Genomic DNA, 55,937 nt, shown 5'->3' on the forward strand with positions numbered 1-55,937 from the left:
CCGCTATCCGCATCCTGCACGGCGCCGGTCAGGAGCGCGGCCTGCGCGCTGGAACCGAGAACGTGCCGGGCATCGCCGGCTTCGGGGTCGCCGCCGATTGCGCCGCGCGCGATCTGGACGTCGCCATGGCTCATGTCGCCTGGCGCGATGCGGCCGAGGCGAAGGTCAAGGCGGCGGGCGCGACCGTCATCGGCGGCGCGGTCGAGCGCCTGCCCAACACCCTGTTCATGGCCGTCGAGGGCTGGGACAGCCCGCAGCAGCTGATCACTCTCGATCTGGTCGGCGTCATGGTCTCGGCCGGTTCGGCCTGCTCGTCGGGCAAGGTTAAGCCGTCCAAGGCGATCAGCGCCATGGGCCTGCATCACCTGGCGACCGGGGGCGTGCGCGTCTCCGGCGGATGGGGCACGACCGAGGCCGACTGGGCCCGGTTCGCCGACGCCTGGGCCGCGGCTTGGGACAAGCACAAGGCGCGTTTGCAAGAACGCGCAAAGGAAGTCGCGTAAGTTATGGCTATCGTTCAGGAAACAATCGACACGGTCGCGGAGCTGGAGCGGTACAAGTACGGCTTTACCACGGACGTCGAACAGGAGTTCGCCCCCAAGGGCCTGAACCCGGACATCATCCGCTTCATCTCCGAGAAGAAGGGGGAGCCGGAGTGGATGCTGGAGTGGCGTCTGGCCGCTTATGAGCGCTGGCTGGCGATGGAGGAGCCGACCTGGGCGGCGGTGAAGTACGAGCCTGTCGACTATCAGGATCTCTACTACTACGCCGCGCCGGTGAAGAAGGAAGGGCCGAAGTCGCTGGACGAGGTCGATCCCGAACTGCTGGAAGTCTACGCCAAGCTGGGCATTCCGCTGAAGGAGCAGGAAGTCCTGGCCGGCGTCCAGGGTGCGCCCAAGGTGGCCGTCGACGCCGTGTTCGACAGCGTTTCGGTCATCACCACCTTCAAGGAGGAGTTGGCCAAGGCGGGCGTGATTTTCATGCCGATTTCCGAGGCTTTGCGCGAATATCCTGATCTTGTGCGTCAGTACCTCGGCACCGTTGTGCCGGTCAGCGACAACTATTTCGCGGCCCTGAACAGCGCGGTCTTTTCGGACGGCAGCTTCGTCTACATCCCGCCGGGCGTGCGCTGTCCGATGGAGCTGTCGACCTATTTCCGCATCAACGCCAGCCAGACCGGCCAGTTCGAGCGCACCCTCATCATCGCCGACAAGGGCTCTTACGTCTCCTATCTGGAAGGCTGCACCGCGCCGATGCGCGACGAGAACCAGTTGCACGCGGCGGTCGTGGAGATCGTCGCTCTGGACGACGCCGAGGTGAAATACTCGACCGTCCAGAACTGGTATCCCGGCGACGCTGAGGGCAAGGGCGGCATCTACAACTTCGTCACCAAGCGCGCCGACTGCCGCGGCGACCGTTCCAAGGTCAGCTGGACGCAGGTTGAAACGGGCTCGGCCGTCACCTGGAAATACCCGTCCTGCATCCTGAAGGGCGAGGAAAGCTCGGGCGAGTTTTATTCCATCGCCATCACAAACGGCCATCAGCAGGCCGACACCGGCACCAAGATGCTGCACCTGGGCAAGAACAGCCGCAGCCGCATCATCGCCAAGACGGTCTCGGCGGGTAAGTCGGACTCGACCTATCGCGGCCTGGTGTCGATCCACCCCAAGGCGACGGGCGTGCGCAACTTCACCCAGTGCGACAGCCTGCTGATCGGCAAGGAGTGCGGCGCCCACACCATCCCCTATATCGAGGTCCGCAACGGCTCGGCTCAGCTTGAGCACGAGGCGACGACGACCCGCCTGTCGGAAGATCAGCTTTTCTACGCCCAGCAGCGCGGCCTGTCGGAAGAGGAGGCCGTGGCCCTGCTGGTCAACGGTTTCGTCCGTGACGTCCTGCAGGAACTGCCGATGGAGTTCGCCGTCGAGGCCCAGAAGCTGGTGGCGATCAGCCTCGAAGGCTCGGTCGGCTGAGTGAGTTGAAGAAGAAAAACAATGCTTAAGATCAATAACCTCCACGTCTCTGTCGCCGACAAGCCGATCCTCAAGGGTCTGACGCTCGATGTGCCTGCGGGCGAAGTCCATGCGGTCATGGGGCCGAACGGAGCGGGCAAATCGACGCTGGGCTACAGCCTGTCGGGCCGTCCCGGCTATGAGGTGACGGACGGTTCCGCCTCGTGGAACGGCGTTGACCTGCTGGATATCGAACCGGCCGAGCGGGCGGCGGCGGGCCTGTTCCTGTCGTTCCAGTATCCGATCGAGATCCCCGGCGTGCCGGCCATGACCTTCATCCGCACGGCGCTGAACGCCCAGAAGCGCGCGCGCGGCGAGGAAGAGGTTTCCGCCCCGGCCTTCCTGAAGCTGGTCAAGGCGGCGTCGCAGGCGCTGAAGATGGACTTCGACATGTTGAAGCGGCCGCTGAACGTCGGCTTCTCCGGCGGCGAGAAGAAGCGGATGGAAATCCTGCAGATGGCCCTGCTGGAGCCGTCGCTGCTGATCCTGGACGAGACGGACTCGGGCCTCGACATCGACGCCCTGCGCATCGTCGCCGACGGGGTGAACGCTATGCGCAGCCCGGAACGGTCGATGCTGGTGATCACCCACTATCAGCGCCTGTTGGACTACATCAAACCGGACCGCGTCCACGTTCTGGCGGGCGGCCGCATCGTCGCCTCGGGCGGTCCTGAGCTGGCGCATGAGCTGGAGGCGGAAGGCTACGACAAGTTCCTGCCGGAGGCGGCATGAAGGCGCTGGCCCGGTTGGACCTGACCGATGCCGCGACCTTCCCCTCGCGGCGGGTCGAGGAATGGAAATACAGCGACCTGAAGCGCTTTCTTCGTGAAGCGCCTGAACCGTCTGGCACGGCGATCATCGGCGCGCCGGGGCCGTTCTATGACCTGGGCGGCGACGCCGTCGTCTTCGCCAATGGCCGTCCGGTCGGAGTGAAAGACTATATCGCCTCGGGCGATCAGACGCTGCGCTTGCGTTTCATCTCTGACGCCGTCGGTACAGGCCACACGGCGGCGGCGCGCATTGTCGCCCGGCCCGGCGCGCGCCTGCTGCTGCTGGAGACGCACGAGGGCAAGGGCTCGGCCTATGTCGCCCACAACAAGGTCGAGATCGACGTCGCAGCCGACGCTGAGGTGATCCGCGTCGTCCTGACCGACGAACCCGCCGACGCCATTTCCGTGGCCGAGGCCGAGGTGCGGCTGGAGGCGGGCGGTCGCTTTCGCCAGACGATTATCGCCACCGGCGCCAAGCTGCAACGCCACGAGACCCGCCTGCGGCACGGAGCTGAAGGCGCCGATGCGCGCGTGGACGGCCTCTACCTGCTGAATGGCGCGCGCCATTCGGATCAGACCTCGGTGATCGACCACGTTGCGGCCAGCGGCACGACCAGCCAGTTGATCAAGGGCGTGGTCCGGGATGAGGCGCGCGGCGTCTTTCAGGGCAAGATCCTGGTCCAGAAGGGCGCGGACGACACCGACGCCCGCATGGGCCACCACGGCCTGATCGCCTCGGATCGCGGCGAGATCGACGTGAAGCCCGAGCTGATCATCTACGCCGACGAGGTGCAGTGCGCCCACGGGGCGACCGTCGGGACGCTGGACGAAAGCGCCCTGTTCTACATGCAGCAGCGCGGCATTTCGGCCGATGAGGCCCGCGCCCTGTTGACCCATGCCTTCCTGATCGAGGTCGTTGACCGGATCGAGCACGAAGGCGCCAGAGAGGTGGTGCGGGAATGGCTGACGGCTCGCCTGTGACCCACGCATCCATGACGGGGTTCGACCCCTATGCCGCCCGTGCGCAGTTCCCGATCTTGTCGCGACAGGTGAACGGCAAGCCGCTGGTCTATCTGGATACCGCCGCCTCGGCGCAGAAGCCGCGCGCCGTGATCGACGCCCTGGTCGCGTCGATGGAGGGCAGTTACGCCAACGTTCACCGGGGGCTGCACACCCTGTCGAATGAGGCGACCGAGGCCTATGAGCGGGCGCGCGAGATCGTCGCCCGCTTCCTGAATGCGCCGTCGGCCGACAACATCGTCTGGACCAAGGGCGGGACCGAGGCGATCAATCTGGTCGCCAACGGCGTCGGCCTGTCGATCCAGCCGGGCGACGAGATCATCGTCACCGAGATGGAGCACCACTCCAACATCGTGCCGTGGCACTTCCTGCGCGAACGGCGTGGGGCGGTGCTGAAGTGGGCGCCGATCAAGGACGACGGCTCGCTGGACATGGAGGCCTTCGTCGCCCTGCTGGGCCCGAAAACGAAGCTGGTCGCCGTCACCCATATGTCCAACGTGCTGGGGACCATCAATCCGGTCGCCGAGATCACCCGCCTGGCTCATGCTGCCGGGGCGCGCGTGTTGATCGATGGCTGCCAGGGCGCAGTCCATGCAGCGCCGGACGTTCAGGCCATCGGTTGCGACTACTATGTGCTGACGGGGCACAAGCTGTTCGCGCCTACGGGCATCGGCGTCCTGTTCGGCACGGCCGAGGCGCTGGACGCTCTGTCGCCGTATCAGGGCGGCGGCGAGATGATCGTGAGGGTCGAGAAGGAAGGCGTGACCTACGCCAAGCCGCCGCATCGGTTTGAGGCCGGCACGCCGCCGATCCTGGAAGCCATCGGCATGGGCGCAGCGGTCGAATGGTTGAGCCAGTATGATGCGAAGGCGATCCAGGCGCATGAAATGGCCCTGTATCACCATGCGGTCGAGCGTCTGCGGGGCCACAACTGGCTGCGGATTCTGGGCGAAGCGGAAGGGAAGGGCGCCATCCTGACCTTCACCGTCGAGGGCGCGCACGCTCATGACGTGGCCCAAATCATGGACCGCTACGGCGTCGCCGTGCGCGCCGGGCTGCACTGCGCCGAGCCGCTGGCGAAAAGACTGGGCGTGAGCGCAAGCGCGCGCGCCTCCTTCGCCCTATATAACACCATGGAGGATACAGACGCCTTCGTGGACGCGCTGATCAAGGCGCGGAACTTCTTCGTGTGACGAGTATGGACGCCAAGACCGACAACGCGATCAGCGACAGCGACGCCTTCGCCGCCAGCTGGGACGAGCCTCAAAAGAGCGCCCTGTCTCAGGCAGAGCTGGACAAGCTGACGGATGACCTGATCGAGGCGCTGAAGACGGTGTATGACCCGGAAATCCCGGTCGACATCTATGAGCTGGGCCTGATCTACAAAGTCGACGTGTCCGATGACCGCGACGTCCTGGTCGAGATGACGCTGACGGCGCCGGGTTGCCCGGTGGCGGGCGAGATGCCCGGCTGGGTCGAGACGGCGGTGGCCAAGGTCGAGGGCGTGCGCAGCGCCAAGGCCAATCTGGTGTTCGACCCGCCGTGGGACTCTTCCAAGATGAGCGACGAGGCCAAGCTGGCCCTGAACATGTTCTGAGGATGCAGCCATGACCGAGCTTCAGACGGCGACGACCCGACCCCGGCGACCCCGGCCCAAGGCGGTGACCCTGACGGACGCCGCCGCCGCGCGCGTGCGCGAGATCATGGACAACGCTGAGAAGGACTACGTCGGCTTGCGCGTCGGCGTGAAAAACAGCGGCTGCGCCGGGCAGGAATACACCTTTGCCTATGCCGAAGAGGCCCTGCCGCTGGACGAGGTGGTCGAGGACAAGGGCGTCACCATCCTGATCGAGCCCAAGGCGGTGCTGTTCCTGATCGGCACTGAGATCGACTATGAGGTGACGAAGCTGGCCTCCAAATTCGTCTTCCGTAATCCGAACGAGACGGACGCCTGCGGCTGCGGCGAGAGCGTCACCATCATTCCCGCCGCTGCTCTGGACGCCGACTGACATGATCCAACTGGAGGGGGTGACCCGGCGCTATCGCAGCGCGGCGGGCGACCGCACGGCGCTGGACGCCGTCGACCTGCATGTCGCGCGCGGCGAGGTGTTCGGCGTAGTGGGGCGTTCGGGGGCGGGCAAGTCCACCCTGATCCGCGCCATCAACCGGCTGGAGACGCCCGACGCGGGCAAGGTCTTCGTCGATGGGCAGGAAATCACCGCCCTGAACCCCGCCGAACTGCGGGCGGCGCGACGCGGCATCGGCATGATCTTCCAGCACTTCAACCTGCTGAACGCCAAGACGATCGAGGACAACGTCGCCTTTCCCCTGCGGCTGGAAGGGCGGCCTGAGGCTGAGGTGAAGGCCCGCACGACGGAACTGCTGGCCCAACTGGGGCTGGCCGACCACGCGAAGAAGCATCCGTCCCAGCTGTCGGGCGGCCAGAAACAGCGCGTCGGCATCGCCCGCGCCCTGGCCTGCGGCCCCAGCGTCCTCTTGTGCGACGAGGCGACCAGCGCCCTTGACCCCGAGACGACCGAAGACATCCTGACCCTGCTGGACGGGCTCAACCGCGACCTCGGCCTGACCATCGTCCTGATCACCCACCAGATGGAGGTGGTGCGCCGGGTCTGCGATCGCGTGGCGGTGCTGAAGGACGGCAGGATTGTGGAGCAGGGCGCGACGGCCGACGTCTTCCTGCATCCGCAGCACGCTGTGACCCGCGCCATGCTGGCCGAGGGCGAGGAAGCGATCGACGCCTCGGTCGCGCCCGCCGGGGCGCGCATGGCCCGCCTGACCTTCCGCGGACCATCGACCTATGAGCCGGAATTGAGCCGTGTGGCGCGCACTGTTGGCGTGGATTATTCGATCCTGTCGGGCCGCATCAGCCGCATCCGGGGCGAGCCCTATGGCCAGATGACGGTGGCCTTCACTGGGGGCGACGCTGAGGCGGCTCTGGCGCAACTGGCTGCGCGCGGCGTCGTGGTGGAGACGGTCTGATGTTCGCCAATGTAGACTGGGCCGATATCGGCAAGGCGACGATCGACACCCTGCTGATGCTGGGCGGATCGATGGTGTTGACCGTGATCCTGGGCGTACCGCTGGGCGTGCTGCTCTATCTGTCGGGCAAGGGGCGGCTGGCGGCCAATCCAATGCTGAACGCCGTGCTGTCTTTCGTCGTGAACGTGCTGCGTTCTGTGCCTTTCATCATCCTGCTGATCGTCATGCTGCCGGTGACGGTGCTGCTGGTCGGCACTTCGTTGGGCGTAGCGGGCGCCATTCCGCCGCTAGTTGTCGGAGCTGCGCCCTTCTATGCGCGCCTGGTCGAGACGGCGCTGCGTGAAGTGGACAAGGGCGTGGTCGAGGCGACCCAGGCGATGGGCGGCTCAACCTTCCAGATCGTGACGCGCGCCCTGTTGCCCGAGGCTCTGCCCGGCATCATCGCCGGCGCGACCGTCACCGTCATCGCCCTGGTCAGCTACACCGCCATGGCGGGCGTGGTGGGGGCGGGCGGTCTGGGCGACCTGGCCATCCGCTTCGGCTATCAGCGGTTCCAGACCGATGTCATGGTCGTGACCGTAGTTCTGCTGCTGATCCTCGTACAAATTCTGCAGATGATCGGCGACCGTCTGGTCGCTATGGTCTCGCACCGCTGACGTTTTAAAAGAGCCTGCCTCATGATCCGCCGTTCGCTGCTGCTGTCCGCCGCCGCTGTTTTGACGCTCGCCGCCTGCGGTCAGGGCGCGGACAAGAAGGCGGGCGCCGAGGGCGCGCCTCTGCTGGTCGGCGCCACTGCAGTGCCGCACGCCGAAATCCTGGAGCAGGTAAAGCCGATCCTGGCCGCACAGGGCGTGCCGATCGAAATCAAGGTCTTCAACGACTACGTTCAGCCTAACGTGCAACTGTCTGAAAAGCGGCTGGACGTGAACTATTTCCAGACCAAGCCCTATCTGGACGAGTTCAACACGGCGCGCGGTACGAGCCTGGTCACGGTCGCCGGGGTCCACGTCGAGCCGCTGGGGCTCTATTCCCGCAAGCACAAGGCGCTGGCCGACCTGCCGAACGGCGCCCAAGTGGTGCTGCCTAATGATGCGTCGAACACCGGCCGCGCCCTGCTGCTGCTGCAGGCGGCGGGCCTGATCACCCTGACGGACCCGCAGAACCCGCTGCAGACCGTGCGCGACATTGCGACCAACCCCAAGGGGCTGAAGTTCCAGGAGGTCGAGGCCGCCACCATCCCGCGCATCCTGCCTCAAGTGGACGGCGCGGTGATCAACACCAACTACGCCCTCGACGCCGGGTTGAAGCCCAAGACGGACGCGCTGTCGCTTGAAGGCGCCGACAGCCCTTATGTGAACCATCTGGTCGCCCGCCCGGACAATCAGAACGATCCGCGCATTCAGGCCCTGGCCAACGCTTTGCGCGGTCAGGCGATCAAGGACTTCATCGCCGCGAAGTATGAAGGCGCAGTGATCCCGGCGGCCTGACAGGCTGTATTGCCGTAACGTTGTTTTGCAATTAAGCCTCGCTCTTTATTCGGGAGGCCGCATTGTGACGTCTATGAAGCGCAGCGTTGTTCTTGTTTTTGCAGCCATCGGGGCCGCCATTGGTCCGCTTGTCGTTCTGAGGGACGCGCTGTTCAGCTCCGAGACCGACTGGAGCGGGCACTGGTGGATCTTCGCCGCGCTGACCGCAGCGGCAGTGTGCTCAGTGATTGGCGGGCTGGTTGGCTTGGCCGTGAAGACGATCCTGGCTCGGATTCAGCCTCAGTAGACGCCTCACGCTGCGGTGGATTGCTGCGGTTCAAGCGTTTTGCTCATTTCGTTCGGGGGCAGCACTAGGATAGCCGGCGTGACCGGCTGTCCTGTCGCTTTGGCGATCAGTTCGGCTGTTCGACCTTCCACGGCGGATTCCAGTCGCGCCAGGAACTCAGCCTTAGGCAGCCCGGTCGGGATGGGCTCGAGGAATTCCAGCATCGCCGTGCCGGGGGTCTTGCGGAACGCTTCCAGCGGCCAGAACAGGCCCAGGTTGGTCGCCAGCGGCACGACCGGCATGTCGAAGTCGCGATACATGTGCCAGACGCCCGAGCGGTAACGGTACTTCTCGCCGACCTTGGCCAGATGGCCTTCCGGATAGATCAGGATCTTGCGGCCCTCGCGATTGGCGTCGGCGGCGCGTTCCTTGAGGGCGGCGCGGGCGGCGTGACCGCCGCAGTTGTTGACGACGATGGCGCCCAGTTTCTTCAGCACCGTTCCCAGCAGGGGGAACTTCTCCAGATGGTCGCCGGTGACGAAGGCCACGTCGTCGAACTGGTCATAGGTGGCGAAGCCGTCGCCCCAGCTCTGGTGCTTTGAGGCGATGATGAAGGCGCCCTGCGGCAGGCGTTCCTTGCCGCGCGTCTCGATTCGGATGCCCGCGAACAGGCTCATGGCCTGCACCATGCGCCGGACATAGCGGCGGATGATCCAGCTTGTGGCCTTGCGGCCGGGCGCCAGGGCCGCAAAAGCGGCGGCCAGGCCGTAGGTGATTGAAAGCGCCCAATAGGCGATGTTGAACAGCAGGCTTCGCATTTGGCGACTATGCCAGCCTGCCGTTCAGAGGCGAGCGTAAAGTGAAGCCTGAAGGATCAGCGCAGCGGTTGACCCGCACGGATACGGGCGATGACGGCTTCCAGTTGCGCCTGAGGCATGCCGCCGGGGATCAGATTGCCGTTGATGATGAAGGCGGGCGTTCCGCTTAGGGCCAGGGCGGAGGCTTCGCGGGTATTGCGCAGGATCACGGCGTCGATCTCATCGCGATGCGTGGCCAGGTCACGATCCAGCTGGTTCATGTCGACCCCGGCTGCACGGGCAAGGCTGCGCGCCTGCTGGTCGGTCTCGATGCGGCCCTTGGTGCTCATGAAGGCCTTGTGCACCTCGTGATATTTGCCCTGGTAGTTGGCGGCCATCGCCAGGCGGGCGACGTTCTCGGACACGGCGCCGAAGATCGGCCATTCCTTGTAGAGGATCCGCACCTTGGGGTCGGCCTTCATCAGGCCTTCCAGCTCCGGGATCATCATTTTGCAGTAGGGGCAGTTGTAATCCATGAAGCCGATGATGATGACGTCGGCGTTCTCGGCGCCGATGAACGGCGTTGCCGGATCGCGCAGCAGGTCGCTGAAGCCGACTTCCGTCACCATGGGCAGGTCTTGGGCGCCCGAAGCCCCTGCCGCAGCGGCTGCCGCAGGCGCATTGCCAGCGTCGGCCGGACCGCACGCCGCCAGGGTCAGGGCGACAGCGAGCTTCATGGCGAGGGCGGGGTTCTTCATCGGGTCAGGCTTTCCTGCTTCGTTCGGCGCATGGCCGCACGGTTAGGCGGGGGAGGGGCCGCGCCAAGGCGACGGTTGATGCTTCTTGGTCGAGGCGTCCGCTTAAGTCACGCTTAAGGCGCCGGGCGAAGCCTTGTTCAGGCGGGCGATCTCTGCGGCGATCTGTTCGGGTGCGATCTCGCCCATGTGCGCCTTCGCCAGGCTGCCGTCCGCATGAAGGAAGAGCGTCACCGGAATGCCGACCGTGCGATAGTGACGCGGCAGGGCCATGCCGGTGTCGAGCAGGACGTGTCGCAGGGATAGGCCCTCGTGCGCCAGATAATCGCCGACCGTCTCCCGGCTCTCGCCCTGATTGATGAACAGGAACCGGATGTCGGGGTGAGACTGCTCGGCCTGCGCCAGGGCCGGCATCTCGCGGCGGCACGGCGGGCACCAGGTCGCCCAGATGTTGATGACGGTGGGCTGGTTGATCGGCTGAGCCAGGTCGACCGGCGGGCCTTCCAACTGGAGCAGGGTCAGTTCGGCGGGCGGCAGGGGCTCTGTGGCCGAAGCCAGCTGATGCGTCGTAACCCAGACCAGCGCCGCCGCCGCCGCTGGAGCGATGGCCCAGGCGCGTTCCTGCCGGGTCTTCAGAAGCAGGACGGTGGCCAGAGCGACGAAGGGCAGAACCCACAACCAGGCGAACCCGCCCTGCCACACGGCGAAGGCGCGCATGGGATCGCCGCTGAAATACTCCCAGTTGGCGACGACATGGGCCAGACGGGCGACGGCGACGCCGCCGATAGCGACGACCGTGCTCCACAGATTGAAGCGGCCGCTGATCCGGCTGACCAGAATGCTGGAGCCGATCATGAAGACGATGACGCCGATGATGATGGCGAAACGCTCGCCGGACAGGACCAGAGGGCCGAGCGACAGGCTGTTCATTCGGCCGCTCCCGCACGTTCCAGCGAGGCCAGGACAACGCGCGCCGGAACCTCGCCGACCAAGCGGCTGTCAGGCGCTTCCTTTGAAGTCTTGGACAGGAAGATCATGGTTGGCGGCCCGACCACGCCATAGCGGTCGAGCAGATCGCGCACCTCGGGCGTGCTGTGGGTTGCGTCGACCTCGATCAGATCAACGGCACCGAGTTCGGCCAGGACTTCGCCATTCTGGAAAACCTCGCGCTCCATGACGCGACAACTGACGCACCATTCCGCAGTGAAATAGACGAGGGCGGGCCGGGATTTGGCGGCGGCCTGGGCGACGGCGGTCTCTAGCGCAGCGTTATCGACGACCACCGCCGCCGGAACGGCTGCGAGCGGCGAGGCGCCGTTAGCCGCGACCGCAGGACGAGCCAGCGGAGCCAGAGGACGCCAAGGGCTGACGGCGTCAAGGCTCACGCCGATCAGCAGCAGCACGCCCCAGACGGCGGCGATCAGGCCAGCGGCGCGCGCGACGTTGGTCAGGACGCCCGACGCCGCCGGACGGAACAGGCCAAGAGCCGCTGCGGCCGCGAAGCACAGCACCGCGCCCAGCGCCAGGGTTGCGACAGGCGGCAGGATACGGCTGGCCAGCCACCAGGCCATGCCCAGGAAGATGAAGCCGAAAACGATCTTCACGCGGTTCATCCATGCCCCGGCCCTGGGCAGGAAACGCGCGCCAGCGGTCCCGAAGACGATCAGCGGCACGCCCTTGCCCAGCCCCAGGAAGAACAGGGCGGCGGCGCCCAGGACGACATCACCGGTCTGCGCGATATAGAGCAGGGCGCCGGCCAGCGGGGCGGTGACGCACGGCCCGGCGATGAGGGCCGAGAGGAAACCCAGGCCTGATGCAGAGGCTACGGATCGACGCCCCGTTCCGGCGTCGCGCGACAGGCGGCTGGTCCAGGCTGAGGGCAGCTGAAGCTCGAACGCGCCGAACATCGAGACCGCCAGGATGACGAAGAGGACGGCCAGGCCGCCTACGGCCCATGGCGATTGCAACACCATCTGCAGGTTCTGGCCCGACCAGGCGGCGGCGACGCCGAGCAGGGCGAAGGCTATGGCCAGGCCCAGGACATAGGCGACCGAAAGCAGTAGGCCGCGTCGCGTGCCTTGCCCGTCGACGCCTCGTCCGATGACGCCAGCCAGGATCGGGTACATGGGGAAGACGCAGGGCGTGAACGCCAGCAGAACGCCGAAGCCGAAGAAGGCCAGTAGCACCCAGGCCGTTCCCCCCTGACCCGCCAATCGATCGACGAAACCCGGACTCTGCTGAAGTTGGATGGCGGACGTGGGCAGTGCGACGCCTGCGTCAGGCGCAGCATCCAGCAGTGGCTCTGCTTCAGTAGTCTCGGCGGCCTGGATCGCCGGAGCTTCAGTCGTCTTCTGCCACGCGAGTACGGCGGCGGCCTGAGCCGTCGCGGCCTCGGCCTCGCGCGAAGCGATCCGAGCGCTCGGCAGGGCGGGGACGTCCACGGTGCGGGTGGTCGGCGGGTAGCAGATCGAGTTTTCTAGGCACCCCTGGTAGGTGATGTTGATCGACGCGGGATCGTTCGCGCGCTTCAGCGCATCCGCCGACAGAACCGCGCGCCCGGCGTCACGCCAAATGTCGACGACGCCGAAGCCGGGGTCGTCCTTCTTTTCTCCAGCCTGAAGGCGGAGAGGAAGCCCGGTCTTGCCGTCGGGCGCAGTGGCGGCGGTGTGATCCTTGTAGAGATAGTGGCCCGGCGCGATTTTCCAGGCGAACACCATGTCGCCGTCGGCCTCTCGCGAGATCTGAAGGGTGAACGCCTCTTCGGGGGAAAGCAGCGGCTGACCGAAACCTTGCCCCAGCCCTTGCCCCAGCCCTTGGGCCAGGCTCGGCGCCGGAGCTGACAGCATGAGAACGGCCAGGGCCGCGAGGAGGCGTGCGAGAATGATCTTCATACCTGTCAGGTCGGAGAATGAGCTTAAGTCAGGCTTAAGCCGAGCTTCGCATCAATAGCCAATGAGATTGCTCGCTGTAGAAGACGATCCGGTGCTGGCGGATGGATTGCGCGTCGGCCTGGGGGCTTGCGGCTGGACCGTCGAGACGGTCGCCAGGGTCGAAGACGCCCTGGCCGCACTGGAAAGCTCGACCTTTGACGCGGTCGTTCTGGACCTGGGTCTGCCCGATGGCGACGGGTTGGAAATCCTGCGCTTCGTGCGGCATCGTGACATGGACGTGGGTGTGGTGATCCTGTCGGCGCGCGACGACAGCCGCGACCGAATCGCCGGTCTGGATACGGGAGCCGACGACTATGTCGGCAAGCCGTTTGATCTGGATGAACTGGCGGCGCGTCTGCGGGCGGTTCGTCGGCGCCTGCTGGGCCGTTCGCAACCGGCGCTGTCGCATGAAGGCGTGACGCTTGACCCCAAGTCGCGGCTGGCCTGGCGCGGGCAGGGCGACCTTCACCTGTCACGACGCGAGTTCGCCATCCTTGAGGCCCTGATGGAGCGCCCGTCCCACGTTCTGTCTCGCAGTCAGCTGGAGGAGCGGCTCTACGGCTGGCAGGAGGACATCGGCTCGAACGCCGTCGAGGTTCATATCCATCACCTGCGCGCCAAGCTGGGCGCCGACTTCATCCGCACCGTGCGCGGCCTGGGATACACCCTCCAATGATGTCCATTCGGATGCGGTTGTTCGCGATCCTCGCCCTGGTCACGGCGTTGGTGTGGGGCGGCGCGGTCGTCTGGGTCGAGTTTCAGACGCGCCATGAGGTGCAAAGGGTTCTGGATCGCCGCCTGATGGAATCGGCCCGTCTGGTGTCGTCCATGATGCGGCCGGGCAGTCTGTCTCCCGTCGCCAATGAAGACGTGGGCCGCCCGCTTACCGCCTATGAGCGGCAACTGGCTTGTCAGATCTGGTCGATGCAAGGCGAACTGATCGCGCGTTCGCGGAGCGCCCCGACAGAAATGCTGGCGGATGGCGAGGACGGCTTCTCAGAGCGCGTGCTCGATGGCGAGCGCTGGCGCGTCTATACCGTCCATATGCCTGAAAGCGGCTATCGCGTGATGGTCGGCGACAATCTGGCGATCCGCGAACACCTGGTCGGCAGCGTCGTCACCGGCCTGCTGGCGCCGGCGGTGCTGGGTTTGCTGGCGCTCGGCGTCCTGATCTGGTGGTCGGTGGGGGCGGGCCTGCGGCCGATCCAGCAGATGACCCGGACGCTCGCCAGTCGTCAGGCTGACGATCTGACGCCGATCGACGTGGCCCCGGGCGGCAAGGATCTGCAACCCTTCGCTTGGGCGCTGAACGATCTCATCTCGCGCGTCAGCGAAGCGCGCCGTCGAGAGACGGAGTTCACCGCGGCGGCGGCTCATGAACTTCGGACGCCGCTGGCCGGCCTTCGGGTTCAGGCTCAGATCGCGGCCGCCACGGACGATCCGGCCGTGCGCAAGCATGCGCTGGAGCAGATCCAGACCTCTGTTGACCGGACGGCGCGTCTGGTCACGGGGTTGCTGACGCTCGCCCGTGAGGACGAGGCGGCGGTGGACGACGCCGCCAAGCGATGGATCGATCTGCGCAGTCTGTTTCAGGCGACGGGCGCCGACGACCGCCTGCATCTGCCGCATGAAGAGTTTCAGCTTCACGTTCAGCCGGACCGCTTTGAGACGGTCGTCGCCAACCTGATGGCCAATGCGCGCGGCGCGGCGCGGGGACGGATCAATGTGTCGGTCGTCGGCGAAGGGGCTGACGCCGTTCTGGTGATCGAGGACGACGGCCCCGGCGTGGCCGCGGATGATCTGGAACGCCTGGGGCGACGCTTCTTCCGTACGGCGGAGGCTCCTGTCGGCGGCAGCGGTCTGGGCCTGTCCATCGTCCTGTCGACGATGAAGGCGCATGGCGGGACCGTGCGCTTTACACCTTCGGCGCTGGGCGGTTTGCGGGTCGAACTGCACGGCCTGCCGATCCAGCCGGCCTGATCGAAGGTTCAGGCGGGCATTTCGATTGCAGCCACGGCCTGCGCCGCCAGGCCTTCATTGCGGCCGACGAAGCCCATTTCCTCGCTGGTGGTCGCCTTCACGCTCACGGCGTCCAGCGGCAGTTTCAGCAGGTTCGCCAGCCGCTCGCGCATAGCCAGCCGGTGCGGTTTCACCTTGGGTTGCTCGCAGATCAGGGTCACATCGACATTGATGATGCGCCCGCCGCGCAGGGCCACCCGTTCGGCGGCGTAGACCAGGAAGCGGTCGGACGAAGCCCCCTTCCACTGCGGATCGCTGGGGGGGAAGTGGTCGCCAATGTCGCCGTCGGCGATGGCGCCTAGAATAGCGTCGGTCAGGGCGTGCAGGCCCGCATCGGCGTCCGAATGGCCGATCAGGGTCTGGTCATGCGGAATCTCGACCCCGCAGAGCCAGACCGACGAGCCCGGCCCCCAGCGATGGACGTCATAGCCCTGGCCGATGCGGGTGACGGTGCGGGCAGGCGACAGGGCCTCGGCCATGGCGAAATCCTCTGGATAGGTCAGCTTCATCAGGCGCGGATCGCCTGGGATCAATCGGACGCGACCGCCTGCACGCTCGACTACGGCGGCTTCGTCGGTGGCGGCTTCGTCAGCGGGCCAGGCGGCATAGGCGTCGCGAATGGTCTTGAGGCGGAAAGCCTGCGGGGTCTGGGCGCGCCACAGATTTTCGCGGTCCACAGCGCCGACGACCATGTCTCCATGCCCTTGGCGCAGGCTGTCGGCGACAGGTAGGGCAGGCAGGGCGCCGTCAGCGTCGGCCAGCCCCGACAGCAACCGTTCGATCACTTCGGCACTCAGGAAAGGACGGGCGGCGTCATGGATCAGGACCGGCTCGTTGTCGCCTCCGGTCAGCGCATCCAGTCCAGCGCAAACTGACTGGGCGCGTGTCGCGCCGCCGGAAACGGCGCGCCATCCAGTCAGGCCGGCCAAGACAGCTTCAGCTTCTTGCTTGGCGTTTGCGGAGATCACCAGGACGACTTCGCGGGCCCCGGCGTCCAGCAGAGCCTCGACCGACCAGCGCGCGACCGGCTTGCCGCCGACCCTACGCCACTGCTTGGCGCCGCCCGCTCGAGAACCCGAGCCGGCGGCCACGACGATCGCTGAGAATCCCATGCGGGTCTTCTAGGCGTCCCGGTTCCGCTTGACGAGAGGGGCGTTCATCGGTGCTAAGGAGCCTCATGACGAACGGGTTGCAGATTGGCGATGTGAAGATCGCGGGGCGGGTGCTGATGGCGCCCATGACCGGGATCACGGACCTGCCGTTTCGGGTGCTGGCCTCGCGGCTGGGCGCCGCCTATGTGGCGACGGAAATGGTGGCCTCGGCCGAACTGGCGCGTGGGCGACCCGATGTGGTTCGGCGCGCCGCCGTGGGCGGGGGGTTGCCTTTGACGGTGATCCAGCTGGTCGGCGGCGACCCGGCCGTCATGGCTGAAGGCGCGCGCATGGCCGAGGCGGCGGGCGCAGACCTCATCGACCTGAACTTCGGCTGTCCGGCCAAGGAAGTCACCGGCGCCGCCTGCGGTTCGGCTCTGATGCGCACGCCCGATCAGGCCGCGCGGATCATGGAGGCGGTCGTCGGCGCCGTCAGCCGCCCGGTCAGCGTCAAGATGCGGCTGGGCTGGGATGAGAACAGCCACAACGCCGCCGATCTGGCGCGTCGCGCCGAAGGGCTGGGCGTGGCCGCCGTCACCGTGCATGGCCGTACCCGTAAGCAATTCTATACAGGCGTTGCTGACTGGGACGCGGTCGCAGAGGTCAAGCAGGCGGTCGCCATTCCCGTTATCGTCAACGGGGACATCATCACGGCCGAACAGGCGCGCGAGGCCCTGAATCGTTCTGGCGCTGACGCCTTGATGCTGGGGCGCGGGGTCTATGGTCGGCCTTGGCTGGCGGCGCATCTGGAGCGCGCCCTGATCGACGGGACACAGCTTCAGGAGCCGGATCGCGAAGAGCGTCTGGCCATCGTCATCGAGCATCTGCGGGCGTCCGCTGCCTTCTACGGCCTGCCGCTGGGGCTGAAAATGTTCCGCAAGCATCTGGGCTGGTACATCGAACAGGCGCCGTGGCCTGCCGATCCGGGCGAGCGCCGTGCCGCCAAGGCCCGCCTGTGTCGCCTGGAGACGCCAGAAGAGGTCGAGGCCGCTCTGACCGACCTTTGGCTAGGTGTGACGCATTTGAGCAACTTCGATGTTGAAAACGAGCCACAGGTGTTCGAAGCTGTGGCCTGATGTCGGACACGCCCGTTTCCACGGCTGAGCAACAGACCTCAGAGCGCTCGCTCTGGGGGCGTTTGGCTGATGGTCGCGCACGGGCCTTGTTCGGCACCGCCTACGCCATCGCCTTTCTGATCACGGCCGCCGCCATTTGGCTCGTGGCGATCGCGCCTGGAGCGACGGCGGGCGGCGATGCGCGCACGGCGGCCAGTCAGGTCGTACTCTTCATTCTTCTGGCCAATCTGATCCTGATCGCGGGTCTGGCGGCAGTGATCGGCGGGCGGGTGCTGCGCCTGACGCGCAATCGGAATGATCCCGGCGCGCGCCTGCATCTGCGTTTCGTCACCCTTTTCTCGCTCGTCGCGGTCGTGCCGGCGGTGCTGATCGCCCTGGTGTTCGGCCTGCTGGTCAACCGGGGGGTGGATCAGTGGTTCAGCACAAACGTTCGTTCGGCGGTCGAGAACGGCGCCGAGATCGGCCGCGCCTATGTCGCCGACGTGGGCGCAGGGCTGGAGGTTGATCTGGAGACGATGGCGACTGAACTGGGCGGAGTGCGCGACCTGTTCGACAACCGGATCCAGTTCTCGCGCGCCCTGTCGCAGATCGGCGACTTCTTCGGCTATCCGGCGCTTTATATTCTGGATGAAGAGGGGCGCGTTCTCGCCAGCGGCGAACAGCCAGGCGCACCGCCCTATGTTGCGCCGCCGCGCGAGGCTTTCGAAACCGTGGCCGGCGGCGAAGTGGCGCCGACGACGGTGACAGAGAACCCGGACATGGTGCGGGCCCTCTATCCGTTGCCGGATTACGGTCACGCCTACCTCTACGTCGTGCGGCCGCTGGCGCCGGGTCTGATCCAGCGGATGCGCAACGGCGAGGAGTCCATCACTGCCTATCGCGCCGCCGAGGAAAGCCGGGCGCGCATTCAGGCGGCCTTTGCGCTTAGCTATCTGGAGACGGCCCTACTGGTGCTGGTGGGTGCGGTCTGGCTGGCCATGTCGGCGGCCAGTTCGATTTCTGCGCCGATCGGGCGGCTGGTGAAGGCGGCGGATCAGGTGGCTGGCGGCGATCTAGACGCGCGCGTCGACAACTCAGGGGCGCCGTCCGAGATCATCGTCCTGTCCGAGGCCTTCAATCGGATGACCGAGGACATCAAGACCCAGCAGGCAGCGTTGAAGACCGCGTCAGATGAGGCGCAGGGGCGCAGCCTGTTCATTGAAACCGTGCTGTCGGGCGTCAGCGCGGGCGTGATCGGCCTGGACCGTATGCGGCGCATCTCGGCCATCAACGACAGCGCCAGTCAGTTGCTGGGTCTCGACCCGGAGCAGGTGCAGGGCCTGCGTCTGGCCGAGGTTGCGCCGGAGCTGGGCGAACTTTCCGAGCGTGGCGAGGCGCACATCGAGGAAGACATCGATGTCAGCCGCGATGGCGAAGCCATGCGTCTGCGTGTCCGCATCGAGGGCGGGCAGGGCGGCGAGATGGTGCTGACCTTCGACGATATCACCCGTCTGGTCACGGCTCAGCGCAACGCGGCCTGGCGCGACGTGGCGCGGCGCATCGCCCATGAGATCAAGAACCCCCTGACGCCGATCCAGCTGTCGGCCGAACGCCTGCGTCGCCGCTATCGCGAGCGCGTCGGCGACGACGTCGAGGTGTTCGATCGCTGCACCGAGACCATCATCCGTCAGGTGGGCGATATCGGTCGAATGGTGGACGAGTTCTCGTCCTTCGCGCGTATGCCCGCGCCGCGTTTCTCGATGGAGAACCCGGCTGAAATGCTGCGCGAGGCGGTATTCGCCCAGCGCGTCGCCATGCCCGACATCGGGGTGGAGCTGGTTGAGCCGCTGCCCAGCGTCGTCCTGCAATGCGACGGCCGCATGGTGGGACAGGCTCTGGCCAATATCCTGAAGAATGCGGGCGAGGCCGTCGGCGCAAAGCGCGCGCGCGACCCCGTTGCTGAAGGGACGCTGGGCATCATCGCTAGGCTCGACATTGAAGATGGACGCGCGATCTTCACGATGGAAGACGACGGCGTCGGCCTGCCGGCCAAGGATCGAGATCGGCTGACTGAGCCTTATGTCACTACGCGCGAGAAGGGCACAGGCTTGGGCTTGGCCATCGTCAAGCGCATCTGCGAGGACCACGGCGGCGAGTTGCGGCTGGCTGACGCGGAAACACTGTCGGGCGCGCGCGTAAGCCTGATCTTCCCACTGACCCAGAACCATAAGTCCGCTCAACGCGCGTCCAGCGCGGCGAGCGCGGCGAGTTAAGCGAGGCGTCATGCGTAATACTGGTGCTGATATTCTGGTCGTTGACGACGAAGCGGACATCCGCGACCTGGTCTCTGGCCTGCTTGAGGACGAAGGCCATTCAGTCCGCACGGCGGCCAATTCGGACGAGGCTCTGGCCGCCATCCGGGCGCGCAAGCCCTCCTTGGCCGTCCTCGATATCTGGATGCAGGGCGGCGGTCTGGATGGGCTGGAACTGCTCGATGTCGTGCGCGAGCTGGATCAAGACCTGCCGGTCGTCATGATCTCGGGGCACGGCAATATCGAAACCGCCGTCAGCGCCCTGAAGCGTGGCGCTTATGATTTCATCGAAAAGCCGTTCAAGTCCGACCGGCTGGTCGTGGTGGTGGAGCGCGCCCTGGAGGCGGCGGCGCTGAAGCGTGAAAACCGGCGCCTGCGCGCCCAGACGCTGACGCCCAGCGGATTGATCGGCAAGTCCGTCGCCGCCCAGACCCTGCGCAGCACCATTTCCAAGGTCGCGCCGGCCAACAGCCGTATCCTGATCTCGGGGCCGCCGGGTTCTGGCAAGGAGTTGGCGGCGCGCCAGATTCACGAAGCGAGCCCGCGCACCAAGGCCGAGTTCGTGGCCATTTCCGCCGCCGGGATGGCGCCCGAACGTCTGGACGTTGAACTGTTCGGCGAAGAAGGCGTCGATGGCCGCCCGCGCAAGATCGGCGTCTTCGAGCAAGCTCATAACGGCACTCTGTTCCTGGATGACGTGGCCGACATGCCGCGCGAAAGCCAAAGCCGCATCCTGCGCGTTCTGGTCGAGCAACGCTTCCGGCGGGTTGGCGGCGAACAGGATGTTCAGGTCGATGTGCGCGTCATCAGCTCGACCTCGCGCGACCTTCGAGTAGAGATTGGCGAAGGCCGGTTCCGCGAAGACCTCTTCCACCGACTGAACGTGGTGCCGATCCGGGTGCCCCCTCTGTCTGAACGACGCGAGGACATCGCCGAACTGGTCGAGTATTTCGTCGACAGCCTGTCGGCGTCCCAAGGGCTGCCGCACCGCCGTATCGCCGACGACGCCCTGGCCGTGCTTCAGGTTCATCCTTGGCCAGGCAATGTGCGCCAGCTACGCAATAACGTCGAACGCCTGCTGATCCTGGCGACCGGCGGCCCGGACGAGCCGATCACGGCCGACATGCTGCCGCAGGAGGTGGCGTCGTCCGCCAGCCCGTCCTCTCTGGGCGCTGACCGCATCATCGCCCTGCCGTTGCGCGAGGCGCGTGAGGTGTTCGAGCGGGAATATCTTTCGGCGCAGATCATGCGGTTCGGTGGAAACATCTCGCGCACCGCGGCCTTCATCGGCATGGAAAGATCTGCGTTGCATCGCAAGCTTAAGTCGCTGGGCGTGTCGCCCGCACGCGGCGGAGACGAAGAAGGAGAGGGCGCCTGATGTCCAGGGTCGCCTACGTAAACGGCATCTATCAGCCGCACGGTCAGGCCGTGGTCCATATCGAGGATCGCGGGTTCCAGTTCGCCGACGGCGTCTATGAGGTCTGGTCGGTCTTCGACGGCAAGCTGGCCGATTATCAGGGCCATCTGAGCCGACTGGCTCGCAGTCTGACCGAGCTGCGGATCGACATTCCCATGTCGGCCGATTCCCTGGGCATCGTGCTGCGCGAGACGATCCGCCGGAACCGGGTGCGAAACGGCATCGTCTATATCCAGATCACGCGCGGCACGGCCCCGCGCGACCACGCCTTCCCACAGGACGTGGCGCGCAGCGTCATCATCACCGCCAAGTCGATTGACCTGAGGAAGGGCGAAGCTCTGGCCGCCAAGGGCGCCGCTGGCGTCACCCACCCGGACATGCGCTGGGGCCGCTGCGACATCAAGACGGTCGGCCTTCTGCCCAACGCCTTGGCCAAGCAAGCGGCGCGTGAGCGCGGCGCCTATGAGGCCATCTTGTTCGATGAAATGGGCATGGTGACCGAGGGCTCTTCGACCAACGCCTGGATCATCGACGAGAACGGGAAGCTGCGGACCCGCGACACCCAGGCCAACATCCTGCGCGGCATCACCCGCGCGGCGATCCTGAAGCTGGTCGAGGCCGAGGGTATCGAACTGGAAGAGCGCGCCTTCAGCGTCGAGGAAGCCAAGCGCGCGCGCGAGGTCTTCGTCACGGCGGCCAGTTCCTTTGTCATGCCGATCGTCTCTCTTGACGGAACCCGCATCGGCGACGGCAAGCCCGGCCCGGTGGCGACCCGCCTGCGCGAGATCTATCTGGAACAGGCGCGGCGCGACGCCGTCTAGTGGTGAGCATGTTTAAGAGCTTGTTCTCGCGTAAAGCTAGGGTAGAGGCCGACGCCGAGGTCGGGGCTGAGGGCGATGCTGATGTTCGTCCGCGCGATACCGATGCGGATTGGGAGGAGATTGGGCGCACCAATCCCTATTTCGGGGTGCTGGCTGATCCGCGCTTCAAGACCGAAAACCTCACCGAACAGGCGCGGACAGAGTTTTTCCAAACAGGAGAAGGCGACGTTCGAGGCCTGATGGAGCATTTTCGTCGGCGCTATCCTGATTTTGCGCCGACGTCCGCGCTTGATTTTGGCTGTGGCGTCGGTCGGGTGACTCGGGCGCTCGCCGCTGCCACGGGCGACGCCTTTGGTGTCGATATCGCCGAATCCATGCTGGCCGAGGCCCGGCGCACACCGGTCGTCGGAGCGGCGTTCGGCCAGGAGATGCCGGATCGCCTGTTCGACTGGGTTCTGTCGGTCATCGTTTTCCAGCATATCCCCCCAGAGCGCGGCTACGCCTTGTTGAAGGAACTGATGAAGCGCCTGGCTCCAGGCGGCTTCGTCACTCTGCAGTTCGCCTTGTACCGAGATCCGGCCCTGGCCGCCGCGCCTGGCGGGCGTGTGCTGATGAGCGAGGGGCTGCCGGTCATCACCAACGACGCCGCCTTGAACGCCCTACCCAAGGGCGAGATGGTGATGTTCGACTATGATCTCACGGTGATCGCGGCCATTCTGTTCTCGGCGGGAGTGGTGGATTTCGAGCTGACCCACACGGACCATGGCGGTTTTCACGGCGCCACCATTCAGGGACGTAGAGCGCCAGCGTAAACCCCGAACTCAAACGATTTCTGCAAAACCGTCTTCTGCTGTTGCGGCCGCGCTAGAGCCGCGTTTAAGGTCTTCTAGGCCGTACCGGCCTGCGCCGTTCTGCGGTGCGAAAAACCAAGAACAGGATCAACCTGCCATGTCGCAAGACAAACGACAGAACCTCCAGGACACCTTCCTGAACAGCGTCCGCAAGACGAAGACCCCGCTGACCATCTTCCTGGTCAACGGCGTCAAGCTTCAGGGCATCGTTACCTGGTTCGACAACTTCTGTGTGCTGCTGCGTCGCGATGGCCAATCGCAGCTGGTCTACAAGCACGCCATCTCGACCATCATGCCGTCCGCGCCCGTGCAACTGTACGAGCCCGACGCCGAAGAAGACTGATTGACCTCCAAACTCATTGACCACGCCGTCCCGCTGATCCGGGCCGTCGTCATCCACCCCGACCGCCGCGGCGACAATGCGCGCCACGCGACCGAACGCCTGGAAGAGGCCGTGGGCCTGGCCCAGGCGCTGGACCTCGACGTGCGGGCGCAGGAAATCGTGCGCCTGCGCTCCGTCACGCCCGCCACCCTGATTGGGCGGGGTAAGCTAGAAGAGATTTCGGCCCTGATCCTGGCCGCCGACGCCGAGGCGGTCGTCGTCGACGACCAACTGACGCCGGTGCAGCAGCGCAACCTGGAACGCTTCTGGGACATCAAGGTCATCGACCGTACCGGCCTGATCCTCGAGATCTTCGGCCGCCGCGCTCGCACGCGAGAAGGGCGATTGCAGGTCGAGCTGGCGCGACTGGAATACGAACGCTCTCGCCTGGTGCGCACCTGGACCCACCTGGAGCGCCAGCGCGGCGGTACGGGCGGCACGGGCGGCCCTGGCGAAACCCAGATCGAGTTGGATCGGCGGATGATCGCCGACCGCATCGTGCGGCTGAAGGCCGAGCTGGAAGAGGTGCGCCGCACGCGCGGCCTGCACCGCAAGGCGCGCAAGCAGGTTCCGTTCCCTTCGGTCGCCCTGGTCGGCTACACCAATGCGGGCAAGTCGACGCTGTTTAATCGGCTGACCGGCGCCGAGGTGATGGCCAAGGATCTGCTGTTCGCCACCCTGGACACGACCCAGCGCACCATTCGCCTGCCGCAGGGGCGTCCCGCCATCATCGCCGACACCGTGGGCTTCGTTTCCGACCTGCCGCACGAGCTGGTCGAGAGCTTCCGCGCCACGCTGGAGGAGGTCGGCGAGGCCGATCTGATCCTGCACGTGCGGGACATCGCCTCGCCTGACAGCGCCGCCCAGGCCAAGGACGTCGAAGCGGTGCTGGAACAGATACCCACGCCCGAAGGCAAGACGCGCCGCATCCTCGAGGTCTGGAACAAGATCGATCTGCTGGAGCCGGAAACGCGCGAGACCGTCGTCGGCCAGGCCGAACGCCTGTCGCGCGAGGGGCAGGCCGTGGCCGTGTCCGCCTGGACCGGCGAAGGGATCGAGGCGTTGCGCGAAACCATCGCGGGCCTGATCGATGATGATCCGGAGACGCATCTGACGGTCGAGCCGCATCGCGGCGACCTGCTGGCCTGGCTCTACGCCAACGGGCGGGTGACAGGGCGCGAGACGGACGCAGAAGGCCGGGTTCACCTGACGGTTCGCCTGCATCCCGCCGCGCTGGGGCGGCTTGAACGACTGTATCCGGACGTGATCGACTGATCCTGTCATGCACCTGATCGAGACCGTCCTCTTCCTGTTGCTGGCCGTGGTGCTGTCGGGATGGGTGGCTCGCATCACGCGCATCGCCCTGCCGCTGGTGCAGATCGCCCTCGGGGCGGGGGTCGTGCTGATCACGGGCCAGTCGGTCGACCTGAAGCCGGATGTCTTCTTCCTGCTGTTTCTGCCGCCGCTGTTGTTTGTGGACGGCTGGCGTATCCCCAAGGAGGCCTTGTTCCGGGACAAGGTGGTGATCCTGGAGCTGGCGCTTGGGCTGGTGGTTTTCACCGTTCTGGGCCTGGGCTTCCTGATCCACTGGATGATCCCGGCCATGCCGCTGGCCGTCGCCTTCGCCCTGGCGGCGATCCTGTCGCCGACGGACCCGATCGCCGTGCAGACCATCGCCGGGCGGGCGCCGATCCCCAAACGCCTGATGCATATCCTGGAAGGCGAGTCGCTGCTGAATGATGCAACCGGCCTGACCTGCATGCGGATCGCCGTGATCGCGGCGACGACCGGCGCCTTTTCCTTGTCCAGCGCCTTCGGAACGTTCGCCTGGCTGGCGGTGGCGGGCGTGGCCGTCGGCATCGCCGTCACCCTGGCCATCGGCTTGGTGAAAGCCTTCATCAGCCGCCGTTGGGGCGAGGACGTCGGCGGCCAGATCCTGATCAGCCTGCTGATGCCTTTTGCGGCCTATCTGGCGGCCGAAGCGATCCACGCCTCGGGCATTCTGGCGGCGGTGGCGGCCGGCGTGACCATGAGTTTCACCGAACGGCAGGGCTCGGCGCTGGCCGCGACGCGCATTCGCCGCGCCGTGGTGTGGGATACGGTGCAGTTCGTCGCCAACGGCCTGATCTTCGTCATCCTGGGCGAGCAGATGCCGTCCATCCTGGCGCGAGCGGCCGAGGTGATCCGCTCCACGGACCATGACGAGATCTGGTGGCTGGCCGTCTATGTCTTCGCCATTGTCGCGGCCCTGGCGATCCTGCGCTTCGTCTGGGTGTGGACGTCGTTGAAGCTGACCCTGTTCCGTCGCAAGGGCCGTAGCGCGCCGCCCAAGGTCGGACTGAGGCTGGTGGCCGTCATGTCGTTGGCCGGGGTGCGCGGGGCGATCACCCTGGCGGGCATCCTGACGCTGCCGTTTTACCTGAGCGACGGTTCGGCCTTGCCGGCGCGCAACCTGGCGATCTTCCTGGCGGCGGGCGTGATCATCGTCTCCCTGGTGCTGGCGACGGTGGCCCTACCGCGCCTGCTGAAGGGCGTGCAGCTTCCGCCCGAAGATGACCATCAGGCCCAAGAAAGCCGGTCCCGCGTCGCCGCCGCTTGGGCCGCGATCCGCGCGATCGAGGACGCTCAGCACGCCATGGCCGAGGGCAAGCTGGACCCTGACTTCTACGCCGAGACGGCGACGCGGGTGATGGAGGTCTATCGCCACCGCATCGACATGCGCGCCAGCATGGAGGCTGACGCCGTGGTTCAAGCCCGCCGCGCCGACGAGATCGAGCGCCGTCTCCGTCTGACCGGTCTTGTCGCTGAACGTGAGGAACTGGTCCGCCTGGGCCGTCAGCGGCTGATCGATGAAGAGACGGCGCGCAAGCTGATCCGCGAGATCGACTTGCAGGAATTGCGCTACGTCTAGGCGGCGTCAGCGATCCAGGCCGCCAGGTCAGCGTAGCTGTCGAATACCTGGTGGGCTCCGGCTTGAGCCAATCGTTGCGGGTGATCGCCGCGGATGTGGCCGCCCGCGCACAGGCCGACGACTGTCATGCCCGCCGCGGCTCCCGCCAGAACGCCTGTCGGGCTGTCTTCGATCACCAGGGTGCGTTCAGGCGCGGCCTTCATGGCGTCGGCGGCGTACAGAAACAGGTCGGGGTGCGGCTTGCCCCGGCTCACATGGACCGCAGCGCTGAAGATCGGTCCGGCGAAGACGTCATGGGCGCCGAAATGGCGAAGCCCCAGTTCGATCCAGTCGGGCGGGCTGGAGGAGGCGATGCAGCGCCGTTCGTCGCGTCCGGTCAGGAAGGCGTCGAAACCCGCCACCGCCGTCAGGTCACGCCGGGCGCGCTCGTGGCAACGGCGCGTCCATTCGTCTTGAACGCCGGGCGGGCAGGGCGCGCCCAGGCGTTCCGCAATGATCGGCTCGCAGTCCAGCCAGCGCTTGCCTAGATAGGTCGCCAGAGCGTCGTCCAGCGTGGTCGGCAGGCCGATCTCGCTGAGCAGTTCGGCCATCACCGCATTGTTCAACAGCTCACTGTCGGCGATGACCCCGTCGTAGTCGAAGATGATGAGGTCGAACGGACCTCGGTTCATGCCCGTTCGGCCGCTTTTGCGGCGTCCCATAGGGCGTCCATTTCAGGCAGATCGGACTGCTCCGGCGTGCGGCCGTCCTTCTTCAGCTCAGCCTCGATGAATGCGAAGCGGCGCACGAATTTGGCGTTGGCGGCGCGCAATGCGTCTTCCGGCTCGACCTCCAGCTTGCGGGCCAGGTTGGCGACGACGAACAGCAGGTCGCCCAGCTCCTCGCGCGCCTTTTCCTTGTCGCCGGCTGCGATCTCGACGCGCAGTTCCTCAACCTCTTCGGCCAGCTTGTCGAAGACCTCATCGGTCGAGGGCCAGTCGAAGCCGACGCGGCCAGCGCGCTTGGTCAACTTGGCCGCGCGGGTCAGGGCGGGCAGGCCGACCGGAACGTCGTCCAGCACGCCATGCTGTTCCTTGGCCTTGCGCTCGGCGGCCTTGATGTCTTCCCAGCGGGCCTTCTGGGCCGGGCCGGTGGCCTTGGCCGCCTCGTCGCCGAAGACGTGCGGGTGGCGCCGGATCAGCTTGTCGGCCATGGCCTCGGCCACGTCTTCCAGCTGGAAATGTCCCGCCTCTTCGGCCATGCGCGAGTGGAAGACGACCTGGAACAGCAGGTCGCCCAGTTCGACCCTTAACTCGTCCATGTCGCCGCGCTCGATGGCGTCGGCGACCTCATAGGCTTCCTCGATCGTATAGGGGGCGATGGTCTGGAAGGTCTGCTCCACGTCCCAGGGACAGCCGCCGTTCGGATCGCGCAGGCGAACCATGATGTCCTTCAGGCGGTCGACGGGATGGGTCATTCAGGCGGGTCCGGCGTCTCTTTGCGCCAGGGCGGCGCGGATTTCGTCATGCCGCTGCGGCGTCAGGGGATAGCCCTTCAGCACCCAGGCGGTGGCCGCCAATAGCAGGCCCGGCACGGCGATGAACAGGATCTGCAGGATCAGCAGCGAGAACTCGCTGTTCCCCTCCGGCCCCGGCAGCGCCTTGAACCCGACCAGCGGCAGGATGGCGTAGGGGATCAGCGCGAAGACGTGACCCATCTTGGTCGTGGCCGACAGGATGGAGAACATTAGGCCGGTGCGGTCCACGCCCGTCTCCAGCCGCACCTCGTCGCCCGCGTCCGCCATCATGGCGCGCAGCAGGAACAGGCCCGCCGCATAGGGCAGGCCGGCGATGAACATGGCGACCGCCGTCAGGGCGAAGTTGCCGCCGGGAACCAGGGTCGCGCCGACGTAGAAGACGGCGAAGATCAGGCTGGCCACGGCCAGGGCGCGATCCTTACCGATCTTGGTCGCCAGCCAGGCCCAGATGGGCGCCCCGACCAGACCGGCCATGAAGTAGATCAGCATGAACAGCGACGCCTGGGTGTGGTCGTAGCCCTTGATCTGGCCGAAGAAGAAGAATAGCAGCGACCCTGTGATGCCTGGCGCGATGCCCAGCAGCAGGTCGGCGATCAGCAGCTTGCGCACCGTCTTCATCTTGAACAGGGCCAGGTAGGCGCTCGGCCCGCCGTGCGGCGCGGCGCCGGCGTTGACCGGCTCGGGCACGGCGACCATGGCCAGGCCGATGGTCAGCGGCAGGGCGATGATGATGGCCCAGCCCATAATCCGCACGCCGTCGGCGTAGTCGCCGATACCCGTCTTCACCACGATGGTCGGCAGGATCAGGATCAGGATCACGCCGATGATGTTGAACACCTGCCACCAGCCATAGACCCGGCTGCGCTGGTCATACTGCGGCGCCAGGACGGCGGCCCAACCCAGTTGGCCCAGCGTTCCCATCGAAAAGCCGAGGTAGAGCACCAGCAACCAGGCGAACAGATAGATCGGCCCCGCGCCCGGCTGGACCGTCACGAACATCATCAGCGCCGCCAGCATCAGGATCGGCGTCGCCACGGCCATCCACGGGCGATAGCGGCCCAGGCGCGTCCGCGTCTTGTCCATGCCCCAGCCGATGAAGGGGTCGAACACGATGTCGATCAGCCGCACCGCCATGAAGACAGCGGCCACCATGCCCATCTCGATGCCGACATGGGTGGCGTAGAATTCCGGCAGAGTGACGGGCAGAGCCACGCCGAAGGCCGCCAGCGGCAGGCACGGGCCTGAAAAGGCGGCCAGGATGGCGTTGGACCGGCGCGGCGCGTCGGGCGCGGCGATGGCGGACGAAGGCGCGGCGGTTGCGGTCATGCGGTCACGGCCCGATCGCGGCGCGAGTCGGCCGCAACCGTCACCATGCAGGTTTTCGGAGCAGGCGCGAAGACCGGCGGAAGGGGTTGCGGCGACTCTTATCCTGAGGCCTGCTGCGCTTATGTGGAAAGCGTCCGCCTCTCTCTTCGTCGCCCTGACCGCCGCCGCCTTCGCCGGACAGGCGCGCGCCGAGGCGCCGGAACCGGTTCCGACAGCCCAGATCTGCGATCGCGCGCCAGGCGCGTGGGACGATACAGCCGAGGCGAACGCCATATCGCTCTACGCCTTGGAGTGGACGCCGTTCGGGCCTTCGGAACTGGGTTGGGAAGCCTATGTGCCGCTGATGCAGCAAGAGGTCGGTTCGCCCTGCGATCCGACGTCGGCGGGTTTCGCCGAGGCCCTGGCGGCGTTTCAGGGACGGTATGGGCTGACGGCCAGCGGACGGTTCGACCAGGCGACCTTCCAGGTGCTGCGCGGCCTGTGGCAGGAACGGAGGCCCTTCGTCATGGCGCGGGTGAGGGGGGAATGTCCCGATCCGCCGCCCGTCGGCGACCTGGCCTATCTGACCACAGGCGAGGAACACGCCGAGCGCCTGACGCGCCTGCTGCGCCGCGATGTGCTGGACGCCTATCGCGCCATGGCGGCGGCCGCTCGCGCTGAGGTTCCTGAGATCGCCGCCGAACCGGAACTGCTGCGTGTCTTTTCCTCTTTCCGCGATCCCGAAGCGGATGCGGCGCGATGTGCGCGCGACGGCAATTGCGACGGCCTGAGGCGCGCCGTCTGTTCACCGCACAGGACGGGCACGGCGGTTGATCTGTATGTCGGCCACCTGCAAGGCATGGGGGTTGATTCCACCGACGTTCACAGCCGTCGCCATATGAGCCAGACCCCGACCTATCGCTGGCTGGTCAAGAACGCCGGGCGGTTCGGCTTCGTCCCCTACGTCTATGAGCCCTGGCACTGGGAATGGGTCGGGCGATGATCCGACCGCTGGCGCATGGCGAGGCGGCGCTGGCGCGCGAGGTGTTCGGGCGCGACCTGCGGCTGGACGACATCCGTTTCCTCGGCTCGCCCTGGCCGTTCGACCGCGCCTTCGTGCCGGGGCGCTGGTTCGGGCGCGACTGGATCGTCTGGCCCAAGGCGGCCCTGGCTCCGGATTTGTCGCAGGCGTCGCTGCGCACCCAGGCGGTCTTCATTCACGAACTGGTTCACGTCTGGCAGGCGCAGAACGGCGTCAACCTGTTGACTGGAAAACTGAAAGCGGGCGACGGACCGGGCGCCTACGCCTATCCGGTAGACGATCGCTGCGAGTGGATCGGTCTGAATATCGAGCAGCAGGCCATGGTGGTCGAACACCGCTTCCTTCAGTCGCGCGGCGCGCGCGTTCCGGCCGATCCCGCCTTCTATGCACGGGTCTGTCCCATCGGCTTGTCGGATTTTTGAGAGAAGGGACTTGCGGCGGCGCAGCATGACGCTAAATCAGACACTGATGCAGTTACTGTATGCATCGTTTCAGATTCAACCGGAGCCGTGATGCCCAAGATTCTCGTCCTTTACCACTCGACCTATGGCCATATCGAACGCATGGCCGAGGCCGTCGCTGAAGGCGCGCGCCAGGTCGAAGGGGCCGTGGTGGACATCAAGCGCGTGCCGGAAACCGTGCCGGAAGAGCTGGCCCGCAGCTCGGGCTACAAGATGGACCAGGCTGCGCCGGTCGCCACGGTGGCCGATCTGGCGAACTATGACGCCATCATCATTGGCGCCGGCACCCGCTTCGGCACGGCCGCGTCGCAAATGCGCGCCTTCCTGGATCAGACGGGCGGCCTGTGGGCTCAAGGGACGCTGCTGGGCAAGGTCGGCGGCGCCTTCACCGGCTCAGCCACCCAGCATGGCGGTCAGGAAACGACCTTCGCCGGTCTGCACAACTACTTCCTGCACCACGGCATGCTGGTCGCGGGCTTGCCCTACGCCTTCGCGGGCCAGATGCGCCTTGACGAGATCACCGGCGGCTCGCCCTACGGCGCCACCACCATCTCGGCTCCGGACGGCTCGCGGATGCCCAGCGAAACGGAACTGGACGGCGCGCGCTTCCAGGGCAAACATATCGCTGAGACCGCCAAGAAACTTCACGGTTAAGATCATGCGCCAGCCCGCACTCTTCTTTGGTCACGGCTCTCCCATGAACGCCTTGGGCGGTCCCTTCGCGGACGCCTGGCGCGCGCTGGGAGAGGAGATCGGCAAGCCGAAAGGCGTCGTCATGGTCTCGGCCCACTGGGAGACGCGCGGGCTGGGCGTGACGGCGCAGGAGCAGCCGGAAACCATCCATGATTTCGGAGGTTTCCCGCCTGAACTTCACGCCATGCAGTATTCTGCGCCCGGCTCGCCCTCGCTGGCGAACCGGGTGGCGGAGCTGACCGGCGCGGTGCAGACGACGCAGTGGGGTCTGGACCACGGAACCTGGTCCGTGCTGGCCCATGTCTGGCCGGAGGCTGACGTGCCCGTGGTGCAGCTGTCGCTGGACCGCACCCTCGACGCTCGCGACCATTATGAACTGGCCAAGCGGCTGCGCCCCTTGCGGGAAGAAGGCGTGGTTATCGCCGGCTCGGGCGACTTCGTGCACAATCTGCGGACGTGGAAACGGGCGGGCGGCGAACCCTATGACTGGGCCGTCGACTTCAACGAGGCGGTCAAGCGCGCCTTCACGGCGGGCGACCATGATGCCTTGGTCGACTGGGTCCATCTGGCCGAGCAGGCGCAGCTCAGCGTGCCGACGGACGAACACTATCTGCCGCTGCTCTATGTCGCCGCCCAGCAGGCGCCGGGCGAACCCTTGAGCTTCTTCAATGATGTGATCGAGGGCGGTTCGATCTCGATGACGGGCGTCCGGATCGGCTGACCGGACGCCGCGTCACGTCTCTTAGCGACGGCCGCCGCGCAGGGCGTTGTCCAGCGACCACGGCCCCGGCCCGGCGAAGACCAGATACAGGAAGACGAAGCAGTAGAGCGCCGCCAGCTCGCCGCCGTTGTTGATGGGGTAGGGGCTCTGCGGCGCATGCACCATCCAATAGGCCACGGCAGTGAAGCCCGACAGGATGAAGGCGGTCGGGCGGCTGAACAGGCCCAGCACCAGCAGGACGCCTCCGACCAGCTCGATCGGGCCGGACCAGCCCGCCAGCGTCGACAGATCGACCACACCGGCGCGCCCGCCGGGCGGGAAGCCCAGGATTTTCTGCGCGCCGTGCTGGAGCAGCAGCAGGCCCGAGACGATTCTCAGGATGCTGAGAAAATGCGGTTCCCAATTGGCCAGGGATGTCGAACGTCGGGCCATGAAGTCTCCTCGGCCGTGGCGCCCCGCGAACGGGGCTGGACGGCCGAGGTTATGACACTTGCGCCGAACGGCAAGCGCCTTGTCAGGCGCGCTTCAGTTCATCCTCAACCATCTTCTGGATGGTCACATAGTCGGTCTTGCCGGTGCCCAGGACCGGGATGGTCTCGACTTTGATGATCTTCTTAGGCACGGCCAGTTCGGGCGCCCCGTTGTCGCGGGCCCACTCCGTCAGGCGAGCAGATTCGGCTTCCGCGACGTCGGTGACCAGGACCAGGCGCTCGCCCTTCTTGCTGTCGGGGACGGCGACGACGGCGTGGTGGCCGGTCGGCCAGACGCCGCCGGCCATGCCCTCGACCGCCGTCAGGGACACCATCTCGCCGCCGATCTTGGCGAAGCGCTTCGCCCGCCCCAGGATGGTGATGTAGCCCTCGGCGTCGATGTCGACGATGTCGCCGGTGTCGTGCCAGCCGCCGGCCAGAGGCTCCAGATTGTCGGGATCGTTCGGCGAGATATAGCCTTCCATAACGTTCGGCCCGCGCAGGTAAAGGCGACCGCCGACCTCGATGCCTTCAACCGGTTCGATCCGGTATTCCATGCCCGGCAGGATCTGGCCCACCGTGCCCGGCCGGTTGCGATCGGGGTGGTTCACCGCCACCACGGGCGCCGCCTCGGTGGCGCCGTAGCCTTCCAGCAACTCGACGCCGCCGAACTTGGTGTTGAACATCTGGCGAGTCTCGTCGCGCACCTTTTCCGCGCCCGCCACGGCGAACTGCAGGGTGGCGAAGTCGCCCGGTTCGGCCACGCGGGCGTACTGGTTCAGGAAGGTGTCGGTCGCGAACAGGATCGACGCCTTCACTTGGGGCAGCAGGTCGGTGATCTGCTTGGCGTGCAGCGGCGACGGATATTCAAACGCCTTCAGCCCTTGCAACAGAGGCAGCAGCACCCCGCCGGTCAGGCCGAAGCAGTGGAAGGTCGGCAGCGGGTTGAACATGACCCAGTCGGGGTTCAAGTCGATGTGCGCCGCCACCTGCCGTGCATTAGCGACCAGATTCTTCTGGCTCAGCACCACGCCCTTGGGCGCGCCGAAGCTGCCGGAGGTGAACAGGACCACGCCCGCCGAATCCGGATCGGTCTTCACGCGGAACCGCTTGGGGGCCATGCCGGCGCTGAGGCCGTACATCTTGTCGGCAAAGCCGATGGTCTTGCGGATGTCGTCCAGCCAGACGATCTCGGAAACCTCGCCCAGGGCCTCCATCAGGTCATCCAGCTTGGCCTGGGTGACGAAGCGCTTGGCCGACAGGATCTTCTTTACGCCCGCGGTTTTCAGCGCAGCCTTCAGATTGGCCTCGCCCGAAGTGAAGTTCAGCATGACCGGCACGCGCCCAAAGGCGTGCAGGGCGAAGAAGGTCACGACCACGCCTGCGCTGGACGGCAACAGCACGCCGACGCGCTCGCCCGGCTGGGTCAGTTTGGAGATCTTGCGGCCCAGCACGAAGGCGGCGCGGATCAGGCCGGTATAGGTCAGGGGGTGGCGATCCTGGTCTTCCAGAATCTCCTTGTCGCCATAGCGGGCGCGCGCGTCGATCAGCGCGTCGAACAGGGTCTCTTCATAGACCTTGGGGTCCAGGGCTGTTCGCAGCAAGCACGTCCTCCTTCAGAGAGCTCTGAAAGCGGCTCCCTTGGTTAAGAGGCCGGAACCTAGTGACGCAAGGGCGCCTTGAAAAGATGCGTAACGTCGCGTGAGGCTGTTCCGATGCCGGACTGAAACCGTCTGTGCCTTGCCTTTGCCCCACGGAAAGCCGACATACCGCCTTCAGAAACAGGAGCCAGACCGCCGGCGATGGTCACGCTGATCGACACCCTGCAGAAGAAGCCGTCCGAGCTTCGTCACCCGGAAAAGCAGAACCGCCCGGAATCGGCGGTGCTGAAGAAGCCCGACTGGCTGCGCGTGAAGGCGCCCGGCTCGGGCCAGTACAACGCGACCAAGGACATTGTCCGCTCCAAGGGATTGGTGACGGTCTGCGAAGAGGCCGCCTGTCCGAACATCGGCGAGTGCTGGAGCCAGAAGCACGCCACCCTGATGATCATGGGCGACACCTGCACGCGGGCCTGCGCCTTCTGCAACGTCAAGACCGGCCTGCCGCAGCCGCTGGACCCGGAAGAGCCGGGCAAGGTCGGTCTGGCCGTCGCCCAGATGGGGCTGAACCACGTCGTCATCACCTCGGTGGACCGCGACGACGTGTCGGACGGCGGCGCCGCCCACTTCGCGGAAGTGGTGCGCCAGATCCGCCTTCAGGCGCCGAACACCACCATCGAAATCCTGACGCCTGACTTCCTGCGCAAGGACGGCGCGGCCGAGGTGATGATCGACGCCACGCCCGACGTCTTCAATCACAACCTCGAGACGGTTCCGCGCCTCTATCTGAAGATCCGCCCCGGCGCCCGCTACTTCCACTCCCTGCGACTGCTGCAGATAGTCAAGGAGCGCGACCCGAACCAGTTCACTAAGTCCGGCATCATGGTCGGCCTGGGCGAGACCAAGGAAGAGGTCATGCAGGTGATGGACGACATGCGGTCCGCCGGCGTCGACTTCATCACCATCGGCCAGTATCTGCAGCCGACGCGCAAGCACGCCGCCATCGACCGCTTCGTCACGCCTGAAGAGTTCAAGGCCTATGAGGCGATCGCGCGGGCCAAGGGCTTCCTGATGGTGTCGTCGTCGCCGCTGACGCGCTCGTCGCACCACGCGGGCGACGACTTCGCCCGGCTTCGGGCGGCGCGTGAGGCCCAGTTGTCGTCCCGGAACGGCCGCTGATCCTTTGGCCGTCCATCGCGTAACGCGCATCCTGCCCTATGCGCCCGAGCAACTCGCCGCCATGGTGGCGGACGTGCGCGCCTATCCCGACTTCGTGCCGTGGATCACGTCCATGCGCGTCTGGAACGTGCGGGACGAGGCGCCGGGCGTGCATCTGTTGGACGCCGAGGCCGGGGTCGGCTTCGCCTTCCTGACTGAAAAATTCTCGACCTGGGTGCGTCATGACGTGCACGCACCCAAGGTCGAGGTCGGCCTGATCCGCGGGCCGTTCAAGCATCTGAAGAACCGTTGGGAGTTTCATCCGCATCCGCAGGGGACGCGGCTGGAATTCTCCATCGACTTCGCCTTCAAGTCGCGCATGCTGGATATGATGCTTCAGGCGAACTTCGACCGGGCGGTCGACAAGCTGATCCAGTGTTTCGAGAGCCGGGCCAAGGCTCTTTACGGCAAGAGGTAGGACCATGGGCGCGCCTTTCGACTTCGATGCGACGGTCGTGGGCGCGGGGGCTGTGGGGCTGGCCTGCGGTCGAGCGCTGTCACGACGCGGCCTGACGGTGCTGGTGCTGGAGAAGGAGCCGCATATCGGCCAGGGCGTCTCCTCGCGTAATTCCGAGGTGATCCATGGTGGGCTCTATTATCCGACCGGCTCGCTAAAGGCGCAGTTCTGCGTCGAGGGGCGGCGCGCCCTCTATGATTTCCTGGAAAGCCGCAAGGTCGACCATTGGAAGTGCGGCAAGCTGGTTGTGGCGACTGAAGAGACCGAGACCTCGCGCATCGAGGCCATTTTCCAGCAGGCGACGACCAACGGCGTCGAAAACCTGGAGCATCTGACCGGGGCCCAGGCCCGGGCGCTGGAGCCGGAGCTGAACGCCCACGCCGCCATCCTGTCGCCCGAGAGCGGGGTGTTCGACAGTCACGGCTATATGCTGGCCCTACAGGGCGAGATCGAGGACGCGGGCGGTTCGGTCGTGATCTCTGCGCCGTTCGAGGGCGCGGAGGCCCTGCCGGGCGGCGGTTTTTCGATCCGCGTGGGCGGCGAGGGGGCGATGACCCTGACCAGCCGCCTGCTGGTCACGGCGCCGGGCCTGTCGTCTCAGGACGTTGCGGCGCGAATCGAAGGCTATCCGGCCGCCGATATTCCGGCGCGCCATCTGGGCAAGGGAATCTATTTCCGTCTGACGGGCCCGGCGCCGTTCAACCGCCTGATCTATCCGCCGCCGATTCCCGGCGCACTGGGCACTCACTACCGCAAGGATCTGGGCGGGCAGGGCGTGTTCGGCCCCGACCTGGCCTACGTCGAGACCGAGGACTATTCGGTCGATCCGGCCAAGGCGGAAGAGTTCGCCCGCTACATCCGCCGTTTCTGGCCGGGCGTGACGGTGGAGCGGCTGACGCCCGACTACGCGGGCATCCGGCCCAAGCTGCACGGACCGGGCGAGCCGCAGCCGGACTTCCAGCTTCACGGCGTCGCGAATCACGGAATGGAGGGATTGATGGCCCTGTTCGGCATCGAAAGTCCCGGCCTGACCAGTTCGCTGGCTATCGGCGAGGCCGTGGCGGAAAGCCTTGCGGCAGGGGTTTGACGTCTATTCCGCCGACCTGCGCCGAGACCCTTGAAATCGGTTGCGTCTTCATGCATAAGCCCGCCCTCGCGTGGCGGCTCTTATCGGGGGGCCGCCGCTGTTGTTTTCGCGTCTTCACCGGCGCACCGACTTAGAGATTGAGACGGACATGGCCGTTCCGAAGCGCAAAGTATCCCCCTCGCGTCGCAACATGCGTCGTGCTCATGACGCCCTGGGCGCCAACACCTATGTCGAAGACAAGGACACCGGCGAACTGCGTCGTCCCCACCACATCGACCTGAAGAGCGGCATGTACAAGGGCCGTCAGGTTCTGACCCAGAAGGAAGACTAAGGTCTCTTCTGGCGATCCGGCTTCGGCCGGGCGCATGTTCAGCGGCGCGCGAGCTTCTCGCGCGCCGTTTTCGCATATGTTCGCCAACGCCTCGGCTGTGGCGATTCAAGCGGGTCTGGTCTAAACCGGCCCGACCTTTCCCAACTCAGTCAGAGCGCAGAGTTTCATGACCGACATCGTCGACATCGTCGCCCGCCAGATTCTCGACAGCCGTGGCAATCCGACGGTTGAAGTGGACGTGATGCTGGAAGACGGCAGCTTCGGCCGCGCGGCGGTGCCGTCGGGCGCCTCGACCGGCGCGCACGAAGCCGTCGAACTGCGTGACGGCGACAAGGATCTGTGGGGCGGCAAGGGCGTCGAGAAGGCGGTCGACGCCGTCAACGGCGAGATCTTCGACGCCCTGTCCGGCATGGACGCCGAGGACCAGCGCCGCATTGACGAGGCGCTGATCGAACTGGACGGCACCGAGAACAAGTCGCGCCTGGGCGCTAACGCCATGCTGGGCGTGTCGCTGGCCGTGGCCAAGGCCAGCGCCATTTCGGCCGGCCTGCCGCTGCACCGCTATATCGGCGGCGTTTCGGCCCGCATCCTGCCGACGCCGATGATGAACATCATCAATGGCGGCGCCCACGCCGACAACCCGATCGACATCCAGGAATTCATGATCATGCCGACGGGCGCCGAGAGCTTCTCGGAAGGCCTGCGCATGGGCGCCGAAATCTTCCACGCGCTGAAGAAGGCGCTGAAGGACGCCGGCCACAACACCAACGTCGGCGACGAGGGCGGCTTCGCCCCGAATCTGGCCTCGGCCGATGAAGCCCTGACCTTCATCACCAAGGCGGGCCAGGCGGCCGGCTATCTGGCGGGTGAGGATTTCCACCTGGCGCTGGACGTCGCCTCGACCGAGTTCTTCAAGGACGGCAAGTATGAGCTGGTCGGCGAGGGCAAGTCCTTCGACGCCGAGGGCATGGTCAACTATCTGGCCGACCTGGTCGAACGCTTCCCGATCGTCTCGATCGAGGACGGCTGCGCCGAGGACGACTTCGACGGTTGGAAGCTGTTGACGGATCGCCTGGGCGACCGCGTCCAGCTGGTCGGCGACGATCTGTTCGTGACCAACCCGCGCCGTCTGGCCGCGGGCATCGGCGAAGGCCTGGCCAACTCCATCCTGATCAAGGTCAACCAGATCGGCACCCTGTCCGAGACGCTGGACGCGGTCGATATGGCGCACCGCGCGGGCTACACCGCCGTCATGTCGCACCGCTCGGGCGAGACCGAAGATTCGACCATCGCCGACCTGGCCGTGGCCACCAACTGCGGTCAGATCAAGACCGGCTCGCTGGCTCGCTCGGACCGCACGGCCAAGTACAACCAGCTGCTGCGCATCGAAGAGATGCTGGGCGACCAGGCCGCCTATTTCGGCGACGGCATGCTGCTGAAATAAGCTGCATCACGAAGATGTGCTGGACGCCGCCTCCGAACCTCGGGGGCGGCGTTCGCAATTACGGCCAAGCTACGGTTCGTTAGGCATTTTCGCTCACTGATAGGTCACTGTGTTTATGCGCGCTCAGAAGGAGCGTCCGTCGTGCCCGAGCAGATGAAGCCTTACCTGCCGTCCGTGCTGTTGTTGTTGCTGATCGCCTATCTGGGCGTGCAAGCCCTGACGGGTGAACGCGGCCTGCTAAGTGGCGGTGAACGCGACGCTTTGCTGGCGCAGCGCCAGACGCAACTGAGCCGCCTGGCCGAGCAGCGCCAGGATCTGGAAGTCCGTGTCCGCTATCTGCGCACAGAGAGCCTGTCGAAGGATCTGCTGGAAGAGCGGGCGAGGGCCGTGATCGGCTTCGCTGACCCGCGCGACTATGTGGTGCGGCTGAATGGTCCCGCTGGCCACAACCCTGACGCGACACGCGCCTCCTGAACTATTGTTACAGCCTGGCTGGCCGCTTTGCGTTTCGGGAACGAAGGCTGCTAAAGCCCCTTCCTGTAACGATAAGAGTCCCTGAAACAGGGGTGTAAGCCGGGAGATGCCGGATGGCGAAAGCCGCCGCTCAGAAAACCTCGCCCAGCACGGGCGACAAGATTCCGAACACGCCTCAGGCTTCCAAGGAAGACCTGCTGCGTTTCTATCGCGAGATGATCCTCATCCGCCGCTTTGAAGAGCGTGCGGGCCAGCTGTACGGCATGGGCCTGATCGGGGGCTTCTGCCACCTGTACATCGGTCAGGAAGCCGTGGCCGTCGGCATTCAAGAGAGCGTCAAGCAGGGCTACGACAAGATCATCACGGGCTATCGCGACCACGGCCACATGCTGGTCGCGGGCATGGACCCGAAGGAAGTCATGGCCGAGCTGACGGGCCGCATCGGCGGGTCGTCCAAGGGCAAGGGCGGGTCGATGCACATGTTCGACGTGCCGACCGGCTTCTACGGCGGTCACGGTATCGTCGGCGCCCAGGTGGCGCTGGGCACGGGCCTGGCCTTCGCGGGCAAGTACCGCGGCGACGACTCGGTCAGCTTCGTCTATTTCGGCGACGGCGCCTCGAACCAGGGTCAGGTCTACGAGAGCTTCAACATGGCCCAGCTGTGGAAGCTGCCGGCCATCTACATCATCGAAAACAACCAGTACGCCATGGGCACGAGCATCGAACGCTCGTCGTCCACGACCGAACTGTATCAGCGCGGCGCCAGCTTCGGCATTCCGGGCGAACAGGTTGACGGCATGGACGTGCTGGCCGTGCGTGACGCCGCCGCTCGCGCCGTGGCCCGCGCCCGCGCTGGCGAAGGCCCCTACATTCTGGAAGTGAAGACCTACCGCTATCGCGGCCACTCCATGTCTGACCCGGCCAAATACCGGACGAAGGAAGAGGTGGACGAGGTCAAGAAGACCCGCGACCCGATCGACCACCTGAAGATGCTGCTCGCCGCCGCCAAGGCGACTGAGGACGAACTGAAGGCGATCGACAACGAAGTGAAGGCCATCGTGGCCGAAGCCGTGCAGTTCGCTCAAGAGAGCCCTGAGCCGGATCCGTCCGAGCTCTACACCGACGTCTACGTGGAGGCCTGATACGTGACGGACATTTTGATGCCGGCGCTGTCCCCCACGATGGAAGAGGGCACGCTGACCAAGTGGCACATCAAGGCGGGCGACGTCGTGTCAGCCGGCCAGGTGATCGCCGAGATCGAAACCGACAAGGCGACGATGGAAGTCGAAGCCGTCGATGAAGGCGAAGTGCTGGAAATCCTCGTCGCCGAGGGTTCTGAGAACGTGAAGGTCAACACGCCGATCGCGCGTCTGGCCGGCGAAGACAGCGCCCCTGCGCCCGCACCCAAGGCCGCCGAACCGATGACCGCCGTCGAAGCGGAAGCGCCTGTCGCCGTCACGGCCGCCGCGACTCCGGCTCAGCCCAAGGTCGAACTGCGCGACCCGGAAATCCCCGCCGACGCAAAGCTGGTGAAGACCACCATTCGCGACGCCCTGCGCGACGCCATGGCCGAGGAAATGCGCCGCGACGAGGCCGTCTTCCTGATGGGCGAGGAAGTCGCCCAGTATCAAGGCGCCTACAAGGTCAGCCGCGACCTGCTCCAGGAATTCGGCGACCGTCGCGTGGTCGACACCCCGATCACCGAGCACGGCTTCGCCGGCCTGGGCGTCGGCGCCGCTATGGCGGGCCTGAAGCCCATCGTCGAGTTCATGACGTGGAACTTCGGCATGCAGGCGATCGACCACGTGATCAACTCGGCGGCCAAGACGCTGTACATGTCGGGCGGCCAGATCCGCTGTCCGATCGTGTTCCGCGGCCCGAACGGCGCGGCCGCCCGCGTGGCCGCCCAGCACAGCCAGGACTATTCGGCCTGGTACGCCCAGGTGCCGGGCCTGAAGGTCATCGCACCCTATGACGCCGCCGATGCGAAGGGCCTGCTGAAGGCCGCCATCCGTGATCCGAACCCGGTCGTCTTCCTCGAGCACGAGATGATGTACGGCCACGAGTTCGACGTGCCGGACGTTGAGGACTACGTCGTGCCGATCGGCAAGGCCAAGGTCCGCCGTGAAGGCGCGGACGTCACCATCACGGCGCACAGCCGCATGGTCGGCTTTGCTCTTCAGGCCGCCGAAAAGCTGGCTGAAGAAGGCATCTCGGCCGAAGTGGTCGATCTGCGCACCCTGCGTCCGCTGGATCATGAGACGATCATCGAGAGCGTCAAGAAGACCAACCGTCTGGTCTCGGCCGAAGAGGGCTGGGGTCCGATGGGCGTCGGCGCCGAAGTGGTCGCCCGCGTGATCGAACACGCCTTCGACTACCTGGACGCCCCGCCGCTGCGCGTGCACCAGGAAGACGTGCCGCTGCCCTACGCCGCCAACCTGGAAGCCCTGTCCCTGCCGGGCGTCGACAAGATCGTCGCCGCCGTGAAGAAGGTGATGGCATGACGGAGGCCCTGGAAGCCAAGGCTCTGTCGATCCCTGAAGGACTCGACGGCGCCGACGAGCAGGTGCTGGAACTGATCCGCGTGTGGTGGAACGTCGACGGGCCGCGGATGAACATCCGCCCGGCTCTGCGTGAACCGGCGAACATCGGCGTCGTGCTGGCCGAACTGGCCTGGCATTTCTCTCACGCCTACGCCGACATGCACGGTTTCGATCAGACGACCGCCTTCAAGGCCATCCGAGACAGCTGGGACGCCGCGCACGAAAAGGCGGCTTCCAGCCAGCAGACGGAGACCGCTCAATGACCGACATCCTGATGCCCGCCCTGTCTCCGACCATGGAAGAGGGCGTCTTGGCCAAGTGGCATGTCAAGGTTGGCGACACCGTCTCGGCTGGCGATGTGATCGCCGAGATCGAGACCGACAAGGCGACGATGGAAGTCGAGGCCGTGGACGAAGGCGAAGTGCTGGAAATCCTCGTCCCGGAAGGCGCTGAAGGCGTGAAGGTCAATACGCCGATCGCCCGCCTGTCCGGCGACGCCGTGGCTCCGGCGCCCAAGAAGGCTGACGCTCCGGCTGAGACGCCTAAAGCGGAAACGCCCAAGGCGGATGAGGCTCCGAAAGCTGCAGCCGCGCCCGCTCCGGCCGCACCGAAGTCTGACGACGGCGGCCGCATCTTCGCCTCACCGCTGGCGCGCCGCCTGGCTGCCCAGGCCGGCCTGGACCTGAAGAGCGTCGCCGGCACGGGCCCGCATGGCCGTATCGTCAAGCGCGACGTGGAAGCTGCAGGCAAGGGCGGCGTCAAGCCGGCCGCCTCGACCGCTTCTGCCGCTCCAGCGGCCGCCGCCGAGCCGCGCAAGGTTCTGTCTCTCGCCCAGATGGGCATTCCAGACGGCAGCTACGACCTGATCCCGCTGGACGGGATGAAGAAGGCTGTGGCGCGTCGCATGGTCGACAGCATCCAGAACGTGCCGCACTTCCCGCTGTTCATCGACGTCGAGATCGACCAGCTGATGGCCGTTCGGGCGAAGGTGAACAAGATGCTGGAGCCGCAGGGCGTCAAGGTCTCGGTCAACGACTTCGTCATCAAGGCCGCTGCGCTCGCTCTGAAGATGGTGCCGGAAGCGAACGCCTCCTACACTCCCGAAGGCATCGCCATGCACCACAACGCCGACGTCTCCATGGCGGTGGCGATCGACGGCGGCTTGATCACCCCGATCATCCGCAAGGCCGAGACCAAGGGCCTGGCGCAGATCGCGACCGAGTCTAAGGATCTGGCCAAGCGCGCGCGCGAACGCAAGCTGAAGCCCGAAGAGTTCCAGGGCGGCACCTTCTCGGTGTCCAACCTGGGCATGTTCGGCATCAAGTCGTTCAGCTCGATCATCAATGAGCCGCAGGGCTGCATCATGAGCGTGGGCGCCGGCGAGCAACGGGCTGTCGTCAAGGACGGGCAACTGGCCGTGGCCACGGTCATGACCGTGACCCTGACCTGCGATCACCGCGTGGTCGACGGCGCGACGGGCGCCCGCTTCCTGCAGGCGTTCAAGCCGCTGATCGAAGATCCCGTGGCGATGCTGGCTTAAGGGAGGAGAGGGGTCATGACCTCGGTCTATGACTTCTCCGCCCGGGCCATCAATGGCGCGGACGTGTCGCTGGACCGCTTTCGCGGCCAAGCGTTGCTGATCGTCAATACAGCGTCCAAGTGCGGCTTCACCGGTCAATATGACGGGCTGGAGAAGCTGCACCGCGACTTCGCCGATGCGCCGTTCGAGGTTCTGGGCTTCCCCTGTAATCAGTTCGGCCAGCAGGAGCCGGGCAGGGCGTCGGAAATCGCCGCCTTCTGCGCCAGCAGCTTCGACGTGACCTTCCCCTTGTTCGACAAGATCGAGGTCAACGGGCCGAACCGCCATCCCCTCTATGCGTGGCTGGCCCGGCAGAAGCGCGGCTTCCTCGGCTCCCAAGCCATCAAATGGAACTTCACCAAGTTCCTGACCGACCGCGAAGGCCGCGTCATCGCGCGCTATTCGCCCCAGACTGAACCCGAGGCCATCAAGGCCGACATCGAGAAGTTGATCTGATCATGGCTGCTGAATTCGATCTCGTCGTCATCGGCTCGGGCCCCGGCGGTTACGTCGCGGCCATCCGCGCCAGCCAACTGGGCCAGAAGGTCGCCATCATCGAGCGCGAGAACCTGGGCGGCATCTGCCTGAACTGGGGCTGTATCCCGACCAAGGCCCTGCTGAAGTCGGGCGAGAAGTTCGAAAGCCTGTCGCACCTGAAGGACTATGGCCTGTCCGCCTCGGGCGCCTCGTTCGACTTCGGCGCCATCATCCAGCGCTCGCGCGGCGTGGCCAAGCAGCTGAATCAGGGCGTCGGCTTCCTGATGAAGAAGAACAAGATCGAGGTCATCGAGGGTTCGGCCAAGCTCGAAAAAGGCACCGCTGCGCCGAAGGTCGTCGTGGCCCTGAAGGCCGGCGGCTCGCGCACGATCGAAGCCAAGACCGTCATGCTGGCCGTCGGCGCTCGCGCCCGCGCCCTGCCGCAGATCGGGCTTGAGGCCGACGGCGACAAGATCTGGGCCTATCGCGATGCCTTGGCGCCGAAGAAATTGCCCAAGACCTTCGTGGTCATCGGCTCCGGCGCTATCGGCATCGAGTTCGCCAGCTTCTACCGCGCTCTGGGCGCCGAGGTGACGGTCGTTGAGGCCGTCGACCGGGTCATGCCGGTGGAGGACGAAGAGGTCTCCAAGGCCGCGCAGAAGGGCTTCGAAAAGCGCGGCATCAAGTTCAAGCTCGGCGCCAAGGTGACGAAGGTCTCCAAGGATTCCAAGGGTGTGAAGGTCGATCTTGAAGTCAACGGCAAGGCCGAAAGTCTGGAGGCCGAGGTCTGCATCTCGGCCGTCGGCATCACCGCCAACACCGACGGCATCGGTCTGGAGGCGCTGGGCGTCGAACTGGACCGCGGCCACATCAAGACCGACAGCCATTGCCAGACCAATGTGAAGGGCCTGTACGCCATCGGCGACTGCGCGGGGGCCCCCTGGCTGGCGCACAAGGCCTCGCACGAAGGCATCCACGCCGCCGAGCACATCGCCGGCTACAAGACGCCGAACGTCCATTCGCCCATCGCCGGCTGCACCTACGCCCAGCCTCAGGTCGCCTCCGTCGGGGTGACGGAGCAGGGCGCTAAGGCCGAGGGGCGCGAGGTCAAGATCGGCCGTTTCCCCTTCAAGGTGAACGGCAAGGCTATCGCGGCGGGCGAGACCGAAGGCTTCGTCAAGGTCATCTTCGACGCCAAGACCGGCGCACTGATCGGCGCCCACATGATCGGCGCCGACGTCACCGAAATGATTCAGGGCTACGTCACCGCCATCACCATGGAAGCGACCGAGGAAGACATCCACGGCATCGTCTATCCGCACCCGACCATGTCCGAGGCGATGCACGAGGCCGCGCTGGACGCCTATGGTCGCGTCATCCACATCTAAGGCTGGTTGTTAGAAAATCTGAACTGTGGCTAAGAGGATCGCTCCTCCCCATGGTTCGGATTTTCCATGATTGTCGCGCCTGACGTCCTCGGCCTGATCGGCAACACGCCTCTGGTGCGCCTCAAGCGCGCCTCGGAGGCGACCGGCTGTGAAATCCTGGGCAAGGCCGAGTTCCTGAACGTCGGCGGCTCGATCAAGGATCGCGCGGCGCTCAGCATCATCCGCGCGGCGCGCGATTCTGGTGCGTTGAAGCCCGGCGGGACGATCGTCGAGGGCACGGCGGGCAACACAGGCATCGGCCTGGCCTTGGTCGGCGCAGCGCTGGGCCATCCGGTCGTCATCGTCATGCCGCGCACCCAGACGGAAGAGAAGAAGCGCGCCGTCCGCCTGCACGGCGCCCGCCTGATCGAGGTCGATCCGGCGCCCTTCGCCAGCCCGAACCATTTCGTCCATTTCTCGCGCCGCCTGGCCGAGGAACTGAACGAGAGCGAGCCGAACGGCGCCTTCTACGCCGATCAGTTCGACAATCTGGCCAACCGTCAGGCCCATTATGAAGCCACCGGGCCCGAAATCTGGAAGCAGACCGACGGCCGGGTCGACGGCTTCATCTGCGCTGTCGGCTCGGGTGGGACACTGACCGGAACCACGACCTATCTGCGCGAACAGAACCCGGCGCTGAAAATCGGACTGGCCGACGTGCCGGGCGCCTCGCTCTACAGTTGGTTCACAGAGGGCGTGCTGAAGGGCGAGGGCGGTTCGGTCGCCGAGGGCATCGGCGTCAATCGCATCACCGGCAACCTGAACGGCCTGTCGGTCGATCATGCCTATCGCATCGAGGACGCGGAGTTTCTGCCCATCCTGTTCGACCTGGTGCGGGAGGAGGGGCTGTCCCTCGGCCCGTCCAGCGGCGTCAACATCGCCGGAGCCATCCGTATGGCGCGTGATCTCGGCCCCGGCCATACCATCGTGACCGTGCTGTGCGATGCGGGCCAGCGCTACGCGAGCAAGATCTACGATTCTGGCTTCCTGAACGCGCGCGGCCTGCTCACGCCCGAGTGGCTCAGCCGATGACCCGCCGCAAGGAGGTCGCCGCCGAAAGTCGGATCCCGCCGCTCAACGCCCTGAAGGCGTTCGAGGCCGCTGCGCGTCGTCTCAACATCACCCGCGCCGCCGAAGAACTGTCGGTCACGCCTGGCGCCATCAGCCAGCAAATCCGTATCCTGGAGGAACACGCCGGAGCGCCGCTGTTCCATCGTGAAGGTCGTCAGATCGCCCTGACCGAGCTGGGCGCCGAGCTGTACCCCTTGCTGCGTGACGGTTTCGACTATCTGAAACGGGCAGGGGATCTGCTGTATCGTCCTGACCGCCGTCACGCCCTGGCGGTCAGCGTGCCGCCGTCCTTCGCCTCGAAATGGTTGGCGCCGCGCATCGCCCGGTTCGCCGCAGCACATCCCGAAATCGAGGTGTGGATGTCCGCAGACATGCGCTTGGCGGACGTCAGCGGCGGCCGTGTTGACGTGGCTGTCCGCTATGGCCGGGGCGACTATCCCGGCGTGCGATCCGAAAAACTTCTGGATGCCGACGTAACGCCGGTTTGCGCTCCGTCGTTAACCCTGGGCGAGAACGCCTTGCTTCGTCCGTCAGATCTGGCGCGCCATGTGCTGATCCACTTGCGACCCAGCGAGCTTGAGGAACCACGCCCGGACTGGGCGGCCTGGTTCAAGGCGCGTGGACTGACGAACATCGACGCCCAGGCAGGGCCGCGCTTTGATCAGACCGCTTTGGCCATTGAGGCGGCTGCACACGGCCAGGGTGTAGCCCTGGCGCCGTATGCCTTCGTGGCCGAAGATTTGGCGTCTGGTCGTCTGGTGGCGCCGTTCGCCGACGGCGCGCTGAGCACGGCGCTGGCTTACTATGTCCTGATCAAACGCAGCGGCGCGTCAACGCCCGCCAGAGCCTTCGCCGCTTGGTTGAAGGAAGAGGCGCAGGCCGCGGCGGCGGCGAGCGTCGATGATCTGTGATGCGGGGTCGTGATTTCCGCCTAAGATATATTATGCGAAATATAATATCGAACTTCTTATGCGACGCGGGCCCATAGCCTAAGCGCTCACGCCGTTGTACGGCTGGATGCGCCATGAAAAACACACTCCTCGCGTCCGTGATCACCTGCATCATCCTTGCTCTGGGTGCGCCGGCTCAAGCTCAGGCCGTAGCCGGCTATGGAGCTTTCACGCCTCTGCCTCAGGCTGGCGAGCAGCCTGATCCTCAGCGCGACTATCGCGTCATCGTGGACCTGACCCAGGGCGGTCCTGACGACAAGCCGTTGAAAGGGCTGGAACGTGTCGCGCGCCTGACCAATATGCTGGCGGCGAACGGTGTTCCTGCTGAGCGACGGAAGATCGTCGTGGTGATGCACGGCGGCGCGTCTCTGGCCTCTCTGTCCGATGCAGCGTGGGCGGCGCGTGGCAAGGGTGAGACAAATCCGAACAGCGCCCTTGTTCGGGCCCTGACGGCCGCGGGTGTTCAGGTGCGACTTTGCGGACAGTCCATGGTCGCCAACGGCCTGACGGAGGCCGATCTGGAGCCGGGCGTGCAGGTCGATCTCGCGGCCTTGATGACGGTCATTCATCACCAGCAGGCGGGCTACGCCCTGATCATGAACTGACCGGACGCCCTGCTCGCGCGCGCTTCTTAAAGCGCGAAATTTCCTCGCCAACCATCAAACGCCACCTCGATATTCGAGGGAAGAGATTCCGACAAGATCTTGTAATCTAGATCAATATGGAGATTGGTCAGCACGGCTTTGGCAACCTTTGCACGTGCGATCCACTCCAGGGCTTGATCAACGTGAGCGTGCGTTGGGTGCGGCGTGTAGCGCAGCGCATCGACGATCCACAGCTGAGCGCCGCGTACGGCGTCCAGAGCAGCGTCGTCCAGGCCCGAGACGTCACTTGAATAGGCGACGGGCCCTAGGCGGTATCCGACCGAGCGGATCGGCCCATGTATCTGGTCAAAAGTGGTGACCGGTATGGCGCCGCCCGGCCCTTCGATCTGCCATGGCTGGCCGTGCGGCGGGAGGTGATGCGCCTCTACGATAGCCGGATAGCCGTGATGACTCTCAAAGATGTAGTCAAAGCGCTGCGTCAGGGCGTGGTGGGTGGCGGCGTCCATCCAGGCGGGAATACGTCGACGCGCGTGGGCGGCGAAGACACGAAGGTCGTCGATGCCGTGCGTCTGATCCGCATGGTCGTGGGTGTAGAGAACTGTGTCGACGTGGCGGACCTCGGCGGCCAGCACCTGCTGGCGGAAGTCGGGCGAGGTGTCGATCACTACGCTGGTCACGCCATCCGGGCTGTATCGGCGCGCCAGCATGGAGCAGCGTGTGCGCCGATTGCGCGGTTCGGACGGGTCGCAATCACCCCAGTCCCCGTCGCCGCGCGGCACGCCGCCGGACGAGCCGCAGCCGAGTATGATGACTTCCAGCTCACCCTGCACGCTCATTGGGCGGGCCTGGGAATGCGATCGAACAGGTTGAAGAAGGCCTCGGTCGTCAGCTCATCGGCTTGTTCGGGCGTCCAGCCGCGTATCTCAGCCAGCTTTTCCAGTACAAGGCCGACATAGGCGGGTTCATTCCGGCGGCCACGATGCGGGATGGGCGCCAGATAAGGGCAGTCGGTCTCAACGATAATGCGGTCTTCAGGCATTTGACGGATGATCTCCCTCACCTCCTCGGCCGCCTTGAAGGTGGCGATGCCTGAAACCGAGAACCATGCGCCGAGTTCCATCGCAGTTTCAGCCAGTTCCAGGCCGCTGGTATAGCAATGCATCAGGAGGTTGAACGGCGCGTGGCTGTGTTCCTCGCGCAGGATGTCCGCCATGATCTCATCGGCTTCGCGCGTATGGACCACGAGAGGCAGGTTAGTACGGCGCGCCGCCTCGATGTGCTGACGGAAGACCGCCGCCTGTACGTCACGCGGGCTGAGATCGTAGTGGAAGTCCAGGCCGCATTCGCCGATGCCGATGACGCGCGGGCGATCCGCCAGCTCAACCAGCCGATCAGCAGTCAAGTCGGCGTAGTCCTTGGCCTCGTGCGGATGAACGCCGACCGTGCACCAGATGTCGGCGTTGTTCATCGCCAGGGCGTGCGTCGCCTCGAAGGTCGACAGCTTGTCGGAAATCTCGACCATCAGCCGCACACCTGCCTGGCGCGCACGGTCGATCACCGCCTCGCGATCCTCGTCGAACTGAGGGGCGTGCAGGTTGACGTGACTGTCGATGAGCATATCAGGCGGCGGCTTTCGTGCGGGCGATGTCGGCCAGGGCTCCGGCCAGGACGTCTCCCTTATCAAGATTCAGCCCGATGGCGCGATCCGGCAGGTCGGATAGCCGCCCCCAAAGCTCGGCCCAGCGGGCGCCGTCACGGCCGCCAGATTCGACGGCCCGCCGTTTCACCGCGGCGATCAGGCGATCCATCAAGGCTTCGAACCGCGCCTGCCCTTCAGCGCCACGGAAGCCGTCGGCGATAGCCAGTTGTTCCGCGCGATCAATCTCTGGTCCATCGACCCAGGCGCGGGCAAGGCGATCGACCTCGGTCATCGCGCCCGACGCTAGATCCAGAGCCGCGCCCGGCGAGCCCCCGGCCATAGCCGCAGCGGCGATCGCCTCATCCTCGGACACCCCGGTGCGCTGGCGCACCAGATCGGTCAGGCGCGCTTCAGACCAAACCGGGAAGGTCAGCCGGCGACAGCGGGAGCGGATGGTGGCCAACAGCCGGCCCGGCGCATGGGTGACTAGGAAGAGCACACCGCTTTCAGGCGGTTCCTCAAGAATCTTAAGCAAGGCGTTGGCGGCGTTGATGTTCAGGTCGTCCGCCGCATCGATGATGGCGACGCGGTGCCGAGCCTGAGACGGGCTCTTGGCGAAGAATTCCGGCAGATCGCGAGCCTGATCAACCGAGATGGCGCGCTTCAGCTTGCCGCCCTCGATGGCGCGCTCCAGCACCAGCAGATCCGGGTGAGCCTGGGCGGACACCAGGCGGCTGACCGGGTCGTGCGGCGCGGCGCCCAGCGGTCCGCGCGACGGGTCAGGCGCGGCGCCCAGAAGTCGACGGGCGGCGCGATAGGCGAAGCTGGCCTTGCCGGATCCCTCGACCCCGCACAGCAGCCAGGCGTGGTGCAATCGCCCTCGGTCCAGAGCGTCCAGAAAGGCTTCCTCGGCCTGGATGTCGGCGATCAGGTCGAAACGGTCGCGCGGATGCTCGCTCAAAGCAGCCGCTCCTCCACCACGGCCCACAGTCGAGCCGACACGTCGTCGACCTCACCCGTTGCATCAAGAACGACGCAACGCTCGGGATGACGCTCGGCCACCTGAAGGAAGCCGTCGCGTAGTTTCTGATGGAAGGCCAGGCCCTTGGATTCGAACCGGGTCTCGAACAGACCGCGCCCGAAGGCCCGATCCAGACCGACCTCGACCGGCAGGTCGAACACCAGGGTCAGGTCCGGCTGGTCGCCGTTGACCACGGCGTCGTCCAGCGCCTCAATCAGGCTTTCGGGCGTTCCGCCGCCTGCGCCTTGGTAGACGCGGCTGGAATCGGCGAACCGGTCGCAGACCACCCAGCGCCCGGCCTCGAGCGCGGGCAGAATCGTTCGCTCCAGATGGTCCGAGCGGGCCGCATACATCAGCAGGGTCTCTGTGCGCGCCGACCAGCGATCCGCCTCGCCCGACACGGCGATGTTGCGGATCTCCTCAGCCCCCGGCGATCCGCCGGGTTCGCGCGTCTGGAGCACGTCGAGGCCCTGCGCGCGCAAGCGGTCGACCAGCAGGCGCGCCTGGGTCGTCTTGCCGGCGCCCTCGCCGCCTTCGAAAGTGATGAATCTGCCTCGCTGCACCTGCGCACAATGGCGAGCGAGGCGCGGGAAGCAAGCCCGTTCAGCCGCCTATCAACAAGGCATCGTCAAAGCCGCGCGCGATGACGGCCTGACGGGCCCTTTCGGCAGCCCCCGCATCGGGCCACGGACCGACCACGACTCGGAACAACGGCCGGCCGTTCCGGTCGATATTCTGAACCACGGCCTTGTCGCCGAGACGTCGTGCGACCTGATCCGCGCCGCGACGATCAGAATAGGCGCCGGCCTGGACCCAATAGGCGCTCGACATCGGCGGTTGCGTCGCCGTGTAGGTGGGCTGCGCAACGGGTTGGGCCTGAGGCGTCGCAGAGTCGTAATAGGGACGCGGACCTTGGGATTGGGCCTGGACCTGAGGTCGAACAGGTTGAGGTTGTGGCGCGGCGCCGGCTTCAGCACGACGCAGGACTGTTCCTCCACCCTGGCGCGGCGCAGGGCCGACATAACGGACGCGCACGTCCCCCACGCCTTGCTGCAGCAGGCCCAGTTCCTCTGCGGCGCCGCGCGACAGGTCGATGATGCGGTTATCGACAAAGGGTCCGCGATCATTGACGCGCAATATGACCCGACGCCCATTGGCGCGGTTCGTCACCTCGACCAGGCTGGGCAGAGGCAGGGTCTTGTGGGCGGCGGTCAGACCATTCATGTCGAACCGTTCGCCGGTCGAGGTTGAGCGCCCGTGATGATAGCTGCCGTACCAGGACGCCTGCCCTACCTCGTCATAGTTGGGCTGTTCCTTGGGATGATACCAGCGGCCGCGGATCTGGTAGGGGCGCATGGTGCCCGAAACGATCGGAGCCGGATCGGTCACGACGGGCGCGCCGATCGGCGCATCGCCCTTGCCGCCCAAGCTGGCGCACGCCGCCAGGGTCGAGAAGGCGGCGGCGATCATCGCGCCCTTCAGCAGTCTCGCCCACATGATGTTTTTACTCCGGCCGACTATGGATTGGGCGAAATTAACGGCGGAGGTTTCCGGTTTGGTTAACGTCCCGTTTGCGCGTATGGCCTTGCGACAAAGCCCCTCCCCCGGCTGAACGTCAGAACCGAGCGCCTTGAACTCCTCTCTGTACAAGACCCGCACAGGGGTCTTCCTTCTCGCCACCCTGTGTTGCGCGCTGTGGGGCAGCGCCTTTCCTGCCGTCAAGAATGGCTACGCCCTGCTGAAGGTCGCGCCGACCGATATCGCCAGCCAGCTGCTGTTCGCAGGGTGGCGCTTCGCCCTGGCCGGGGCGATCCTGCTGGTCGTCGCCATGGTGATGAAAAAGCCTGTTCTGGCGATGAACCGTCGTCAGGCGGGACAGGTCGCCCTGCTGGGCCTGACCCAGACCGCCATTCAATACGTCTTCTTCTATATCGGCCTGGCGCATGCATCAGGCGTCAAATCCTCGATCATGAACGCGACCAGCGTGTTCTTCAGCGTCGTCCTGGCTCATTTCATCTATGCGGACGACCGGCTGAGCGGCCGTAAGGCGCTGGGCTGCGTGATCGGCTTCATGGGCGTGGTCGTGGTCAACCTGGGCGGCGGTGCGCTCGGCTTCGACTTCACCCTGCTGGGGGAAGGTTTCATCGTGATCGCGGCTTTCGTCCTGGCGGCGGCCTCTATTTACGGCAAGCGGTTGTCGCGTAGCCTCGATCCTATGGTGATGACCGGCTGGCAGCTGTTTATCGGCGGCTTGATGCTGACGGCTGCAGGCATGACGATGGGCGGAGAACTGCAGGGTTTTGACCTGACGTCGAGCGCGCTGCTGCTCTACCTGGCTCTGCTCTCCTCAGTGGCCTTTGCGGTGTGGAGCCTGTTGTTGAAGCACAACCCTGTGGGAATGATTGCAGCCTTCAACTTCCTGATTCCGGTCTTCGGCGTGTCGCTGTCGGCGCTCTTCCTGGGCGAATCCATGTTGCGCTGGAGCTATCTGATCGCACTGGTTCTGGTTTGCGCCGGCATCTGGCTGGTCACGCGATCGGGCGCAGTGTCGAAGGCCAGTCGCGCCTGACGCTTTCCGCTTGGGTCGCGCCCGCCTTGCCGCTATGCACAGGCGAACGCGAGTCGACTCGCGTGGGACAGGTGGCCGAGTGGTTTAAGGCAGCGGTCTTGAAAACCGCCGTAGGTGGAAGCCTACCGTGGGTTCGAATCCCACCCTGTCCGCCACAAGCCTTGCATAGCAGCGGGGTTGATGGCTGACCCTCTGCAATACCAGCCATATTCCTCCCAAAATCGTTTCTGTTTTGGGCGTACTGCGCCTGGTCCTTCATCGTCCGTGCGAACAAGAGCCACACTGCCCTGACGCCTTCAGGACACAAAGGGCCGCCTTGTCTGGCGTTCACGCGCCCGCGCTGAATGCGACTGAAGTTACTCCTGGTTGGATCTACGAAATTCCTCTCCAAGGCAGTCACCCAGGATGGCTCTCATGGAGAAGCGCGAGCGCGGAACTGGCAGCATCGACAGTCCGTCGCTCCATTGATCCGGGCTTGTTTGGCCGGTGTTTCGTGAAAGCGATAATCAACGCCTTCGATGGAGATCATTCGCCTCCAGCGGTCACAATCATGGAGAAATTAAGCCAGAATATAACTTTTCTCGCGCTTTTTTCACTCAGTTACCTCCGTTTTCTCTCCATTTTAGCAATAAATTTTCACCTCAAGAGAAATTATGTCTTTCGCGAGGCGGATTTTTGTCCAACCTTGTCGTGACGCTCTGGGTGTTTCGAGCGATCGTATTGGGGGAAATCAATGTTCCGCACGACCTTCGCTAGCCGGCTTTGCGCAGCGCTTTTGACCAGCACGGCGCTCACCGCCGCGGGGCCCGCTTCAACCGCCTTGGCTCAGGCCACAGCCGCGGCCACGCCCGCTTCGGCGGCAGTAACTGCGCCAGAGCGCTTCTTCCCCCAGCCTCCCGGCACGGACTACTTCCTGGCCGACTACGATCAATACGAGCGATACCTGCAGCGCGTGGCTGGCGAGTCAGACCGGATGAAGCTGCAGAGCTTCGGAACCTCTGCCGAAGGCCGCACGCAGTGGATGGCGATCGTGTCCTCGCCTGAAAACCTGGCCAACCTGGATCGCTACCGCGACATTTCTCGCCGTCTGGCGCGGGCCGAAGGCCTGACCGCAGAACAGGCCGCTGACCTGGCTCGTGAAGGCAAGGCCATCGTCTGGATCGATGCCGGCCTGCACGCCACCGAGACCGTCACTACTCAGGGCCAGATTCAGATTATCCACCGGCTGCTGACACAGAACGACGCTGAGACGCGGCGCACGCTCGACGACGTCATCATCCTGTTCGGCCACGCCAACCCTGATGGCCTGCAGCTTGTCGCTGACTGGTACATGCGCAACCCAGACCCGAAGAAGCGCGAGTTCGACTCGATTCCACGCCTGTATCAGAAGTACGTCGGCCACGATAACAACCGCGACTCCTACATGTCGCTGATGCCCGAGACGGCGAACATCAACCGGGTCCACTATCGCGAGTGGTTCCCCCAGATCGTCTTCAATCAGCACCAGACCGGCCCGCGCGGGATGGTGGTGTTCATTCCGCCTTTCCGTGACCCGTTCAACTACAACTTCGACCCGCTGGTCATGACCACGACCACCGAGGTCGGCACCGTCATGCACAGTCGCCTGATCTCTGAAGGCAAGGCCGGATCAGGGATGGACAGCGTCGCCCCCTACTCGACCTGGCACAACGGCATGTATCGGTCGGCCCCCTACTTCCACAACATGGTCGGCATCCTGACCGAGATCATCGGCGGGCCGACGCCGGAAGCCATTCCGCTGATCCCCGAGACCCAATTGGCGCGCAATGACGAGCCCATGCCGATCAGCCCCCGGATATGGCATCTCCAAGACAGCATCGATTACCAATGGTCGATGAACCGGGCGGTCATCGACTACGCTTCGCGCAATCGCGAACGTCTGCTGATGGGCATCTATCAGATGGGCGCCAACAGCATTGAGCGCGGCAGCGAGGACAGCTGGACCGTCACGCCGCAGAAGATCGAAGACCTGAAGGCGGCGGCCACCACCACCGACCGCGGAGCCATCGATGCAGGCCTGTTCGATACGGTGCTGAAGACGGCCGAGAACCGCGATCCGCGCGGCTTCATCATCAATCCCGCAGAACAACGCGACCTGCCCACCACGGTGGCCTTCCTCAACGCTTTAATGAAGAGCGGCGTCGACGTTGAGGTCGCTAGCGCTCCGTTCACCGTCAACGGAAAGCGCTACCCGCAGGGCGCCTATGTCGTGAAAACCGCCCAGGCCTTCCGGCCTCATGTGCTGGACATGTTCGAGCCGCAGGACCATCCGCACAATACCGAATACCCCGGCGGCCCGCCCAAGCTGCCTTATGACGTCGCCGGGTACACTCTGGCCTATCAGATGGGAGTGACGTTCGATCGCGTGCTGGATGGCTTTGATGGTCCCTTCAGCCGGGCTGACGATCAACTGACTACGCCGCCGGGCGCGGTCATCGGTTCGGGCCGCGCGGGTTTCGTTATCCCCCATGAGATCAACAACAGCTTCATCCTGACCAACCGCCTGTTGAAGGCGGGGGCCCGTGTCGAATGGCTGGAGGACGGAGCCAGGATCAGCGGAGCTCAATTGCAGCCGGGCGCCTTATGGGTGCCGGCCTCGCCCGAAAGCACAGCAGCCGTGCGAGCGGCGGTCGGCGAACTGGGCTTCAACGCCTATGCTGTGGATCGCAAGCCAGCGGGCGGCGCCATAGCCCTGAAGCCGGTCCGCGTAGGCCTGGTCGACCGCTATGGCGGCGTTATGAGCTCTGGCTGGACCCGTTGGCTTCTCGAGGAATACGAGTTCCCGTTCGAGGTGGTCTATCCGCAGACCCTCACTGCAGGAAACCTGAACGAACGGTTTGACGTCCTCGTCTTCACCGACGGCACCACGCCCGTGCTCAATCACGCGGCCTATCGTAACCAACGCAACCGGCCTCTGCCGGAAGCCGAGGACATCCCCGAGGCCTATCGCGCCTGGCTGGGCGAAGTGACCGCCGACGCCACCGTCCCCCAGATCGCCGAGTTCGCTCGCAACGGCGGCTCAGTCATCACGATCGGCGGCGCCAATCGCCTGGCGCACCTGCTGGGCGCGCCCATCGCTCCAGCCCTAGTCAAGGAAGAGAATGGAACGCAGCGGCCCCTGGCCACAACCGAGTTCTTCCTGCCGGGTTCGATCCTGAGCGCCAAGGTGGACAATACCGATCCGCTGGCCTTCGGCATGCCAGCCAACGCTGACGTCTTCTTCTCTAATGGCCAAACCTATCGCG

57 protein-coding genes and 1 tRNA gene (1 of these 58 running past the window's edge) are annotated in these 55,937 nt (G+C 65.5%); 43 read left to right on the forward strand and 15 right to left on the reverse strand.

Annotated features, from left to right (window positions below; genetic code table 11):
- The 11 genes from RT567_RS00005 to RT567_RS00055 form a co-directional block, all read left to right on the forward strand.
- Window positions 1-503, forward strand: a 503-nt coding sequence (locus RT567_RS00005; RefSeq protein WP_313573413.1) for an aminotransferase class V-fold PLP-dependent enzyme, incomplete at its 5' end; no start/stop codon positions are given.
- Window positions 504-506: 3 nt separating this feature from the next.
- A complete protein-coding gene (gene sufB, locus RT567_RS00010) occupies window positions 507-1,973 on the forward strand; it encodes a Fe-S cluster assembly protein SufB (protein WP_313573415.1) in 1,467 nt (488 codons plus the stop codon).
- Window positions 1,974-1,994: 21 nt separating this feature from the next.
- Window positions 1,995-2,744: a Fe-S cluster assembly ATPase SufC gene (sufC, locus tag RT567_RS00015; protein WP_313573417.1), complete on the forward strand. Its 750-nt coding sequence runs from the start codon at window positions 1,995-1,997 to the stop codon at window positions 2,742-2,744.
- On the forward strand, window positions 2,741-3,763 hold the full coding sequence (gene sufD, locus RT567_RS00020) for a Fe-S cluster assembly protein SufD (RefSeq protein ID WP_313573418.1): 1,023 nt from the start codon (window positions 2,741-2,743) through the stop codon (window positions 3,761-3,763). The genes sufC and sufD overlap by 4 nt, the downstream gene beginning before the upstream one ends.
- Window positions 3,742-4,995 (forward strand): cysteine desulfurase, encoded by a 1,254-nt coding sequence (locus RT567_RS00025; RefSeq protein ID WP_313573420.1) that lies wholly within the window; start codon window positions 3,742-3,744, stop codon window positions 4,993-4,995. Before sufD ends, RT567_RS00025 begins: the two co-directional genes overlap by 22 nt.
- 5 nt (window positions 4,996-5,000) lie before the next feature.
- Window positions 5,001-5,399, forward strand: coding sequence for an SUF system Fe-S cluster assembly protein (locus RT567_RS00030; RefSeq protein WP_088411695.1), 399 nt, complete (start codon window positions 5,001-5,003; stop codon window positions 5,397-5,399).
- Window positions 5,400-5,409: 10 nt separating this feature from the next.
- Window positions 5,410-5,811, forward strand: a complete 402-nt coding sequence (locus RT567_RS00035) for a HesB/IscA family protein (protein WP_040345340.1) — start codon at window positions 5,410-5,412, stop codon at window positions 5,809-5,811.
- A gap of 1 nt (window position 5,812) precedes the next feature.
- Window positions 5,813-6,802: a methionine ABC transporter ATP-binding protein gene (locus RT567_RS00040; protein ID WP_313573421.1), complete on the forward strand. Its 990-nt coding sequence runs from the start codon at window positions 5,813-5,815 to the stop codon at window positions 6,800-6,802.
- Window positions 6,802-7,458 carry a methionine ABC transporter permease gene (locus RT567_RS00045; protein ID WP_313573423.1) on the forward strand — a complete coding sequence of 219 codons (657 nt, stop codon included), beginning with the start codon at window positions 6,802-6,804 and terminating at the stop codon, window positions 7,456-7,458. Before RT567_RS00040 ends, RT567_RS00045 begins: the two co-directional genes overlap by 1 nt.
- Before the next feature lie 21 nt (window positions 7,459-7,479).
- Window positions 7,480-8,289 carry a MetQ/NlpA family ABC transporter substrate-binding protein gene (locus RT567_RS00050; RefSeq protein WP_313573425.1) on the forward strand — a complete coding sequence of 270 codons (810 nt, stop codon included), beginning with the start codon at window positions 7,480-7,482 and terminating at the stop codon, window positions 8,287-8,289.
- A 73-nt stretch (window positions 8,290-8,362) separates the two neighbouring features.
- A complete protein-coding gene (locus RT567_RS00055; RefSeq protein ID WP_313573427.1) occupies window positions 8,363-8,575 on the forward strand; it encodes a hypothetical protein in 213 nt (70 codons plus the stop codon).
- A 5-nt stretch (window positions 8,576-8,580) separates the two neighbouring features.
- On the opposite strand, the gene RT567_RS00060 is transcribed toward RT567_RS00055, so the two are convergent.
- The 4 genes from RT567_RS00060 to dsbD form a co-directional block, all read right to left on the reverse strand.
- Window positions 8,581-9,372 (reverse strand): lysophospholipid acyltransferase family protein, encoded by a 792-nt coding sequence (locus RT567_RS00060; RefSeq protein WP_313573429.1) that lies wholly within the window; start codon window positions 9,370-9,372, stop codon window positions 8,581-8,583.
- A gap of 56 nt (window positions 9,373-9,428) precedes the next feature.
- A complete protein-coding gene (locus RT567_RS00065) occupies window positions 9,429-10,109 on the reverse strand; it encodes a DsbA family protein (protein WP_313573431.1) in 681 nt (226 codons plus the stop codon).
- A gap of 102 nt (window positions 10,110-10,211) precedes the next feature.
- Window positions 10,212-11,036, reverse strand: a complete 825-nt coding sequence (locus RT567_RS00070) for a TlpA disulfide reductase family protein (protein ID WP_313573433.1) — start codon at window positions 11,034-11,036, stop codon at window positions 10,212-10,214.
- The gene (dsbD, locus tag RT567_RS00075; protein WP_313573435.1) at window positions 11,033-12,997 is read right to left on the reverse strand and encodes a protein-disulfide reductase DsbD; all 1,965 of its coding nucleotides are present in this window, start codon (window positions 12,995-12,997) and stop codon (window positions 11,033-11,035) included. The genes RT567_RS00070 and dsbD overlap by 4 nt, the downstream gene beginning before the upstream one ends.
- A gap of 61 nt (window positions 12,998-13,058) precedes the next feature.
- Here dsbD and RT567_RS00080 point away from each other — a divergent pair, with 61 nt between their 5' ends.
- Window positions 13,059-13,712, forward strand: a complete 654-nt coding sequence (locus RT567_RS00080) for a response regulator transcription factor (RefSeq protein ID WP_313573437.1) — start codon at window positions 13,059-13,061, stop codon at window positions 13,710-13,712.
- Between the two features lie 11 nt (window positions 13,713-13,723).
- On the forward strand, window positions 13,724-15,016 hold the full coding sequence (locus RT567_RS00085; RefSeq protein ID WP_313573439.1) for an ATP-binding protein: 1,293 nt from the start codon (window positions 13,724-13,726) through the stop codon (window positions 15,014-15,016).
- Between the two features lie 8 nt (window positions 15,017-15,024).
- Here the strand turns inward: RT567_RS00085 and RT567_RS00090 are convergent, their stop codons facing one another.
- A complete protein-coding gene (locus RT567_RS00090; RefSeq protein WP_313573441.1) occupies window positions 15,025-16,167 on the reverse strand; it encodes a bifunctional 2-C-methyl-D-erythritol 4-phosphate cytidylyltransferase/2-C-methyl-D-erythritol 2,4-cyclodiphosphate synthase in 1,143 nt (380 codons plus the stop codon).
- Between the two features lie 65 nt (window positions 16,168-16,232).
- Here RT567_RS00090 and dusB point away from each other — a divergent pair, with 65 nt between their 5' ends.
- The 8 genes from dusB to RT567_RS00130 all read left to right on the forward strand — a co-directional run bounded on the left by dusB (window position 16,233) and on the right by RT567_RS00130 (window position 25,955).
- A complete protein-coding gene (gene dusB / locus RT567_RS00095) occupies window positions 16,233-17,282 on the forward strand; it encodes a tRNA dihydrouridine synthase DusB (protein WP_313573443.1) in 1,050 nt (349 codons plus the stop codon).
- Complete coding sequence (locus tag RT567_RS00100) at window positions 17,282-19,534, forward strand: ATP-binding protein (RefSeq protein ID WP_409516128.1); 2,253 nt, start codon at window positions 17,282-17,284, stop codon at window positions 19,532-19,534. The genes dusB and RT567_RS00100 overlap by 1 nt, the downstream gene beginning before the upstream one ends.
- Before the next feature lie 10 nt (window positions 19,535-19,544).
- Entirely contained in the window at window positions 19,545-20,951 is a 1,407-nt protein-coding gene (locus tag RT567_RS00105; protein ID WP_313573447.1) for a sigma-54 dependent transcriptional regulator, read from the forward strand.
- Window positions 20,951-21,811, forward strand: a complete 861-nt coding sequence (locus RT567_RS00110; protein WP_313573449.1) for a D-amino-acid transaminase — start codon at window positions 20,951-20,953, stop codon at window positions 21,809-21,811. The genes RT567_RS00105 and RT567_RS00110 overlap by 1 nt, the downstream gene beginning before the upstream one ends.
- A gap of 8 nt (window positions 21,812-21,819) precedes the next feature.
- A complete protein-coding gene (locus RT567_RS00115) occupies window positions 21,820-22,623 on the forward strand; it encodes a class I SAM-dependent methyltransferase (RefSeq protein ID WP_313573451.1) in 804 nt (267 codons plus the stop codon).
- A gap of 136 nt (window positions 22,624-22,759) precedes the next feature.
- Window positions 22,760-23,005, forward strand: a complete 246-nt coding sequence (gene hfq / locus RT567_RS00120; protein WP_003164861.1) for an RNA chaperone Hfq — start codon at window positions 22,760-22,762, stop codon at window positions 23,003-23,005.
- Window positions 23,006-24,319, forward strand: coding sequence for a GTPase HflX (gene hflX, locus RT567_RS00125; RefSeq protein WP_313573453.1), 1,314 nt, complete (start codon window positions 23,006-23,008; stop codon window positions 24,317-24,319).
- Window positions 24,320-24,326: 7 nt separating this feature from the next.
- Window positions 24,327-25,955, forward strand: a complete 1,629-nt coding sequence (locus tag RT567_RS00130) for a Na+/H+ antiporter (RefSeq protein WP_313573454.1) — start codon at window positions 24,327-24,329, stop codon at window positions 25,953-25,955.
- On the opposite strand, the gene RT567_RS00135 is transcribed toward RT567_RS00130, so the two are convergent.
- From RT567_RS00135 to RT567_RS00145, 3 genes are read right to left on the reverse strand one after another with little or no spacing between them, the layout of a single operon-like run.
- The gene (locus RT567_RS00135; RefSeq protein ID WP_313573456.1) at window positions 25,952-26,626 is read right to left on the reverse strand and encodes an HAD-IA family hydrolase; all 675 of its coding nucleotides are present in this window, start codon (window positions 26,624-26,626) and stop codon (window positions 25,952-25,954) included. The genes RT567_RS00130 and RT567_RS00135 overlap by 4 nt on opposite strands.
- Window positions 26,623-27,411, reverse strand: a complete 789-nt coding sequence (gene mazG, locus RT567_RS00140; protein ID WP_313573458.1) for a nucleoside triphosphate pyrophosphohydrolase — start codon at window positions 27,409-27,411, stop codon at window positions 26,623-26,625. Before mazG ends, RT567_RS00135 begins: the two co-directional genes overlap by 4 nt.
- Window positions 27,412-28,797, reverse strand: coding sequence for an MFS transporter (locus RT567_RS00145; RefSeq protein ID WP_313573460.1), 1,386 nt, complete (start codon window positions 28,795-28,797; stop codon window positions 27,412-27,414).
- 121 nt (window positions 28,798-28,918) lie between these two features.
- Between RT567_RS00145 and RT567_RS00150 the strand changes: the two genes are divergently transcribed.
- The 4 genes from RT567_RS00150 (at window position 28,919) to ygiD (ending at window position 31,693) form a co-directional block, all read left to right on the forward strand.
- Window positions 28,919-29,779, forward strand: a complete 861-nt coding sequence (locus RT567_RS00150; RefSeq protein WP_313573462.1) for a M15 family metallopeptidase — start codon at window positions 28,919-28,921, stop codon at window positions 29,777-29,779.
- Window positions 29,776-30,240, forward strand: coding sequence for a hypothetical protein (locus tag RT567_RS00155; protein WP_313573464.1), 465 nt, complete (start codon window positions 29,776-29,778; stop codon window positions 30,238-30,240). The genes RT567_RS00150 and RT567_RS00155 overlap by 4 nt, the downstream gene beginning before the upstream one ends.
- Before the next feature lie 90 nt (window positions 30,241-30,330).
- Window positions 30,331-30,933, forward strand: coding sequence for an NAD(P)H:quinone oxidoreductase (gene wrbA, locus RT567_RS00160; protein ID WP_313573466.1), 603 nt, complete (start codon window positions 30,331-30,333; stop codon window positions 30,931-30,933).
- A gap of 4 nt (window positions 30,934-30,937) precedes the next feature.
- Window positions 30,938-31,693, forward strand: coding sequence for a 4,5-DOPA dioxygenase extradiol (gene ygiD, locus RT567_RS00165; RefSeq protein WP_313573468.1), 756 nt, complete (start codon window positions 30,938-30,940; stop codon window positions 31,691-31,693).
- Window positions 31,694-31,714: 21 nt separating this feature from the next.
- Here the strand turns inward: ygiD and RT567_RS00170 are convergent, their stop codons facing one another.
- Window positions 31,715-32,125, reverse strand: coding sequence for a DoxX family protein (locus RT567_RS00170; protein ID WP_313573469.1), 411 nt, complete (start codon window positions 32,123-32,125; stop codon window positions 31,715-31,717).
- An 82-nt stretch (window positions 32,126-32,207) separates the two neighbouring features.
- The gene (locus RT567_RS00175) at window positions 32,208-33,764 is read right to left on the reverse strand and encodes an AMP-binding protein (protein ID WP_409516129.1); all 1,557 of its coding nucleotides are present in this window, start codon (window positions 33,762-33,764) and stop codon (window positions 32,208-32,210) included.
- A gap of 201 nt (window positions 33,765-33,965) precedes the next feature.
- Between RT567_RS00175 and lipA the strand changes: the two genes are divergently transcribed.
- The 15 genes from lipA (at window position 33,966) to RT567_RS00250 (ending at window position 47,424) form a co-directional block, all read left to right on the forward strand.
- A complete protein-coding gene (gene lipA / locus RT567_RS00180; protein WP_313573473.1) occupies window positions 33,966-34,940 on the forward strand; it encodes a lipoyl synthase in 975 nt (324 codons plus the stop codon).
- 4 nt (window positions 34,941-34,944) lie between these two features.
- Window positions 34,945-35,397 (forward strand): type II toxin-antitoxin system RatA family toxin, encoded by a 453-nt coding sequence (locus RT567_RS00185; RefSeq protein WP_313041122.1) that lies wholly within the window; start codon window positions 34,945-34,947, stop codon window positions 35,395-35,397.
- 4 nt (window positions 35,398-35,401) lie between these two features.
- On the forward strand, window positions 35,402-36,523 hold the full coding sequence (locus RT567_RS00190; RefSeq protein WP_313573475.1) for an NAD(P)/FAD-dependent oxidoreductase: 1,122 nt from the start codon (window positions 35,402-35,404) through the stop codon (window positions 36,521-36,523).
- Between the two features lie 148 nt (window positions 36,524-36,671).
- Window positions 36,672-36,854 (forward strand): 50S ribosomal protein L32, encoded by a 183-nt coding sequence (rpmF, locus tag RT567_RS00195; protein WP_087139335.1) that lies wholly within the window; start codon window positions 36,672-36,674, stop codon window positions 36,852-36,854.
- Between the two features lie 166 nt (window positions 36,855-37,020).
- On the forward strand, window positions 37,021-38,298 hold the full coding sequence (gene eno / locus RT567_RS00200) for a phosphopyruvate hydratase (protein ID WP_313573477.1): 1,278 nt from the start codon (window positions 37,021-37,023) through the stop codon (window positions 38,296-38,298).
- A 153-nt stretch (window positions 38,299-38,451) separates the two neighbouring features.
- Window positions 38,452-38,772 (forward strand): septum formation initiator family protein, encoded by a 321-nt coding sequence (locus tag RT567_RS00205; protein ID WP_313573514.1) that lies wholly within the window; start codon window positions 38,452-38,454, stop codon window positions 38,770-38,772.
- A gap of 113 nt (window positions 38,773-38,885) precedes the next feature.
- Complete coding sequence (pdhA, locus tag RT567_RS00210) at window positions 38,886-39,914, forward strand: pyruvate dehydrogenase (acetyl-transferring) E1 component subunit alpha (protein ID WP_125900302.1); 1,029 nt, start codon at window positions 38,886-38,888, stop codon at window positions 39,912-39,914.
- 3 nt (window positions 39,915-39,917) lie between these two features.
- Window positions 39,918-41,276 (forward strand): pyruvate dehydrogenase complex E1 component subunit beta, encoded by a 1,359-nt coding sequence (locus RT567_RS00215; RefSeq protein WP_313573479.1) that lies wholly within the window; start codon window positions 39,918-39,920, stop codon window positions 41,274-41,276.
- On the forward strand, window positions 41,273-41,578 hold the full coding sequence (locus tag RT567_RS00220; protein ID WP_313573481.1) for a DUF5076 domain-containing protein: 306 nt from the start codon (window positions 41,273-41,275) through the stop codon (window positions 41,576-41,578). The genes RT567_RS00215 and RT567_RS00220 overlap by 4 nt, the downstream gene beginning before the upstream one ends.
- Window positions 41,575-42,855, forward strand: a complete 1,281-nt coding sequence (locus RT567_RS00225; protein WP_313573482.1) for a pyruvate dehydrogenase complex dihydrolipoamide acetyltransferase — start codon at window positions 41,575-41,577, stop codon at window positions 42,853-42,855. The genes RT567_RS00220 and RT567_RS00225 overlap by 4 nt, the downstream gene beginning before the upstream one ends.
- Window positions 42,856-42,870: 15 nt before the next feature.
- Window positions 42,871-43,350, forward strand: a complete 480-nt coding sequence (locus tag RT567_RS00230; RefSeq protein WP_313573484.1) for a glutathione peroxidase — start codon at window positions 42,871-42,873, stop codon at window positions 43,348-43,350.
- A gap of 2 nt (window positions 43,351-43,352) precedes the next feature.
- A complete protein-coding gene (gene lpdA / locus RT567_RS00235; RefSeq protein WP_313573485.1) occupies window positions 43,353-44,759 on the forward strand; it encodes a dihydrolipoyl dehydrogenase in 1,407 nt (468 codons plus the stop codon).
- A gap of 66 nt (window positions 44,760-44,825) precedes the next feature.
- Window positions 44,826-45,830 carry a cysteine synthase A gene (locus tag RT567_RS00240; protein WP_313573487.1) on the forward strand — a complete coding sequence of 335 codons (1,005 nt, stop codon included), beginning with the start codon at window positions 44,826-44,828 and terminating at the stop codon, window positions 45,828-45,830.
- On the forward strand, window positions 45,827-46,780 hold the full coding sequence (gene gcvA, locus RT567_RS00245) for a transcriptional regulator GcvA (protein WP_313573488.1): 954 nt from the start codon (window positions 45,827-45,829) through the stop codon (window positions 46,778-46,780). Before RT567_RS00240 ends, gcvA begins: the two co-directional genes overlap by 4 nt.
- Before the next feature lie 113 nt (window positions 46,781-46,893).
- Window positions 46,894-47,424: a DsrE family protein gene (locus RT567_RS00250; protein WP_313573490.1), complete on the forward strand. Its 531-nt coding sequence runs from the start codon at window positions 46,894-46,896 to the stop codon at window positions 47,422-47,424.
- A 26-nt stretch (window positions 47,425-47,450) separates the two neighbouring features.
- On the opposite strand, the gene RT567_RS00255 is transcribed toward RT567_RS00250, so the two are convergent.
- The 5 genes from RT567_RS00255 to RT567_RS00275 are packed head-to-tail and all read right to left on the reverse strand — an operon-like array spanning window position 47,451 to window position 51,581.
- Window positions 47,451-48,260 carry an MBL fold metallo-hydrolase gene (locus RT567_RS00255; protein ID WP_313573492.1) on the reverse strand — a complete coding sequence of 270 codons (810 nt, stop codon included), beginning with the start codon at window positions 48,258-48,260 and terminating at the stop codon, window positions 47,451-47,453.
- Window positions 48,257-49,042 (reverse strand): TatD family hydrolase, encoded by a 786-nt coding sequence (locus RT567_RS00260; protein ID WP_313573494.1) that lies wholly within the window; start codon window positions 49,040-49,042, stop codon window positions 48,257-48,259. Before RT567_RS00260 ends, RT567_RS00255 begins: the two co-directional genes overlap by 4 nt.
- A gap of 1 nt (window position 49,043) precedes the next feature.
- Window positions 49,044-50,024, reverse strand: coding sequence for a DNA polymerase III subunit delta' (locus RT567_RS00265; protein WP_313573496.1), 981 nt, complete (start codon window positions 50,022-50,024; stop codon window positions 49,044-49,046).
- Window positions 50,021-50,647 (reverse strand): dTMP kinase, encoded by a 627-nt coding sequence (gene tmk / locus RT567_RS00270; RefSeq protein ID WP_313573498.1) that lies wholly within the window; start codon window positions 50,645-50,647, stop codon window positions 50,021-50,023. Before tmk ends, RT567_RS00265 begins: the two co-directional genes overlap by 4 nt.
- A gap of 40 nt (window positions 50,648-50,687) precedes the next feature.
- Window positions 50,688-51,581: a septal ring lytic transglycosylase RlpA family protein gene (locus RT567_RS00275; protein ID WP_313573500.1), complete on the reverse strand. Its 894-nt coding sequence runs from the start codon at window positions 51,579-51,581 to the stop codon at window positions 50,688-50,690.
- Between the two features lie 133 nt (window positions 51,582-51,714).
- Here RT567_RS00275 and RT567_RS00280 point away from each other — a divergent pair, with 133 nt between their 5' ends.
- The 3 genes from RT567_RS00280 to RT567_RS00290 all read left to right on the forward strand — a co-directional run.
- Complete coding sequence (locus tag RT567_RS00280) at window positions 51,715-52,653, forward strand: DMT family transporter (RefSeq protein WP_313573501.1); 939 nt, start codon at window positions 51,715-51,717, stop codon at window positions 52,651-52,653.
- A gap of 65 nt (window positions 52,654-52,718) precedes the next feature.
- Window positions 52,719-52,808: transfer RNA gene (locus RT567_RS00285), tRNA-Ser, on the forward strand.
- A gap of 665 nt (window positions 52,809-53,473) precedes the next feature.
- Window positions 53,474-55,937: the 5' portion of a M14 family metallopeptidase gene (locus tag RT567_RS00290; protein WP_313573503.1), read on the forward strand. 236 nt of this gene lie beyond the right edge of the window; the window shows 2,464 of its 2,700 coding nt (coding positions 1-2,464); it begins with the start codon at window positions 53,474-53,476; its stop codon lies off the right edge, out of view.

This window comes from Brevundimonas sp. (assembly GCF_032107865.1).
GTDB lineage: Bacteria > Pseudomonadota > Alphaproteobacteria > Caulobacterales > Caulobacteraceae > Brevundimonas.

Excerpts from the sequence above, each read along its gene's own strand:
- lpdA (WP_313573485.1), top strand. The coding sequence starts at position 43,353 with ATGGCTGCTGAATTCGATCTCGTCGTCATCGGCTCGGGCCCCGGCGGT.
- RT567_RS00040 (WP_313573421.1), top strand. The coding sequence starts at position 5,813 with ATGATCCAACTGGAGGGGGTGACCCGGCGCTATCGCAGCGCGGCGGGC.
- RT567_RS00220 (WP_313573481.1), top strand. The coding sequence starts at position 41,273 with ATGACGGAGGCCCTGGAAGCCAAGGCTCTGTCGATCCCTGAAGGACTC.
- pdhA (WP_125900302.1), top strand. The coding sequence starts at position 38,886 with ATGGCGAAAGCCGCCGCTCAGAAAACCTCGCCCAGCACGGGCGACAAG.
- RT567_RS00250 (WP_313573490.1), top strand. The coding sequence starts at position 46,894 with ATGAAAAACACACTCCTCGCGTCCGTGATCACCTGCATCATCCTTGCT.
- RT567_RS00110 (WP_313573449.1), top strand. The coding sequence starts at position 20,951 with ATGTCCAGGGTCGCCTACGTAAACGGCATCTATCAGCCGCACGGTCAG.
- RT567_RS00045 (WP_313573423.1), top strand. The coding sequence starts at position 6,802 with ATGTTCGCCAATGTAGACTGGGCCGATATCGGCAAGGCGACGATCGAC.
- RT567_RS00025 (WP_313573420.1), top strand. The coding sequence starts at position 3,742 with ATGGCTGACGGCTCGCCTGTGACCCACGCATCCATGACGGGGTTCGAC.
- RT567_RS00205 (WP_313573514.1), top strand. The coding sequence starts at position 38,452 with ATGAAGCCTTACCTGCCGTCCGTGCTGTTGTTGTTGCTGATCGCCTAT.
- RT567_RS00035 (WP_040345340.1), top strand. The coding sequence starts at position 5,410 with ATGACCGAGCTTCAGACGGCGACGACCCGACCCCGGCGACCCCGGCCC.
- RT567_RS00085 (WP_313573439.1), top strand. The coding sequence starts at position 13,724 with ATGCGGTTGTTCGCGATCCTCGCCCTGGTCACGGCGTTGGTGTGGGGC.
- wrbA (WP_313573466.1), top strand. The coding sequence starts at position 30,331 with ATGCCCAAGATTCTCGTCCTTTACCACTCGACCTATGGCCATATCGAA.
- RT567_RS00055 (WP_313573427.1), top strand. The coding sequence starts at position 8,363 with ATGAAGCGCAGCGTTGTTCTTGTTTTTGCAGCCATCGGGGCCGCCATT.
- lipA (WP_313573473.1), top strand. The coding sequence starts at position 33,966 with ATGGTCACGCTGATCGACACCCTGCAGAAGAAGCCGTCCGAGCTTCGT.
- RT567_RS00135 (WP_313573456.1), bottom strand. The coding sequence starts at position 26,626 with ATGAACCGAGGTCCGTTCGACCTCATCATCTTCGACTACGACGGGGTC.
- RT567_RS00275 (WP_313573500.1), bottom strand. The coding sequence starts at position 51,581 with ATGTGGGCGAGACTGCTGAAGGGCGCGATGATCGCCGCCGCCTTCTCG.
- gcvA (WP_313573488.1), top strand. The coding sequence starts at position 45,827 with ATGACCCGCCGCAAGGAGGTCGCCGCCGAAAGTCGGATCCCGCCGCTC.
- sufD (WP_313573418.1), top strand. The coding sequence starts at position 2,741 with ATGAAGGCGCTGGCCCGGTTGGACCTGACCGATGCCGCGACCTTCCCC.
- RT567_RS00050 (WP_313573425.1), top strand. The coding sequence starts at position 7,480 with ATGATCCGCCGTTCGCTGCTGCTGTCCGCCGCCGCTGTTTTGACGCTC.
- RT567_RS00230 (WP_313573484.1), top strand. The coding sequence starts at position 42,871 with ATGACCTCGGTCTATGACTTCTCCGCCCGGGCCATCAATGGCGCGGAC.
- dsbD (WP_313573435.1), bottom strand. The coding sequence starts at position 12,997 with ATGAAGATCATTCTCGCACGCCTCCTCGCGGCCCTGGCCGTTCTCATG.
- hfq (WP_003164861.1), top strand. The coding sequence starts at position 22,760 with ATGTCGCAAGACAAACGACAGAACCTCCAGGACACCTTCCTGAACAGC.
- RT567_RS00065 (WP_313573431.1), bottom strand. The coding sequence starts at position 10,109 with ATGAAGAACCCCGCCCTCGCCATGAAGCTCGCTGTCGCCCTGACCCTG.
- RT567_RS00090 (WP_313573441.1), bottom strand. The coding sequence starts at position 16,167 with ATGGGATTCTCAGCGATCGTCGTGGCCGCCGGCTCGGGTTCTCGAGCG.
- RT567_RS00150 (WP_313573462.1), top strand. The coding sequence starts at position 28,919 with ATGTGGAAAGCGTCCGCCTCTCTCTTCGTCGCCCTGACCGCCGCCGCC.
- RT567_RS00080 (WP_313573437.1), top strand. The coding sequence starts at position 13,059 with ATGAGATTGCTCGCTGTAGAAGACGATCCGGTGCTGGCGGATGGATTG.
- RT567_RS00030 (WP_088411695.1), top strand. The coding sequence starts at position 5,001 with ATGGACGCCAAGACCGACAACGCGATCAGCGACAGCGACGCCTTCGCC.
- eno (WP_313573477.1), top strand. The coding sequence starts at position 37,021 with ATGACCGACATCGTCGACATCGTCGCCCGCCAGATTCTCGACAGCCGT.
- RT567_RS00240 (WP_313573487.1), top strand. The coding sequence starts at position 44,826 with ATGATTGTCGCGCCTGACGTCCTCGGCCTGATCGGCAACACGCCTCTG.
- RT567_RS00155 (WP_313573464.1), top strand. The coding sequence starts at position 29,776 with ATGATCCGACCGCTGGCGCATGGCGAGGCGGCGCTGGCGCGCGAGGTG.
- RT567_RS00225 (WP_313573482.1), top strand. The coding sequence starts at position 41,575 with ATGACCGACATCCTGATGCCCGCCCTGTCTCCGACCATGGAAGAGGGC.
- RT567_RS00145 (WP_313573460.1), bottom strand. The coding sequence starts at position 28,797 with ATGACCGCAACCGCCGCGCCTTCGTCCGCCATCGCCGCGCCCGACGCG.
- dusB (WP_313573443.1), top strand. The coding sequence starts at position 16,233 with ATGACGAACGGGTTGCAGATTGGCGATGTGAAGATCGCGGGGCGGGTG.
- mazG (WP_313573458.1), bottom strand. The coding sequence starts at position 27,411 with ATGACCCATCCCGTCGACCGCCTGAAGGACATCATGGTTCGCCTGCGC.
- ygiD (WP_313573468.1), top strand. The coding sequence starts at position 30,938 with ATGCGCCAGCCCGCACTCTTCTTTGGTCACGGCTCTCCCATGAACGCC.
- sufB (WP_313573415.1), top strand. The coding sequence starts at position 507 with ATGGCTATCGTTCAGGAAACAATCGACACGGTCGCGGAGCTGGAGCGG.
- RT567_RS00105 (WP_313573447.1), top strand. The coding sequence starts at position 19,545 with ATGCGTAATACTGGTGCTGATATTCTGGTCGTTGACGACGAAGCGGAC.
- RT567_RS00060 (WP_313573429.1), bottom strand. The coding sequence starts at position 9,372 with ATGCGAAGCCTGCTGTTCAACATCGCCTATTGGGCGCTTTCAATCACC.
- RT567_RS00115 (WP_313573451.1), top strand. The coding sequence starts at position 21,820 with ATGTTTAAGAGCTTGTTCTCGCGTAAAGCTAGGGTAGAGGCCGACGCC.
- RT567_RS00190 (WP_313573475.1), top strand. The coding sequence starts at position 35,402 with ATGGGCGCGCCTTTCGACTTCGATGCGACGGTCGTGGGCGCGGGGGCT.
- rpmF (WP_087139335.1), top strand. The coding sequence starts at position 36,672 with ATGGCCGTTCCGAAGCGCAAAGTATCCCCCTCGCGTCGCAACATGCGT.
- RT567_RS00260 (WP_313573494.1), bottom strand. The coding sequence starts at position 49,042 with ATGCTCATCGACAGTCACGTCAACCTGCACGCCCCTCAGTTCGACGAG.
- RT567_RS00070 (WP_313573433.1), bottom strand. The coding sequence starts at position 11,036 with ATGAACAGCCTGTCGCTCGGCCCTCTGGTCCTGTCCGGCGAGCGTTTC.
- RT567_RS00100 (WP_409516128.1), top strand. The coding sequence starts at position 17,282 with ATGTCGGACACGCCCGTTTCCACGGCTGAGCAACAGACCTCAGAGCGC.
- RT567_RS00170 (WP_313573469.1), bottom strand. The coding sequence starts at position 32,125 with ATGGCCCGACGTTCGACATCCCTGGCCAATTGGGAACCGCATTTTCTC.
- RT567_RS00255 (WP_313573492.1), bottom strand. The coding sequence starts at position 48,260 with ATGAGCGTGCAGGGTGAGCTGGAAGTCATCATACTCGGCTGCGGCTCG.
- sufC (WP_313573417.1), top strand. The coding sequence starts at position 1,995 with ATGCTTAAGATCAATAACCTCCACGTCTCTGTCGCCGACAAGCCGATC.
- RT567_RS00130 (WP_313573454.1), top strand. The coding sequence starts at position 24,327 with ATGCACCTGATCGAGACCGTCCTCTTCCTGTTGCTGGCCGTGGTGCTG.